Below are 57,671 nucleotides of genomic sequence, written 5' to 3' on the forward strand. Positions count from 1 at the left end.
CTCACCGGGCGTGAGGAGCCCGGTGGCGGCGTCACTCACCTGCGATTCCTCGGTCAGGGACAGCGCAATCCCGCGTTCGGCCGCCTGCGCCGTCTTCCCCAGCAGGAGGGCGACCAGCGCGGGCTCGGCCACCGCCTGGGTCATCCGGTCGATGAGGTGCTGGGAGAGCTCGAACTCGGTCGTCGCCAGCCGGATCGCCTCGTCGGGCCGGCCCATCTCCACGAGGGCGACGATCGTGTGCAACCGGTTGGCCGCCTCGTGCGCCTGCGATCGGAGGGCCTCGGCGAACCGCGTCATCGAGTCGAGTTCGCCCATCGCCTCCGAGAGCTCGGTGCGGTCACGGATGGTGACCACCGACGACGCGCGTCGGCCGGCCACCGGGGAACGACTCACCAGCAGCACCCGGCCGCGGTCGGCGTAGGTCACGTCCGTCTCCTCGTCGCCGTCGGTGAGGAAGGCGGGCAGGTCCGCGGGGGCCGTGTCGGGTCCGATCTCGAGCAGGCGGTGCGCCTCGGAGTTGACGAGTGCCGGTCGCCCGTCCTCCACGACGACCAATCCCTCGCGCACGGAACGCAACACGGCGTCGTGGTGGTCGTACATCAGCCGTAACTCGTCGGGCGCGAGTCCACCGGTCTGCCGCAGCAGTCGTCGCCGGATCCACCACACGCCGCCGACGGCGGTGAGCAGTGCCGCGAACGCGGCGAGGGCGATCAGCGGCAGCTGGCCACGCCACGCCGACGTCAGCGAGCGCTGGGTGATCCCGGCAGCGACCATCCCCACCACCCGGCCGTCGGCATCACGGACGGGAACGATCGTCCGGATCGACGGGCCCAGCGTGCCGGTGTAGTTCTCGGTCACGGTCTGCCCGCGCAGTGCCGCGTCGATGCTCCCCAGATACGGTTCGCCGATTCGCGCCGGGTCGGTGTGGGTGTAGCGGGTCCGGTCGGGCGCCAGCACGGTGATGAACGCGATCCCGGTTGCCGCGCGCACCCGCTCGGTGACCGGCTGCAGCACCGCGCTGGGATCCGGAGACGTGAGGGCCGCGACGGTCGACGGCGACTCCGCCAGGCTGACGGCCACCGCTGTCACCTCGGCCCTCGCCGCGCGGTCCGCGTCGATGCGGGCGTCGACGGCCGCCAGAACGCTCTCGGCGACGACGACCACCGCGAAGACCGCCAATGCGAGCGCGGCGACCTGTCCGGCGAGCGTGCGCGGGTACCACCGCATCCCTGCCGACCTCGTTCCTGTCCGCAGTGATGACTCCGGACGTGCTGGGTATGAACGTAATGAACACAATCGTGACCCGCGTCACCACATCGGGCCACAATCCTCATCACTGTTGTCCGAGGTGTACGAGGAGAGAATCACCGATGAACATTCGAGGCAGGTCCGGCGACTCACCGGCCGGGGACGGCTCCGATCCCATCGTGACCACGCCCGACGATACGGCCGACACGCCATCCAAGACCAAGCGCGACCGCACCCACTGGCTGTACATCGGTGTCATCATCGCGGTGATCGCGGGCGTCGTGGTCGGGCTCGTCGCGCCGGGCGTCGGCAAGGACCTCGGAGTGCTGGGGACCATGTTCGTCAGCCTCATCAAGATGATGATCGCCCCGGTCATCTTCTGCACGATCGTGTTGGGCATCGGCTCGGTTCGCAAGGCCGCGACGGTCGGCAAGGTCGGCGGACTCGCGTTCGTCTACTTCCTGGCGATGTCGACGGTTGCGCTGGCCATCGGCCTGGTCGTCGGCAACATCATCCAGCCGGGCGACGGCCTGAACATCGACTCGGTGTCGGGCAAGGGCCAGGAACTCGCCGAGGACGCACACGAGTCCGGCGGAACCCTCGACTTCATCCAGGGCATCATTCCGGAATCGATGCTGTCCGCGCTGACCGAGGGCAGCGTCCTGCAGGCGCTGTTCGTCGCGCTGCTCGTGGGCTTCGCGATCCAGGCGATGGGCCGCACCGGCGAACCGATCCTCACCGCGGTCTCCTACTTCCAGAAGCTCGTCTTCAAGGTGCTCACCATGGTGCTCTGGGTGGCCCCCATCGGCGCGTTCGGCGCCATCGCCAGCGTCGTGGGACAGACCGGCTGGGCTGCGGTCCAGCAGCTGCTGACGCTGATGCTCGCGTTCTATCTGACCTGCCTGGTGTTCGTGTTCGGCGTGCTCGGGGTGCTGCTGCGCACCGTGTCGGGCGTCTCGATCTTCAAACTCGTCAAGTACCTCACCCGCGAGTACATCCTGATCTTCGCGACGTCGTCCTCGGAGTCCGCGCTGCCTCGCCTGATCGCGAAGATGGAGCACCTCGGCGTGGAGAAGACCACAGTCGGCGTCGTGGTGCCGACCGGGTACTCGTTCAACCTCGACGGCACCGCCATCTACCTCACGATGGCGTCGATCTTCATCGCCGACGCGATGGGCGACCCGCTGTCGGTCGGTGAGCAGATCGGCCTGCTCGCGTTCATGATCATCGCGTCCAAGGGCGCCGCCGGCGTCAGCGGTGCGGGACTGGCCACCCTCGCCGGCGGACTCCAGGCCCATCGCCCCGACATGCTCGACGGCGTCGGCCTCATCGTCGGCATCGACCGGTTCATGTCGGAGGCCCGCGCGGTCACCAACTTCTCCGGCAACGCGGTCGCGACGCTGCTCGTCGGCTCGTGGACCAGCACCATCGACAAGCAGCGCATCGACGACGTGCTGTCCGGCCGGGATCCGTTCGACGAGAGCAACATGGTCGACGACGAACTCGACGACGACCCCACCGGTCGCGGAGCCCACGAGAAGGTCCTCACCCACTGACGACCCGCGACGACGAAGGCCGCCCCACCGGAATGGTGGGGCGGCCTTCGTGTATCCGGGTGTGCGAGCGATCAGCCGCCGGCGGCGGCGGTGGCCATCACGCGCAGCGAGGCGATCAGCCCGTCGATCAGGTTGCCCTGACGGAAGCCGGTGACCGCGGCGGTGACACCGAGAGCCGCGACGCGATCGTTCACGCGGGTGGACACCTTGTTGCCGGAGACGATCACCACGTCACGCGAGTTCGGCGAGACGGCGATGAGGGTGCCGTACGCGGGCTCGGGCGATCTCGCGAGGATCGCGCGGGCGCTGGTCTCCAGCTCACCGTCGAGGTCGCCGATGTAGACCGAGAAGCGCACGAGGGCCTTCTCGCTGGCGGCCTTCAGCGTCTCGTCGAGCGCGATCAGATCCTTCTTGCTGAACGGCGGCGTCGTCGGAGCGTCGGCCGGGTAGCGTGCCGCGGAAATGCGACCGCTGTTGGTGAAGACGGCGCCCAGCGGCAGTTCGGCGGCCGACCGGGCCGCGACCTCGGCGCTCACATTTGCGTGCGTAACCTCACCATTTGCCACTGGCCGAGCTCCCATCGACGTCGCCGGGTTCCGCATGCCGCGGAAGTGCCATCGGTTCGATGTCGGTGGCACTGAAGAGAAGCGGTGCGTGTTCCCACTGCTGGTCGAGGGTGTATTCCTCGACCTTCGGGTACTTGACCCCGGAGGAGAACACCATCGCGACAACACAGAGCAGAACAGCAAGCACCGTGAGAATCGTGACTGGCACTCCGATGGGGACGATCAGGCTGTCGACGTCCATGTCACCCTTTCGATGGTCGCGCCGGACCCGCCCGGTTGTCGGCGCAGGTCATCGTTGATCAATCTAACCCACTGGCCGCCGCCCGGCCCACGGGGGCCTACAGCGCGTCGTAGACGTGTGAGGCGACCCCGTGCGACCGGATCATGCCCCTCACGCGGCGCCGGCATCGAGGTACTGCAGCCACGCCGGATCGATGTCCTTGATGGTGGCCAGCACACGCCAGTGCCTGCCCTTCGGCACGGTCGGAACCGTCCGCAGCGTCCACCCCAGCTCCCCGAGCAGACGATCCGCCTTCCGGTGATTGCACGAGGCACAGCACGCCACGCAGTTCTCCCAGGTGTGCGTCCCGCCCCGACTCCGCGGGACCACGTGGTCGATCGTCGTCGCCCGTGCACCGCAGTAGCCGCACCCGTTCAGGTCACGACGCATCAGAGCGGCCCGAGTCATCGGCACGGTCGCCCGGTACGGCACGTGGACGTATCTGCGGAGGCGGATCACGGTCGGAACCGGGACCGCACCACCCACGGAGTGCACCGCCTCGCCCTGTTCGTCGGCGTGCACCAGATCGGCGCGATCACGGAGGATGAGGACGACCGCACGCCGGACCGTCACGGCCGTCAGCGGCTCGTACGTGGCGTTGAGGAGCAGCACCCGGCGGCGTGTCCAGGCCCCGGCGCCGGGAGCGGGACGGATCTGCCCGCGTCCCGTCTTCGCGTGTGATCTGTGCGTCATCTCGCCTCCCGCCACCCCGCCGAGCACAAGTCCACCACGGTGGCGGTCCCCGTGACAGCTGTTTCACGGTGTCCGGCCAGCTCACGGGGCCGACCCGGCGTCGACGTTGAGACACCGCGCCCGGGTGAGGACAATGGCGAGGGTGACTGGCGAACCCAACACATCCCCTCCGACCGCACCGGCGCCGGCAACCCCCGCGCGGACCTTCTACGACGAGGTCGGCGGTGCCGAGACGTTCCGGCGACTCACGGCTGTGTTCTATCGCGAGGTGGCGCGCGACGAGGTGCTGCGCCCGCTGTATCCCGAGGAGGACCTGGGTCCGGCCGAGCGTCGGATGCGGATGTTCCTCGAACAGTACTGGGGCGGCCCGCGAACCTACTCCGATGAGCGCGGCCACCCCCGACTCCGCATGCGTCACAACCCCTTCCGCGTCGGTCCCATCGAGCGGGACGCGTGGCTGCGCTGTATGCACACCGCAATCGCCTCCATCGACGACGACACGCTCGACGCACCCCACCGCCAGGCGCTGATCGACTACATGGAGATGGCTGCGCAATCGATGATGAATTCACCCATCTGAGAGCGTTTTCTGTCCCGACACGCCGCCCGACTCGCCGACTGACCTGGATTTCTCCGAGAAAACTCAGGTAGGGCACAATGACCACGGTGAGCGATGAGACACCAGAGGTCGTCCCCGCCGAGCCATCCGACGGGGGTCAGCCCGACGACGTCGCGTTCGACGACGGCGCGATCGAGTCCGACGTCGCGTTCGACGACGGCGCGATCGAGTCCGACGACGGCGCGATCGAGTCCGACGTCGATGCGCTCGAGGAGCCGGCTGCCGGCGAGGCCGTCGTCGCCGCCGACGCACCGGTCGCACCACCCGTTGTGTCGCAGCTGGATCCGGCTGACACCACGTGGTGGAAGTCCGCGGTGTTCTATCAGCTCTATCCGCGCTCGTTCTCCGATGTCAGCGGTGACGGCGTCGGCGATCTCGCCGGTGTCATCGACAAACTCGGCTATCTCGAACTCCTCGGCATCGATGCGATCTGGCTCAGTCCGATCATGGCCTCTCCCATGGCAGATCACGGTTACGACGTCTCCGATCCCCGGGACGTCGATCCCCTCTTCGGCGACCTCGACGTCTTCGACGAGCTCATCGCCGAGGCCCACGAACGCGACATCCGGGTGACGATGGACCTCGTCCCCAACCACACGAGTGACCAGCACGAGTGGTTCCAGGCCGCGCTGGCCGCGGCCCCCGGCAGTCCCGAACGCGAGCGGTACATCTTCCGGGACGGCCTCGGTGACGACGGCGACGAGCCGCCGAACAACTGGCACAGCATCTTCGGCGGACCCGCCTGGACCCGGGTCACCGAGGCCGACGGCTCGCCGGGACAGTGGTACCTGCACATCTTCGCCAAGGAGCAGCCGGACCTGAACTGGGAGAACCCGGACGTCTTCGCCGATCTCGAGAAGACGCTGCGCTTCTGGCTGGATCGGGGTGTCGACGGCTTCCGCATCGACGTCGCGCACGGCATGGCCAAACCCGCGGACCTGCCCGACATGGACCTGTCGGCGACCAAACTGCTGCAGAACTCCGACGACGACCCGCGTTTCAACAACTATGCGGTGCACGAGATCCACCGCAAGATCCGCAAGGTCCTCGACGAGTATCCCGGGGCCGCCAACGTCGGTGAGATCTGGGTCAGCGACAACGAGCGATTCGCCGAGTACCTGCGTCCCGACGAACTGCACCTCGGGTTCAACTTCCGGCTCGCCAAGGCGCCGTTCGAATCCGGTGCGATCAGGGAGGCCATCGAGAACTCACTCGACGCGGTGTTGTCGGTGTCGGGTACTCCGACGTGGACGCTGTCCAATCACGATGTCGCCCGCGAGGTCACGCGATACGCCGTCGCCGACCCGGAGACCGGGGCACTCGACCTCGAGCGCGGCACGAGGCGCGCACGAGCGATGCTCGTCGTCGAAATGGCCCTGCCCGGAACGGTTTTCCTCTACAACGGGAGCGAACTGGGACTGCCGAACGTCGACGACCTGCCCGACGACGCACTCCAGGACCCGGTGTGGGAACGGTCCGGACGCACCGAACGCGGGCGGGACGGCTGCCGCGTCCCGATCCCCTGGGAGGGGACCGAGCCGCCCTTCGGGTTCAGTGCGACGCCCGAGACCTGGCTGCCGATCCCGGAGTCGTGGCGCGCGCTCACCGTCGAGGCCCAGCTCGAGGACGTGGGGTCGATGCTGTCGCTCTACCGCGCCGCCATCGACCTGAGGGTGACCCGTCCGGAGTTCACCGGTGAGCACCTCGAGTGGTACGGCGCGCCGGAGGGATGCCTGGCGTTCCGTCGTTCCGAGGGTCAGCTGGTCTGCGCGCTGAACGCCGGCGATGAGCCGGTGCCCCTTCCGCCCGGCGAATTGCTGCTCGTCAGTTCGCCTCTCGTCGACGGGATGCTGGCGCCGGACGCAGCGGCCTGGCTGGTGTGACTGAACTCGGGCAGCCGGCCGCGGACCACGTGAGGGGCACGCAGGCACCTCACCGCCGTCGATAGCAAGCAAGACAATCGTGAAACGCTGCTAGAAGGGCGGCGGGTTGGCGTCGTTCCAGCGCTTCTCGGCGCGTTGGTGGCGTCGGAAGTCGTTGTCGCGCTGCTTGGTGAGTCGGTCGCGGGCGGGGTGATCGGGTGATCGTCTGGGGAAGAGCTTGTTGAACAGGTCGCGTCCGCTGAAGGCGTTGCCGACGAACATGTGACCGGTGGGTGTGGTGAACCAGGCGGTGCGGGACTCGTCTTGGTGGTCCTGCCAGCTGGTGAAGGTCTTGATGCGGTGATGGAAGCGGCACAGCGGTTTGAGGTTGCGCGCATCGGTCGGGCCACCGCGCCGCGGGTCGGTGTGATCGAAGGGTTCGGTGTGGTCGAGGTCGATCTGCCAGACCGGGGCGTTGCAGCCGGGGAAGGTGCAGCACAGTTCGCCGGCACGCACCAGCGCCTGCAGCTTCTTCGACGGGGTGTACCGCGTTGTCGAACTGTCTGCCTCGGGAGCCGATGCCAGTGGCGCGGCGGGGGTCGGTGCGGGATGGATGTAGGTGCGTCGCGCTTCGGCGAGGAGTTCTCGCGCGGTGTCGGCGTCGATGATGCCATGGCGGTCGAGGAACGCGGGATCGTCGTCGAGACCGATCAGGGTCGACAGGTTCACCACGATGTGAAAGGTCGCGCGCGGCGCCAGCGAGTCCGACGCCGAGTCGGTCGGCGCGGCCGGGTCATCGGCAGCGGTGTCGGGGGCTGACGGGTCGACGAAGGTGTCCGCATCCACCATCTCAGCAGCTGGTGCAGGCGGCTCGGCGGTATCCACTGTCGCTGGGTCGAAATCTGGTGCTGTGTCGGGTTCGGTTGCGGCAGGTCGACAGTCGTCGCATAGGCAGGTGATGGCGGCTTCGCCGCGCGAAAGTGCTTTGAGGGCATCGACCCGGCGATTGGCCAACTTTCGAGGGTCACCGGCGTGGACCGCGGTGGCCATCGCCGTCAGGCGGGCGTCGAACTCGGCGGCATCAGCATCGGGCAGCGTCCCGGAGATCCGGGACTGCCCCGGCGTGAACCGATCGGGGGTGACCGTCACCTTGCGGTCGGACTTCACTCGCTCCTTGCGTCGGCGGATCGCGTCGGGTGCCCACTTGGCGACGATCGAATCGACCATGGCGGTGAACCGGGCCGTCGACATCGGTGGGCGGGCGAAGATCGCTTCGGCGAGATGGGCGTCGACGGTCTGCATCTCTTCGTCGTCGGTGATGAGATCGGTGCGCTTGAGAGCGATGAGGAAGCGGCGCTTGTCGATTCGACCGCACGCCAGTGCGTGCCCGGTGAAGGAGAGTCGGTAGCGCAGTGCGTCGCCGGCCTCGATGAGGTCTTTCGCCTCGGCCGGTGTCACGGTGAGGGTGGCGCCGACTTCGGCGATGGCTTGTTCGAGACCGTTGGGCCCGAACTGCTCGTAGGGGTTCTCGCCGGCGGCCACTCGCGCTGATAGGTGCTCGAAGGCTTCGATGGAGTCGAGTTCGCCGCTGTGCGTCTCGGCGCGGCGCTGCGCGTAATCCATCTCGCGTTCATCGTGAATGAGGCTGGCAACGACCATCATTCGATGCGCGGACGCTGCCGCCAAGCCCGCGCAGTGGTTGAGGACCTCGACGAGTTCGGATGCGGAGAGTTCATGGTCGGGACGAAAGCGCGGTTCGACGGACTCCTGTGATGGGTCCACCGCCGTGGATCCGGCCCCCGCCCCCGATGACATGACACCATCGTACTCGAAAATATGTTCGAGTCAAGGCTTGATTTTTCCAAGTCCCGGACGTCCTACAAATCGAACCACGACGTACTGACAGGCCTCCGACTTCGAGATAATCGTGTCTGCGTGGCGGCCAGTGCGAATCACCATGGCTGGAGCTCAGGCGACAAGAGAGATCATCGTGAGACACACCGTTTAGTTCAGGACGGTGACCGCGAGATCGCGGTGCCGGCGCTGGTACACCGAGCCGAAGCGTGCATCGATCCGAATCCACGCCGCCGACATCCGGATTCGTACCGGTTCGTCGGCTGCGATCGCCCCGGTGTCGGAGGTCTCGGTGACCGCTCGTCCGTCCGCGTCGCGGATGAATCCCATGCCGGTCAGGGCGAAGACCGATCGCATGCTCACCGCGGCCCGCAGCGCACCCTCCTCCGACGTGACCTCGAGGACATCCTGATCGAGCAGACCCGTTGCGGGACCGTGCCCGCTCCCCTCCTCGCGCGCCACCCGGGCGCCTTCCCGGGACAGTTCGACCACGCTGCGGGCGGGTACGTCGTCGATGTGCCGGAACCCGACCGCAGCGGGAAGCGCTCCGCGCCAGGCACTGTCGAGTGAGAAGCCGGGATCGACCGCGGTGCCCGGGCCGGCCGATTCGACGGTCGCACGCAGTGTCGAAGCGTCGCACACGATGTCGGTCGGCGCGATTCGTCCGGTCACCGACCGGGTGGCGAGGACGTCGAACCCGGTATGTGCCCACAAGGCCACCAGACCGTCCGAACGCGCGACCACCCGGACGACGGCGGCATCGTCGAGACGTACTGCGTGCGAGAGGAACGCGAGGGCGTTCGATCGGTCCGAGGACGCGAACTCGATGAACCGCTCCATCAACTCGGCCCGCCGCGTGTGGCCGATTCCCCGGCAGGGCGGCGGAATCCGGCGAGGTAGACCTTCTGTTCCGGGGTGAGCCGGGCGATGCGCTGGGCCGCCACGTCGAAGGCGACGAGCTGTGTGCTGGCGACCACGGCGGGGCGAGAGGCGGGGTCGGCACCCGCCGCGCGCACTTCGTAGCCGACGGTGAAGTCGACGGCCCGCAGGCGTTCGACGAACATGGTGACCTCGATCGGCCCCTCGGAATGACGCAGCTGCGCTTGATATCTCACGTGTAGGTCGGCGACGAGGCAGCCGTCGCGCAGGGGCGCGGTCGGTCGGCCGTCGTAGAAGAGCCAGGGAATGCGCGCCTCTTCGAGCAACGTCACCATCCGGGCGTGGTTGATGTGCGCGTAGACATCCATGTCCGACCAGCGCACCGGCACCTTGACCAGGTATCCGTCAGCGGTCGTGGTCCCGGCGTCCTCGTTGAGCACGTGCGTCATCCCCTGTCAGATCGGTGTCGGCGGGCGGCCAGCGCGGCCACCCCGGCCCAACCCTACGCACTACCCGACCCGGTCAAGCAGGCGCGATCTCCACCGGCAGACCGTTGAGGACGACGGTCCCCGAGAGCGGGTCCAGCAGGGCGCCGTCGTTCAGGTCGTTCACGTTCACACCCGGCTCGGCGGCAGCGACGCCCAGTCTGATGCCGTCGACATCATGACCCCACCCGTGCGGCAGCGACGCGACCCCGGGCCGGATGTCGGTGGTGATCTCGACGGGAACGGTCAGCGAACCGCCCGCACCACGGACCTTGGCGACGTCGGAGATGCCGAGTCGGTCGGCATCGTCGGGATGCATGAGCAGGGTGCATCGATTGGTACCGCCGGTGAGGGCCGGGAGATTGTGCATCCAGCTGTTGTTCGACCGCAGGTGGCGGCGGCCGACCAGCAGCAGGCTGCCGTCGGCGGCCGGCGCCGGGTCGCCCCCGGCGTCCACCGCTGCGCTCAGGCGTGCGAGGTCGCCGATGAGCGGGTCGGGAGCGAGTTCGATCTTGCCGGATGCCGTGCGGAGCACCCCGGGCAGGCGCGGCCGCATCGGCCCCAGGTCGATGCCGTGCGGCGCGGCCAGCACATCCGCGAACGTGAGGCCGTTGCGCGCGCCGAAGGCGTCGCCGTACGCCCCGAGGCGGAACAGCATGTCCAGCCGACGCTGGTGCCCGGGCGCGTCGGGCAACTTCGCGACGAGCGAGGCGACGTCACGACCGGCGACGGGCGAATAGGGGTCGGTGACCTCCTTCGACAGCGTGGCCGCGATGACCTGTTCGTCGACGAGGCCCGGGTCGGCGTCGACCCCGGCCCCGGACAGGCCCAGGATCAGCCGGCAGACGATCTCGATCTCGTCGGGACGGCCTGCCGGCAGCGGTAACACGGGCGGCGAGTAGCGGGCGGTGGCCCGGACCGCCAGGTTGTTCAGGATGGCATCGAAATGCGGACTCTGCGACGGGCGCGGCGGCGGCAGCACGACGTGTGCGTGCCGCGTCGTCTCGTTCAGATAGGGGTCGACGCAGACCACGAACTGTGCGTCGTCGAGTGCGCGTCCCAGTCGTGCGCCGTTCGGCGCGGACAGGACGGGGTTACCCGACACCGTCACCAGCGCCCGCAACCGCCCCTCGCCGGGCGTCTCGAACTCCTCGGCCATCGCGACGGCGGGGAGCTCACCGCCGACCTCCGCGTGACCGGAAACCCGGCTGCGCCACCGCCCGGTACGGAACCCCCGGCCCGCACGGGCCGGGCGGGGCGACGGAGCGGTCGGTGCGAGCGGGAACATCACTCCCCCGGGCCGGTCGAAGTTGCCGGTGAGGATGTTCACCACGTCGATGAGCCAACTGCCGATGGTCCCGAATTGCACTGTGGTGGTGCCCATCCGGCCGTAGACGGCGGCCGATTCCGACGCGGCGATCGACCGGGCGAGAGCCCGGATGTCGGCGGCCGCCACACCACAGAACGAGGCGACCCGTTCGGGAGTGAAACCGCTCAGCTCGTCGCGCAGCGCCTCCACGCCGGTGACATGCGTGGCGATCCCGCCGAGGTCGGCGGCGACGAGGTCCTCGTCGAACAGGCACTGCACCACCGCGCACAGCAGCGCCGCATCCGTTCCGGGCCGCGGCGCGATGTGGGTGTCCGCCAACTTCGCCGTGCGGGTGCGTGCCGGGTCGATGACGGTCAGGCGCCCGCCCCGGCGGCGCAGCGCGGTCAGTTTCCCGGGGAAGTCGGCGGCGGTGGTCACACTGCCGTTGGAGACCACCGGGTTCGCTCCGATGATCACGAGATGATCGGTGCGGTCGAGGTCCGGGACGGCAAAAGTCCCCGCATGACCGACGAGGTAACCGGTGGCCGCCTGCTTCGGCATCTGGTCGAGGGTGCTGGCGCTGAACACGTTGCGGGTACCGAGTGCCCGGATGAGCAAGGGCGCGTACATCGTGCCGGCGACGGTGTGCGCGGACGGATTGCCGAGGTAGAAGCCGATCGACTCGCCGCCGGAGGTCGAGATCACCTCGCGCAGCCCGTCGACCGCAGCGGTGAGCGCTGTGTCCCAATCGGTTTCGACGAGCCGACCATCGCGCCGGATGAGCGGACGGTCGAGACGATCGGGATCGTTGTCGAGCTGGGCGAAACTCGCACCCTTCGGACACAGGTAGCCGGCACTGAACACGTCGTCGGCGTCACCGCGCGCGGCGGTGACGATCTCGCCGCCGGTCGTGCGGTCCCGGCCGATGGTGAGGGTCAGACCGCAGGTGGCCTCGCAGAGCGGGCAGATGCGCGGTGCGGTTCGGGTCATGTGCTCAGGCTAGGCGCTCGGCACACCTGACTGCGACGGATTCGACGACGGCAGCCGTCGCCTGCGCATCAGCGGATCACGCTCCGCAGCTGCCGGGCCGCGACGGAGAGCGTGGCCAGGTCCGCGGTCCCGGTCTCCTCGATCTCCCGGAGCACGCTACGTACCCGGCTCAGCCGGTTCGACCGCGAGGACTCCCACTCGGCGATCTTGTCGGCCGTGCTCTCGCCGGGTTCGCTGACCTCCAGGATCCGCAGGGCCAGCGCACGGAGCGCACCGTGCATGTCGTCACGCACTGCCAACCGGGCCAGCGCATGCCATCGATCGCCGAATTCGAGTCCCGACACCGCCGTGAGCAGCTGTTCGAGACCGAAGTGCTCCATCACCCCGAAGTAGAGGTCGCCGACCTCGCCGGCGTCCCGGTCGGCGATCTCGGCCGCGTCGATGATGTCGAGCAGACAGAAGCGGTGCAGGCTAGCCGCGACGGTGTGGGCGAGGTTCTCGGGAACGCCGTGCTCGATGTAGGTGTCGGCGCGCTCGGCGATATCGCGTGCCGAACTCGGCCCGTACCAGTCGTCGATGACCTCGGACAGTGCTGCCACCCGCTCGCCGTAGCGGGTGATCTCGGCGGCCATGGCCAATGGTTGCGGCCGGAAGGCGAGCAGCCACCGCGAGGCGCGGAACAGCAGACGGCGCGCGTACAGCATCATCTCGTCGACAGCTTCGACCGGAGCCGGTGCATGCCGGATGCCCTCGAACACCTCATTCATGCCGAAGACCTTGTTGGACACCACATACGCGCGGACGCCCTCCTCGGTACTGCAGCTGCTCCCCTCGCTCAACCGGAACAGGTGGGTCATCCCGGCGTGGTCGATCACGTCGTTGACGAGGGTCGTCGCCACGATCTGACGCCGCAACCGGTGTCCGCTGATCGCGTCGGAATGCTCGGTGCGCACCGCGTCCGGGAAATAGCGCGCGACGCGGGGTGCGAACACGTCGTTGTCGGGGAGGTCGGTGGCGAGCAGGTCGGATTTGGACTCGAGCTTGACGTGCGCCATGAGCGTCGCGAACTCGGGCGACGTGAGACCGCGGTGGAGCTCGCCGCCGACCCGCTTGCGCAGCTCGCGCGGCTCGGGCAGCGCCTCCAGGCGTAGGTCGACGCCCCGTTTGGCGGCGAGGTGTTCGAGCATGCGGGCGTGCACCTCCACCCGCAGCAGCTCGAATGTGCGGCAGAATCCGAGCTCGGAGTTCTGCGAGATGTTGTCGGCGAGAACGAGTTCGGCGACCTCGTCGGTCATCGACTCCAGCAGGGGGTCGCGTTCGTCGGCGTCGAGGCCGCCCGCCGAGACCGCCGCGTCGAGCAGGATCTTGATGTTCACCTCGTGGTCGGAACAGTCGACCCCGGCCGAGTTGTCGAGGGCGTCGGTGTTGATCCGGCCCCCGGCGAGGTCGAACTCGATGCGCCCGCGTTCGGTGACCCCGAGGTTGCCGCCCTCTCCGATCACCTTGGCACGCAACTCGTTTCCGTCGACTCGGATCGCGTCGTTGGACTTGTCGCCGACACTCGCATGTGATTCGGTCGACGCCTTCACGTAGGTCCCGATGCCGCCGTTCCACAGGAGGTCGACCGGAGCGAGCAGGATCGCGCGTATCAATTCGGGTGGTGAGAGTTCTGTCGTGCCGTCTTCCATGCCCAGCGCGTCCACCATCTCGGGGGTGATCGGGATCGACTTGCGGTCGCGCTCCCACACCCCGCCGCCGGCACTGATGAGGTCGGTGTCGTAGTCCGCCCACGACGACCGCGTTAGGCCGAACAACCGCTTCCGTTCGGTGAACGACGCCGCCGCCTCCGGATCGGGGTCGACGAAGATGTGCCGGTGATCGAACGCGGCGACGAGCCGGATGTGCTCGCTGAGCAGCATCCCGTTGCCGAACACGTCGCCGCTCATGTCGCCGATCCCGACGACGGTGAAGTCCTGCGACTGCGTGTCGGTCCCCATCTCGCGGAAATGCCGCTTGACCGACTCCCACGCGCCCCGGGCAGTGATACCCATGGCCTTGTGGTCGTACCCGGCCGACCCGCCGGAGGCGAAGGCGTCGCCGAGCCAGAACCCGTACGACTTCGACACGTCGTTGGCGATGTCGGAGAACGAGGCGGTGCCCTTGTCGGCCGCCACCACCAGGTAGGTGTCGTCGGAGTCGAGCCGGACGACCCCGCGGGCGGGGATGACCTCCCCGGTCGCGAGGTCGATGTTGTCGGTCACGTCGAGCAGGCCGGCGATGAACTGCCGGTAGCACGCGATTCCTTCCTCCCGCTGCGCCTCCCGGTCCCGCGCGGCGTCACCGGTCGGCGGCGGCGGCCGTTTGACCACGAAACCGCCCTTGGCGCCGAGCGGCACGATCACCGCGTTCTTCACCGCCTGCGCCTTGACCAGGCCGAGGATCTCGGTGCGGAAATCCTCCCGGCGGTCCGACCAGCGCAGGCCGCCACGGGCGACCGAGCCGAATCGGAGGTGCACCCCCTCTACGCGCGGTGAGTAGACGAAGATCTCGTGCAGCGGACGGGGTTCAGGGGTCTGCGGGATGTCGCGCGGACGGAGTTTGAACGAGATGACCGGACAGTGATCGGAGTCCGACGACCCGCCGTCGACGAAGTAGTTCGTGCGGTCGGTCGCCGACAGCACCGCCGCGAACGCGGAGACGATGCGGTCGGCGTCGAGGCTCAAGACGAGTCCGATCTCCTCGTCGAGCTTGTCGCGTACCCGCTTTCGGCGCTCTTCGTCGGCGGTGTCGGGATCGAACGACGCGACGAACAGGTCGACGAGGCCGCGGGTGATGGCGAGGTGTTGGCCGAGGACGCTGGCGACGTGGGCCGAACTGTACGAGAACCCGCATTGGCGCAGGTACTGCCCGTAGGCGCGCAGCATCGCCGCCGACCGCCAGTCCAGGCCCGACCTGATGACGAGTTCGTTGTAGGCGTCGACGTCCGCACCGGCGAGCCAGATCCGGCGGAACGCCTCGGTGAACCGATCGGCGAGGTCGTCGGTGTGGTCGAGGTCGACGGTCATCCCGGCCGCGAGTTGGACGCTGAATTCGTAGGCCCAGCAGACGGTGTCGTCGAGCCGATGGATCTCGTACGGGTGCTCCTCGAGGACATCGAGACCGAGACTGTGCAACACCGGCAGGACATCGGTCAGTGTCGCCGACGCACCGCAGAGGTACAGCGTGAAGACCCACCGGTCCGGCTCGCGCCCGTCGGTCGCCGTCTCGGCGGCGTCGAGGGTCACGTCGATCTCACCCGGTTCCAGACCCACGACGCGAATGAGGTCGGCGAGGGCCGCATGCGGCTCGCGGAGCTCCTTGTAGTCCTCCGACAACGAGGACAACTGGCGCAGCAGCACGTCCGGGCCGCCGTCGAGTGCCGGGATGTCTTCTGCGACAGCCAGTTCGCGCACCCGCTCGTCCCAACCGCGGATGGCGGCGACCAGCGCCGCCTGCACGCGTGCGTGGGCCGGTGATCCGGTGTCGACCGAGCCGAGTTCGGCCGCCGTCGTCGGGTCGATACAGACCAGCACCTGCAACAGTGCCAACGGCATCTCGCTGACACGCGCCGTGTACTCCAGCCCGGTCCCGTCCACCTCGGCGACGAGCGCGCGCTCGAGGGCGAGACGGGTGGACGTGTTGTAGCGGTCCCGGGGCAGGTAGATGAGGGCGACGGCGGTGCGTCCGTCGAAGTTGGTGCGCAGGAACAGCCGCAGCGACCGCGTCGCCACCGCGTCCAGCATCTCGGTCAGGCGGCGTTCGAGCTCGTCCTCGGTGGACGAGAACATCTCCACCAGCGGATAGTTCTGCAGCAGCTCGATCATGGACTGACCGGCGAAGGAATCCTCCTCGACGCCCGCCTGCGCGAGGACGTCGTGCACCTTGGCGCGCAGGACCGGGACGTCGAGCACTGCCTGATGATTGCCGGCGGATGTGAGGGTACCCAGGAAACGATGCTCGCCGTCGTGTTCGCCATTCGCATCGAACGTCGGAACCTGCACGAGCACAGGGAAATTGGTGCGCTGGATGCCGGTCGCCACGAACACCCGGCTGACCCGCGGGACCAGCGGACGATCAGTCACCGACGGGAAGTCGCGGCTGACGGAGTCGGTCCGCCACACACCGAGACGGTCGGCGTCCCCGGCGGGCCCGTCCCCGCCCACCCGCACATGGCCCAGCGGGTGGAAGTGGTTGCCGGCGAACCACTCGAGCAGCGCGGCGTACTCACCACGGTCGGCGTCGGAGACTCCGGCCCCCGGCAGCGGTGCGTCGGCCATCCCGGCGGCGCACTCCGCCATCCGAGAGCGCATCGCCGACGCATCGGCGTCGACGTCGATGACCCGCGAGACGACCTCGCGGAGATCGTCGCGCAGCGGTTCCGGATCGATGCCCGGGTGACGTGCGAGGCCGCAGACCGCGATCCAGGACTCCGGGGTCGTCTCGCCGGAGTCGACGGCGACGAGTGTGCCGTCGGGGTCCCGCTGAACGGGTATCACCGGGTGGTCCATGCGATCGACGGTGAGGTCGTGCGCCTCGACCGTGGCCAGGACGGCTTCGACGAGCATCGGCATGTCGTCGTTGACGACGAGGATCTCGACGGTGCCGCCCTCGCCCGCGGTCACCCCGACGAGCGCCTCTCCGCGGCGGCGGACCCGCGCGTCATCGAGATGTCTGCGCACCCGGTCGGCGGCCGACTCACCTGCCGACCCGTCGGTCCGCGACCTGAAGTAGTGGTCCACCGCGTCCGGAACGAGTGACGTCACATCTGCCGATGCTAGTCACCCGCGCCGGGCGGAACCGGGATTAATCGCGAGTCAGTTTGCGGTGCGTGACCCGGTGCGGGCGGGCGGCGTCGGCGCCGAGGCGATCGACCTTGTTGGCCTCGTAGGCCTCGAAGTTGCCCTCGAACCAGAACCACTGCCCCTCTTCGACGTTGCCCTCCCACGCCAGGATGTGGGTACAGGTGCGGTCGAGGAACCAGCGGTCGTGGCTGATGACCACGGCACACCCGGGGAACTGCTCCAGCGCGTTCTCCAGCGAGCCCAGGGTCTCGACGTCGAGGTCGTTGGTCGGCTCGTCGAGAAGGATAAGGTTGCCGCCCTCTTTCAGGGTGAGCGCGAGGTTCAGGCGGTTGCGCTCACCACCGGAGAGCACCTCCGAGCGCTTCTGCTGGTCAGGGCCCTTGAACCCGAAGGCGCTGACGTAGGCGCGCGAGGGCATCTCGTTCTGGCCGACCTCGATGTAGTCGAGCCCGTCGGAGACGACCTCCCACACCGTCTTCTTGGGGTCGATGTTGGCGCGGCTCTGGTCGACGTAACTCAGCTTGACCGTCTCGCCGACCTTCACCGTGCCCGAATCGGGCCGCTCGAGGCCGACGATCGTCTTGAACAGGGTCGTCTTGCCGACGCCGTTCGGACCGATCACACCGACGATGCCGTTGCGCGGCAGGGTGAACGACAGGTCCTTGATGAGAACCCGGCCCTCGAAGCCCTTGTCCAGGTGCGAGACCTCGACCACGACGTCGCCCAGGCGCGGCGGCGTCGGGATCTGGATCTCCTCGAAGTCGAGCTTGCGGGTCTTCTCCGCTTCGGCCGCCATCTCCTCGTAGCGGGCGAGGCGGGCCTTGTTCTTGGTCTGGCGGGCCTTGGCACCGGAGCGGACCCAGGCGAGCTCTTCCTTCAGCCGCTTCTGCAGCTTCTGGTCCTTCTTGCCCTGGACCTCGAGACGCTCGGCCTTCTTCTCCAGGTAGGTCGAGTAGTTGCCCTCGTAGGGGTGCAGCTTGCCGCGGTCGACCTCACAGATCCACTGCGCGACGTGATCGAGGAAGTACCGGTCGTGGGTCACGGCCAGCACTGCTCCCGAGTAGTTCGCGAGGAACTGCTCCAGCCACAGCACCGACTCGGCGTCGAGGTGGTTGGTCGGCTCGTCGAGCAGCAGGAGGTCGGGCTTCTGCAGCAGCAGTTTGCACAGTGCGACGCGGCGACGTTCACCACCGGACAGGTGGGTGACCGGCGAATCGGCCGGCGGGCAGCGCAGCGCATCCATCGCCTGCTCGAGCTGGGAGTCGAGGTCCCAGGCGTCGTTGTTGTCCAGGTCCTCCTGGAGCTTGCCCATCTCTTCCATCAGCTCGTCGGAGTAGTCCGTCGCGAGCTGTTCGGCGATCTCGTTGAAGCGGTCGAGCTTGACCTTGATCTCACCCATGCCCTCCTCGACGTTCTCCTTGACCGTCTTCTCCTCGTTGAGGGGCGGCTCCTGCAGGAGGATGCCGACGGTTGCGTCGGGGTCGAGGAACGCCTCGCCGTTCGACGGCTGGTCCAGGCCGGCCATGATCTTCAGGATCGACGACTTGCCCGCGCCGTTGGGTCCCACGACGCCGATCTTGGCGCCCGGGTAGAAGGACATGGTGACGTCGTCGAGGATGACCTTGTCGCCGTGCGCCTTGCGAACCTTCTTCATCGTGTAGATGAACTCAGCCACGTGAAAACTCCTTCGGACCTGCTCGATGCCGTGTGATCTGTCTGCCGCGGACGCGGGGGGTGCGCGCCCGGGCGCACACACAATGGGGACAAGCCTAGTCGCCGTCGCATGCCGGGCGACGGTCCGGTGCGTCTGCGCCGGTTCGGTGCACCGTCTTTCGCGGTTGACGCGCGGGTGGGCAGGTTTGCCGAGAGAATGTCGTGGGGACGAGAACGGGGGGAATGGGTGAGCGCCGTGCCGGTGTGCGGCGGCGAGGCGATGGGAGCGGTCGATGGGTGCGGTACCCAGATGGACGATCGTGTCCGTGGTCCTGGGTGTCATGGTCGGGTCGATGGGCGTCGTCGCCTGCGAGCCGGCGCCGCGCGAGTGTCCGCCGACCATCTCTCCCCTGCACGGCCCGGCCGGGGACTGCCTGCGGTTCGGTGTCAGCACCCCGAGCGGCCCGCTCCGCCCGGCCGAGGTCGCCGCGGTCACCGACCTCGTCGGGGTCCGGCCGACCGTCAACCTGTTCTTCGAGGACTTCACCGCGATCCCCCCGATCGCCGCACTCGACGCCGTGGTCGCCTCGGGTGCCGAACCGGTGGTCACCTGGGAGCCGTGGCGCCACCTCGGTGGTGACGACTACGACTGGGGCGCGTTCACGATGTCGTCGATCGTGGCCGGAGCCCACGACGACTACCTGTACCGCTGGGCCGACGAACTCGTCGCCTGGGGCGGGATCGTCTACCTCCGGTTCGCGCACGAGCCGAACGGCGACTGGTACCCGTGGAGCCCCGCCGGCGGGACCTCCCCCGAGCTGTACATCGCCGCGTGGCGCCATGTCCACGACCTCTTCGCGTCCAAGAACGCGACCAACGTGAAGTGGGTGTGGGCCCCGAATGTCCCCCTTTCCGACGACGCTCCGCTGTCACGCTGGTACCCGGGCGACACCTACGTCGACGTCCTGGGGATCGACGGCTACAACTGGGGCGCGGTGCCCGGCCACCGATGGACTCCGCCGGCGGAGTTGTTCGCCGATTCGTTTGCACAGCTTCGTAACTTGTCCTCCGAGAAACCGATACTCGTCACAGAGGTCGGGTCGACAGAAGCCGGTGGTTCCAAAGCCGACTGGATCGCCGACCTGGTGACCTACCTCGACGACGCCGACAACGTCACCGGCTTTGTCTGGTTCGACCACGACAAAGAAGCGGACTGGAGATTGGGCAGCACGGCAGCAGCGGGCGCCGCGATGGCGCACGCACTCGAGAAAGCGGGACTGAGGTGACCCTGGTGGACGCGCACATCGATGCCGACATCGAAGAGGCACGACTGCATTCGATGCAGCAGTTGAACGTACTCGACTCGCCCCCGGAGGATCGGTTCGCGCAGATCACCCGGATGGCGAAAGCCGTGTTCGGCGTACCGATGTCGACGGTGTCGCTGCTCGACCGAGACCGGCAGTGGTTCAAGGCGGTCGACGGCATCGAGCTGCAGAACCTGCCGCGGGAACAGACGGTGTGCCAGGTGACGGTCGCGCGCGCCTATGACCACCCCGACGATCCGGCGCTGATCATCCCCGACGTCTCGAAGGTCCCGGCCTTCGCCGCGATCCCGCAGATCGCCGCAGACGACGGAATCCGCTTCTACGCGGGATATCCGCTGTACGGCCCCGGCGGACATCCCGTGGGGACCTTCTGTCTGTACGACACCCGGCCGCGGGAACTCACCACCGATCAGGAGGCGGCGTTCCGCGAGCTCGCCGCATGGGCGCAGCGGGAGATCGCGAACAGCGACGACCTGGAACGCGCGGCACTGGTGCAGCGTCAATTGCTGCCGCCGCCTCTCGGAGTCGTTCCCGGCTGGTCGATCGCGGCGATGTGCCTGCCCGCCTTCGCCGTCGGCGGCGATTTCTACGATCACTACCCCTGGAGCGACGGCCTGGTGTTCACCGTCGCCGACGTCATGGGAAAGGGGCTCGGCGCGGCGATCCTCACGGCGACGGTCCGGTCGGCGATCCGAGCCGCATCCCGCGCACTCGACGCCGCCGGACATGCCGCGGCCGACGCCGACCTCGCGAAGGTGGTCGAGACGGTGGCCGATCAGCTCGCCGACGACTTCGCCGGCACCGAGACGTTCGCGACCGCGTTCCATGCACGCCTGCACACCGACGAGGGTCAGCTCGAATACGTGGACGCCGGCCATGGCCTGTCGATCGTCCGCCGGGCCGCCGGAGGTGTGGAGTCGCTCCCCGGGGGCGGTCTGCCGATCGGCATCCTGCGCGACGACACCTGGGACTCCGCCCGGGTCCACCTAGATCCCGGCGACATGGTCGTCATCACCTCCGACGGGCTGCTGGACCTCTTGCCGTCTGGTCACGAGTCGGCGTTGCAGGCACTGTTCGCCGACACCTCGACCCCGTCGGAGGTGTGCTCGATGGTGAGCGAACTGGTCGCCTCACGGCCGCCGATCGACGATGTGACCGTCGTGGCCATTCGTCGAGACGATGCGGGATGAGCGAGAGCGTCGAGGGTGCCACCCTCGCACGCACGGCCCCGTCGCCGTGGCTGCGGCTGGTGATCGTCGCCGCCGCGATCCTCGGGATCAACTACATCGTGTGGCGCTGGCTGGCCTCGGTGAACTGGGACGCCTGGTGGATCGCGGTTCCCCTGGTCGTCGCCGAGACCTACAGCCTGATCGACTCGTTGCTGTTCGGGCTGACGATGTGGCGGCTGCAACACCGCCCCGATCCGCCTCCCCCGCCCGAGGGCGCCACCGTCGATGTCTTCATCACCACCTACAACGAACCCCTGGATCTGGTGATGAAGACTGCGATCGCAGCGAAGGCGATCACCTACCCGCACACCACGTGGATCCTCGACGACGGTGATCGACCCGAGCTCGCCGAGGCCGCGGCCCAGGCAGGCATCGGGTACATCACGCGATCGTCGAACTGGCTCGACAAGCCGCGGCACGCCAAGGCCGGCAACCTGAACAACGCCCTGATGCAGACCGACGGCGAGTTCCTCCTCATCCTCGACGCCGATCAGATCCCCGAACCGCAGATCCTCGACCGCACGCTCGGCTACTTCCACGACGACAAGATGGCCCTCGTCCAGACGCCGCAGTATTTCGTGAACGTGCCGCCCGGGGACCCGCTCGGCAGCCAGGCTCCGCTGTTCTACGGGCCGATCCAGCAGGGCAAGGACGGGTGGAACGCCGCGTTCTTCTGCGGATCCAACGCCGTGCTGCGCCGGGAGGCGCTGATGCAGCTCGGCATCACCCAGTACGTCTCCGCCGTCTCCGACGGCATCGATCGCGCCCTGCGCACCGCGCGTTCTGTCCTCAAGTCGACGCGCAAGCAGGTCGGGAAAGACAACCCCACCGCCTCGGCCGCGCTCGACGCCGTCGACGAGGCCGTGAAAGACGCTCGCGCGCAGCTGAAGAAGAAAGAGCCACTGGCCGAGATCACCTATCGCTTCCAGGCGCGCGTCGACGAGGCGGCACGCGGGCTCGTCGACGCCGACGTCGAGGCCATGCGCGCCGACCTCGAGGCCATCGAGGCGCTCACCGAGCTGAGCGAGCAGGAAGCCGGTGCCGGCGCCGTCGACTACGACGCACTCGCGGTCCTCGCCGAGCGCGAGTGGTCGCCGCTCGGCGCCATCGAATCCATCCGCGCCATGGTCGCGGCGGTCGACGTCGGGCGATCCGACGAGGCCCAGCCCATGCTGCCCCTGGCCACCATCTCGGTGACCGAGGACATGGCGACCTGTATGCGGTTGCACGCCCTCGGCTGGAACTCCGCCTACCATCACGAGAATCTTGCCTTCGGCCTGGCGCCGGAGGACCTGAAAACCATGGTGACGCAACGGCTTAGGTGGGCGCAGGGCACGATCCAGGTAATGCTGCGGGAGAACCCGCTGGTACAGAAGGGCCTCACCCTCACCCAGCGACTCATGTACTGGGCGACGATGTGGAGCTACCTCGCCGGTTTCGCGGCCATCGCCTACATCGCGGCACCGGTGGTCTACCTGGTGCTGGGCATCCTGCCGGTCGAGGCCTACAGCTGGGACTTCTTCCTGCGGCTGATCCCGTTCCTGGTGGTCAACCAGATACTGTTCCTGGTGGTGGCACGAGGCACGCCGACGTGGCGCGGCCAGCAGTACAGCCTCGCTCTGTTCCCCGTCTGGATCAAGGCGTGCACCACCGCATTTCGCAACGTCTACATGAACCGTCCGCTCGGTTTCGCGGTGACCCCGAAGACCAAGCAGTCGCAGGATGCGTTGCCCTGGCACATCGTTCGGCCACAGCTGATCGCGATGGCGTTGCTCGTGGTGGCCTCGGTCATCGGTATCGTGCAGCTGTACCGGGGCGCCGTCTCCGTTCTCGGCGTCGGCGTGAACCTGTTCTGGGTAGTGTTCGATCTGGTGATCCTGAGCGTTGTCATCACCGCGGTGCGGTACCGCGGTCCCGATGAGGAAGGGCAGTGATGGCGAATTTCGCAACACGTAGCGTCGACGGCGGCGCCGTGGCGATCCGGCCCGAGGGCCGGCTCAACATGGTTGTCGCCCCGCGACTCCGAGACCAGTTGCACGAGTTGGTCGGGTCCGGTTCGGCCCGGATCGTCGTCGACCTGTCCGGCACCGACTTCATCGATTCCTCGGGCCTGGGCGCACTCGTCTCCGGGTTGAAGGTGGCACGCCAGGCCGGCGGCGACCTCCGGATCGCGGCCCCGACGCCGCAGGTGGTCACCGTCCTGGAGTTGACCAATCTCAATCGCGTTCTGCGCGTCCACCCGTCGGCCGACGACGCCTTCGACGGGGCCTGACGGGACCCGTCCCACTCACCCAGAGATCGAGGACCCGGCGATGACCGAGAACACCGCGACCCGCACCCTCGAGGAGATCACCTCGCTCGAGACCATGGACCACATCCACGCACTCCTCGCCGATCTCCTCGCGGAGTGCCCCATCGACGACATGGACGCGATGCAGTTCGAGCTCGCCGTGGCCGAGATCGGCGCCAACATCATCGAACACGCCGGGGACGGCGCAACCGTCACCCTGTGCCTCGAGCTGGAGGTCGCACCGGACCGGATCGAAGCCCGCTACTCCGACGACGGCAGTCCCGCCCGCGTCGATCTCGACGCCGTGAGCCTGCCCGACGACTTCGCCGAGCGTGGCCGCGGCCTGGCCATCGCGATCAACGTCCTCGACGAACTCGCCTATCGTCGTGCCGACGGCAAGAACCACTGGCGACTGGTCCGGAACCGTTCGGACTGAGTCGTAATCGGCTCAACCCCACGATCGTGCGTTCACGCCGCCGACTCGCGGGTCTCGGGCGCGGTTGCGACGACCGGCGCGTCGGCCGCGCGCCCCTGGGCGGGCGTGCCCCGATAAGTGACGACGCAGCGACTCAGGTCGAGTCCGACGGCCACGGCCGTCATCTCGAGATCGGAGCGACGTGAGCCGTCCGCCGACGGGTACTCGTTGGTCTTGATCTGACCGTGCGCGATCACCGGTCGACCCTTGGCGATCGCCAGGCCGACCCCGGTCAGCAGGCGCCGCCAGCAGCTGACCGTCAGGTACAACGTGGGTCCGTCCGACCACTCGCCGGTGTTCTTGTCGATCCGCCGCGAGGTGCACGCCACGCGGAAGGAGATCACGTCCTCCCCGGTGGTCGTCTGCCGCCGACGGGGATCGGACACTACGGTTCCGATGACGGTCGTGTACGTCTCAAACATGGTCGTCTCCTACGGTTGTCGGCCACGGGAAGGTGTGGCCGCACCAGCATCACCCGCAGCGGGGCCGTCAACCGTCGAGGCCGCACGACTGTGGAGAACTCGACGGGTTACCCACAGATCGCGATGCACCTGACGCTCGCCGCCCATACACTTCGCAGGGTGCGCATCCGAAGGCTCCTGGTAGGTCTCATCGCAGCGGCAACAATGCTGGTTGCCCCGCCCCTCGCAGGCGCTGCGCCGGTCGCTTCGCCGACATTGACCGGTCTGACCGAGGCGATCGCGGGCCGGCTCGCACTGGCCGACACCGTCGCCGCGACGAAATGGGCGTCCGGCGCGGCCATCGACGACCCGGCGCGCGAACAGGTGGTCCTCGACACCGTGTCGCAGCTGGCCACCGACCGCGGTCTCGACCCCGCCTACGTACGCGGTGTGTTCCGCGATCAGATCGAGGCTAGCAAGACCGTCCAACGCGGACTGTTTGCGCAGTGGCGGCTGCCTGGGCAGACTGCTCCACCTGCGACGTCCGATCTCGGTCCGGTCCGGACCGCGATCAACGAGTTCACCGTGGCCATCGTCGACCAGCTTGCCGCCGCAGGCGAACTCGTGACGAGCTTCCGGTGTCCCCCAGAGCTGATCACTGCGACCGGCCGCACCGCTGCCGATTTCGGCTTCGATCCCCTGCACACCGGCGCCTTGATCCAGGCCGGGTCGTCGGTCTGCACGGTGTCGACGGGGTCCGGCTGAGACCTGTTGCCGCTCAACCGCGCTTGTTGAGTTCCTTCAACATCTCGTTGTAGCTGCCGAGGTCCGCGTCGTGGTCGCGGTCCGCGTTGCGGTCGAAGCGTCGCGCCAGCTTCGTATCGCTGCGCTGCCACTGCACGAACAGCGCGAGCAGGACCACCACCAGGGGGATCTCGCCTGCGGCCCAGGCTATTCCGCCCCCGACACGTTGGTCGTCGAAGAGGCCGTAGTTCCACGGGAGATTGAGCCCGCGGTAGTAGGTCTCGGCGATGACCGCGGTCGTCATCATGAGGGCGATGCCGAAGAACGCGTGGAACGGAATCGAGGCCATCACGAGGCCCAGCTTTGCCACGGGTGACACCTGACGCGGGGCCGGGTCGATGCCGATCACCAGCCAGTAGAAGAGGTAGCCGCTGATCAGGAAGTGCAGATTCATCAACAGGTGCGCCGCGTGGTACTGGACCACGGACTCGTACAGACCGCCGAGATAAAGAACGTAGAAGCTGCCGACGAACATGACCGCGGCGATCAGCGGATGCGTCAGGATCCGGGACGGCGCCGAGTGCACGCCCAGCTGAATCCACTCGCGCGGGCCCGGCGGATTGCCCCGACCGGCCGGCGGCAGTGCCCGCAGGGCGAGCGTGACCGGGCCACCGAGCACCAGCAGGACCGGCACCATCATCGACAGCAGCATGTGCGCGATCATGTGGATGCTGAACATCGCCGGGGCGTAGCGGCCCAATCCCGATGACGTCGCCAGCAACAGCAGCAGACACCCGAGGAGCCACGCGACGGTGCGACCGACCGGCCAGGCATCACCCCGGCGCCTCAGGCGGATGACTCCCCGGAGATACACGACGGCGAGCACGATCGCCGCGAGCCCGAAGATCAGGTCGAAGCGCCACTCGGTGAGAAGGCGGACGAACGTCGGCGGCCCGTCGAGGTCGTAACCGATCGCGTTCTCGGTCGCCGAGATCTGGGTGGTGTCGACGAGCGGAGGCGGTGTGCGACTCAGGCCGACGGCCAGGCCGAAGGTCGCGGCGAACACGGCGAGTTCGACCAGTCCGAAGCGGACGAACAGCGACGGCTTGTCGTCGGCGTCCAGTTGGGCGATGGTGACGCGGCGATGCCACGCGCCGAGTCCGCCGAGCACGACCAGGGCCACCACCTTGGCCACGACCAGACGGCCGTAGGTGTCGGTGAACAGGTCGCCGAGCGGCACCCGCACCAGGGCGTTGACGACACCGCTGGCGCCCACGACGAGGATGCACCAGAACGCGACGCGCGAGAACCGCCGAACCGCCAGGGCACGCCATCGTCCGTCGGCGAGGGCGTAGACCACGACCGCGGCGAGACCGCCGAGCCACAGGGTCGCGCCGATGATGTGCAGGATCAGGCTGTTGGTGGCGACGTCGTGGTTGCCACCCGACGAGGAGTGGCCCGCGAGCGCGGACGGCATCAGGCTGAACACGGAGAACGCGATGACCGCGATCGTGGGGCCCCAGTGCAGGGTCACCCGAGCGATGATGGCCGCGACCAGTGCGAACACCGCGGTCCAGAACCAGGTGCGCACCTCCGCGACCTGGCCGTAGGCGGTCAGCAGGTTCGCCGGGCGGATCGCCTCTGCCAGCGGCGCCCCACTGACCTCCGACGCCGAGAACGGCATCAACAGCAGAGCGGAGACCGACCACGTCAGCGCGCTCGCCGCCGCGATCCGGATGGCGCGGTAACCCCCGACGTCGAGGACGCCGCTCGCCTGGGGCGGCACGAAGAACGCGGCGAACACGGCCGACCCGAGCGCGATCGCCGCGGCGAACTCGCCGATCGCGGTCAGCGCAGGTGCGCCGTAGGTGGTCAGCGGCCCCGGATCGGGCACACCGGTCAGCCGGAGCGCCGACGCCGCGGAGATCGCGGTGACGGCGACGGCGACGATCGCGGCGAGCCAACCCGATGCCCACAGGATCGCGGTGACGACGCCGCGCGGTTCGTTCATCGCGTCGCGATGCTGCTCCGCGGAGGCGGGCGTCGACGTGCGGGTCATTCTCCAACTGTAGGACCGGCGACTGACGTGATCCCAATTCGACCTGGCCCGCCGTGGCGCACGGCATAGCGACGACGGTGTCGTAGACTCTCTCTGCCCGGCCGCTCGTGCGCCACGTCACGCTCGCCGGTCAGCCTCCGTAGCTCAGGTGGATAGAGCAAGGGCCTTCTAATCCCTAGGTCGCAGGTTCGAGTCCTGCCGGGGGCACGTCATGTGCCTGTCGCCGACCGCTCGAAGTGGATCGGGAACCGTTCGGGGCACGCCGTGCGTCATAGTCCTGCCCCACACCTCGGTGGGTCGCGACTCCCTGGAGGATCATGACGCTCCCCCGCTCTCTGTCCGGTTTTCCGCCCCTCTCATCTGGTCGACGAGACCAGAAGGGTTCAGAAGCATCGCTGTTCGGTGTCGATCCCGCCGAGGTCGAGGGCATCGCGCGCACCTGGCGGGCCGCCGCGATCGCGATCCACGCCGCGGATGTCGAGGCCGTCGGAGCGGCGCTCGGACCCTCGAGTCGCGTCGTGCGTGCCCTCGCCGCCACGATCGGACCCGCACGGCTGGCGGTGGACTCCATCGGTGAACGCCTGATGACGATGAGCCAGATGCTGCGGGCGTTCGACGCGACGACGGCAGACGCCGACGCGCGGTCGGGCACCCGGTTCCGCTCGCTTCGGAACCGCTGATGCGACCCACCCTCTCGCAGTTGCGCGCGTGGGATCCGCAGTCGATCGCCGCCGCCGGGTCCGCTGCCTCGACGCTCGCCGAGCGCATCGACACCGGCATCGGTCGGGCGGTGCGTGCCTTCGACAACGCCTCGAGGTGGTCGGGCGGCACGCACGATGCTGCGCACCAAGCCATCTGGGCGGAACACGATCATGCCGGCGAGGTCCGCAACGTGGTGCAGATGATCGCCGACGAGGCCACCGATGCCGCCGCCGACCTCGGCTACGCCCGCGACTTCGCACTTGGTGTCGTCCGGGGCGCCGAGGGGCTGGGCTTCACCGTCTTCGACGACGGCGAGGTGACACATCCAGAGCACGAATTCGACGGTCAGGCCGCCCTTCTCGCGGAATCCATCGCCGAGGCTCTCGACACCGTCGACGCCCTCGACGAGCGCTACGGTGCACGACTCGAGAACTTCGCGGCCGACCTCGCGTCGATGACGGCAGGTCAACCCGACGTCACACTGCCCGGGGACGCCGAGATGGACGCGGATCAGGCCGTCCGCATGCTGGAGACGCTCACGCCGACCCAGGTCCGCGACATCATCCAACAGATGGGTGCCGACGACGTCCGACGTCTGATGCAGGCGAACCCACACGTCGTCGGGAACCTACCGGGCGTCCCGTTCGCGATCCGCGCCCAGGCCAACGAGATCAACATCCGCAACGCGCTTCTCGACGAGATGGCGGCCGGTCGCGGGCACGGCCGAAGAGCTCGGACCCTGCGCGGACTCCTCGAGCCCAGCCCCGACCCGATCGCCGACGAGACACCCCGCGGCGACGACGGACTCGTCGAGCGGACCTTCATCACCTTCGTCAACACCCCGCGCGGACGACTGGTCGAGATGATCGGATCGTTGCGGCCCGGTACCCCGAACACGGCGACCTACGTGCCCGGGACCGGCACGAACCTCGACACCGTGGTCGGCCACAACCGCACGGCCGCAGCCGAACTCGCGGCACGCACCGGCGGCCCGGTGTTCCTCTACCTCGACGGCGACCTCCCGCCCGACCTCCGCTCGGCGGCGAGTCCGAGCTTTGCCGCAGCCATGGCGCACCGCCTGGAGCTGTTCGGTCGCGAACTCGACGCCGAGATCGCGCATCTCGCACCCGGCGCGACCACCACCTACATCGGCCACAGCTACGGCGGGTCGGTCGTGGGCTCGGCCGAACAACTCGGTTTGTCTCCCGACCGCGTCATCTACGCGTCGTCGGCGGGCACCGGCATCTACGACACCCCGCATCCCGGCGGCGTGGATCGATACTCGCTGACCTTCCCGGGCGACCCGATCCACTACGTCCAGTCCTTTCCCGGAAACCCCCATGGCCATGACCCCGACACCGCGCCCGGCGTGATCAGGCTCGACACCGGCACAGTCGACCTCGACGAGCGCACATTCGACGCAGATCGACGCAGGGTCGACGGTGGTCTGGTCACCCACGGTGCCTATTGGAACGACCCGGAATCCACGGCCTTCCAGAACATGGTGAAGGTCATCGTCGGCGCCGAACCCGACCTCTACGTCCCTCGCAAGCCCGACGTCGCCGAACTCCCGCCACCGGTCGGCGCACCCGCTCCCCTGTGGTGGCTCTATCTGTTCAACGATCGCGCCGACGGGGACATCGACCTGCCGGGGCCGATTCCCGACATCCCGCTACGGCTGCCGTGGTGAGCCGCGACTCGAACACACGCCAGGCTTTCGAGTAGTCGTCTGTTTTATCCCGGTCCCCTCGCGACCGTCCACCTGCGAACCTCAACTCGACTCCTGGACCTCGATCGAAGTCGATCAGTCGAGTTGGGGTTCGTCGGTCGGACACCTATGCGTCGCCGTGGTGAGTGCCCGTCCGGCCGACATCCACCGTCCCCCGCCACCCGCCGATGAGGCGCATGGAGTGATAGATGACCAGTGCCGCGACCGAGCCCAGCGAGATGCCGGCGAACACGAGGTCGCCGACCTGCCAGGTGTAGTCGGCGATGCCGATGATGAGCGGGATCGCCGCGGTGAACTGATTGATCGGTTTGGAGAAATCGACCTTGTTCGCCACCCAGATCTGGACGCCGATGACACCGACCAGACCGTAGAGCGCGGTCGTGACACCGCCGAGCACGCCAGGCGGGATCGCGGCGATCACGGCGCCGACCTTGGGCGACAGTCCGAGCAGGATCGCCGCGCCGCCGGCCACCCAATAGGCTGCTGTCGAGTACACCTTGGTCGCCGACATCACGCCGATGTTCTCGGCGTAGGTCGTCGTGGCCGACCCGCCGCCGCTGCCGGCCAGCATGGTGGCCACTCCGTCCGCGGCCAGCGCCCGACCCATGGTCGCGTCGTAGTCCTTCCCGGTCATCATCGCGACCGACTTCACGTGGCCGATGTTCTCGACGACGAGCACCAGCACCACGGGGAGGAACAACGGCAGGACACCCAGGTCGAACGTGGGCGTCTGGAAGTCGGGCAGTCCGATCCAGGCGGCGTCGCCGATGGCGGAGGTGTCGATGTAGTCGTTGTCGCTGTCGATCCGGTCGAGGATCAGCGCGAGGACATAGCCGGCCACGACGCTCAAGAAGATCGCCAGGCGACCGAGCAGCCCGCGGAACAGCACCGCGGATGCCACCAGCAGCACCAGCACGATCGTCGCCAGGACGGGATCGGCGACGAAGTTGTTCTTGGCCGCCGGCGCCAGATTGAGCCCGATCAAGGCGACGATCGCGCCGGTCACGACGGGTGGCATCAGGGTCTCGATCCACCGAACACCCGCGAAATGGCTGATGAGCCCGATGACGACGAGCAGTGCGCCGACCGCCACGAGTCCCCCGAGCGCCGACGACGCCCCGTCGGAGGCGACGGCGGCCGTCACCGGCGCGATGATGGCGAAACTCGAACCCAGGTAACTGGGCAGGCGGTTGCGGGTGATCAGCAGGAACAGGATCGTGCCGACGCCGGAGAAGAACAGCGTCGTCGACGGTGGGAATCCGGTCAGCACCGGGACGAGGAAGGTCGCGCCGAACATGGCGACCACGTGCTGCAGGCCGATGCTGACCGTCCGCGGCCAGGTCAGCCGTTCCTCCGGTGCCACGACCGCGTTGTCGGTCAGCTTCCAGGACAGCAGATTCCGAGACCTCGTCTCCGGTTCACCCATGCCGAACAGTGTGCGGCACGGATGCTGACGACGCCTCACTTCGGGTCCTCCTGGGTCGGCGTCGCCGCCGCCCGATATGCAACTCGACTCATATACACCTTGTTGCATAGTGCGTTGTTGCAGTGGTAGCTTGCTCTCATGGCGCTCGAACACGCGATTCTGGTGTCGCTGGCCGAGCGACCGGGAACGGGCTATGAGATCGGTCAACAATTCGACCGCAGCATTGGCTACTTCTGGTCAGCCACGCACCAGCAGATCTACCGGACGCTGAAGAAGCTCCTCGACGACGAACTGGTCAGCGTCGAGTCGATCAGTCAGGACGGCCGTCCGGACAAGAAGGTCTACACGATCTCCGATGCCGGGCGCGACGCCCTGGCCGACTGGGCGATGAGTCCGACCCCACTGCAACCGCTCCGCAGCGACATCGGCGTGAAGCTGCGGGCCGCGGAGTTCGGCGACCTCGCCGCCATCATCGGCGAACTCAAGGCCCACCGCGACGAGCACCTCGCGCAACTGAAGCTCTACACCGGCTTCCAGGCCGACTACTACCCCGATCCCGACACGCTCACCGGCCGCAAGCTGCACCAGTACCTCGTCCTCCGCGGCGGCATCCGCCAGGAGCAGGGATACATCGAATGGTGCGACGAGGTCATCCACGGACTCGAACGGGAATTGACCGAGAGCTGAGTTAGCCAGTCCCGCAACACCTTCGATACCGCCAATCCGTCCACCCAGGTTCACCGAGATGAAAGGTCGCGCCATGTCAGCCCCGACGGCACAACCGAACCAGCACTATCCGCACCTGTTCACGCCCCTGCAGATCGGCGGCATGACCATCGAGAACCGACTGGTCATGGGTTCGATGCACACCGGTCTCGAGGACCGGTTCTGGGACACCGACAAGCTGGCCGCGTACTTCGCCGAACGCGCCAAAGGCGGTGCGGGACTGATCATCACCGGCGGCTTCGGCACCAGCCGGACGGGTTTGCTCGCCTTCGCCGGCGGCAAGATGACCAACGTCGTCGACATGACCCGCCACAAGCGCGTGACCAAGGCCGTGCACGACGAGGGCGGCAAGATCGCGATGCAGCTGATCCACGCCGGCCGCTACGGATACACGCCGTTCAAGGTCGCTCCCGGCACCGATCCGTCGCCGATCCACCCCTTCAAGCATCTGAAGATGACCGAGCCGATCATCCGCCACGTCATCAGGTCGTTCGGGCAGTCCGCCAAGCTGGCACGCAAGGCCGGCTTCGACGCCATCGAGATCATGGGCGGCGAGGGCTACCTCATCAACCAGTTCCTCTGCCCCCACACCAACGACCGCACCGACAAATGGGGCGGCAACACCGAGAACCGCCAGCGTTTCCTGGTCGAGGTCATCAAGGAGATCCGCCGTCAAGTCCCCCGCGACTACCCGGTGATCCTGCGTCAGTCGATCGCCGACCTGATCCGCAAGGGACAGACCTGGGACGAGGTCGCGCTGATGGCTCGCAAGGCCGAGCAGTACGGCGTCGACGCCATCAACACCGATATCGGCTGGCACGAGGCCCAGGTTCCCACCATCGTCACCTCGGTGCCGCGCGGCGCGTTCGTGAAGTTCACCGAACGGCTCCGCGACGAGGTCTCGATCCCGCTGATCGCGGCCAACCGCATCAACACCCCGGAACTCGGCGAGGAGATCCTCGCGAACGGACGCGTCGACGCCATCCAGATGGCCCGGCCGTTCCTCGCCGATCCCCACCTGGCGAACAAGGCCCGCGAGGGTCGCTCCGACGAGATCAACACCTGCATCGGCTGCAACCAGGCCTGCCTCGACCACGCCTTCGTCGGCAAACACGTGTCGTGCCTGGTGAACCCGATCGCGGGACGCGAGACCACGCTCATCCTGGGTCCGACACGAAAGGCCAAGCGCCTCGCCGTGATCGGCGCGGGCCCGGCCGGCCTGTCGGCAGCCGTCGCCGGCGCCAAGCGAGGCCACAAGGTCACCCTGTTCGAGGGCGGCGACTCCATCGGCGGCCAGTTCTCCATCGCCGCACGCATTCCAGGCAAGGAGGAGTTCAGCGAGACGATCCGCTACTTCACCCGTCAGATCGAGGTGCTCGGTATCGAGGTCCGGCTGAACACCCGCGCCGACGCCGAGCAGATCATCGCCGAGAAGTTCGACGACGTGATCGTCGCGACCGGCGTCGTGCCGCGCATCCCGAGCTTCCCCGGCGTCGATCACCCGATGGCGATGTCGTACGCCGACGCCGTGCTCGGACATCGGGAGATCGGCAAGCGTGTGGCCGTGATCGGTGCCGGCGGCATCGGTTTCGACGTCAGCGAGTTCCTCACCACCGACGAGTCGCCGACGGTGAATCTCAAAGAGTGGGAACAGGAATGGGGCGTGACGGAGGATCCGGAGAAGCCCGGCTTCGTCACCAAGCCGCGGCCGCTTCCGCCGGTGCGTCAGGTCTACCTGGTCCAGCGCAAGGTCGGTAAGCAGGGCAAGTCCCTCGGCAAGACCACCGGATGGGTCCATCGCGCGACGATGAAGATGAAGGGCGTCGAGCAGATCAGCGGCGCCACCTACGACAAGATCGACGACCAGGGGCTGCATCTGAGCTTCCGCGACGACGAGGGCAACGTCACCGACACCCGCGTGCTCGAGGTCGACAACGTGGTGATCTGCGCGGGCCAGGAGTCGGTACGCGATCTGGTCGATCCGTTGACGCTGGCCGGGGTCACGACGCATGTGATCGGCGGGGCCGATTACGCCGGCGAGCTCGACGCCAAGCGCGCGATCCGGCAGGGCACCGAGGTCGCCGCCGGCATCGACTGACGCTCGGTCTCGGCGCGAGAGGCGGCGGCTACCATTGCGACATGCCGGTACCGCCGCCCTCCGCCACCGCCCGTGCCGTCGTCACCGGGGCCTCGTCCGGAATCGGACGGGAACTCGCACGCGCGCTGGCCGCCCGGGGTCATTCGGTCATCCTCGTCGCCCGCCGGGGCGACCTTCTCGAGGAACTCGCCGGCGAACTCCGCACGGCACACGAGGTCTCGGTCGAGGTCCGCGCGGTCGACCTGTCGGACCCGACGAAGGTGGAAGTGCTCGCCGCCGAGTTCGCCGGCCGCGACATCTCGATCCTCTGCAACAACGCGGGCATCGCGACCTTCGGACCGGTCGCCGACCTCGACGCCGACTACGAACGCGCGCAGGTCCGCCTCAACGTCAACGCGGTCCACGACCTCACCCTGGCGGTGCTCCCGCAGATGGTCAGGCGCGGCTCGGGCGGCATCCTGATGGTCGGGTCAGCCGCCGGAAACATGCCGATTCCCAACAACGCGACGTACGCGGCATCGAAAGCCTTCGTGAACAGCTTCAGCGAGTCCCTGCGCGGCGAGGTGTCCGGGCAGGGCGTGCACGTCACCCTGCTCGCGCCCGGCCCGGTGCGCACGCACACTCCCACCCCGGACGAGGCGTCCATCGTCGACAAGGTCGTCCCGGACTTCCTGTGGCACTCCTCGGCCAAGGTCGCCGAGATGAGTCTGGACGCGTTGGCGCACAACAAGATGCGCGTCGTGCCCGGCACCCTGTCCAAGGCGATGTCGGTGGCCGGCGGGTACACACCGCGCGGGGTGGTGGCCCCGATCGTCGGCGGCTTCTACCGCAAGTTCAGCGCAGAGTAGGAGTCGTCTAGACCGCCGTTCAGCGCCGGCGGCGACGCCCCGTTCCGAAGATCGCGCGACTGAACTCACGTCCGGCCGCGCTGGCCGCCGATCGCAGGAAACTCTGCATCGGCTTGCTCGTGAGCACCTCGGTCAGCAGCCCCGGCTCCTCCGGCATCGGCTCCGGGGCCGGCGTCGGCGGCACGGGTGCCGGTGCGTCGGCGGGCTCCCCCGGTGCGAGGGTGTTGGCGGCCAGGATCTCGTACGCCGACTCGCGGTCGATGGGCGTGCCGTACTTCGCGTACAACGGCCCGGCTTTCGCCGCCGAGGTGACGGCGTCGGCGCCGATGGCCTCCATCGCCGACCGGGGCGCTCGGACCACCGTCCACGCGACCGGGGTCGGCGCACCGCGCTCGGACAGCACCGTCACGACCGCCTCGCCCGTACCGAGAGAGGTCAGCACCTGCTCGAGGTCGTAGACCTCCGACACGGGGTAGGTCTTGACCGTCGTACGCAGCGCCTTCTGGTCGTCGGGGGTGAAGGCCCGCAGCGCGTGCTGGATCCGGGCACCCAGCTGGGACAACACTTCTTTCGGGATGTCCGTCGGCAGCTGGGAGCAGAAGAACACGCCGACGCCCTTCGACCGGATCAGTTTCACCGTCTGGACGACCTGGTCCACAAAGGCTTTCGACGCGTCGTCGAACAGCAGATGCGATTCGTCGAAGATGAAGACCAGCTTCGGTTTGTCGAGGTCGCCCACCTCCGGCAGGAACTCGAACAGATCGGCCAGAATCCACATGAGGAAGGTCGAGAAGAGCGCGGGGCGGGCCGCCTGGGTACCGAGCTCGAACAACGTGATGATGCCGCGTCCGTCGGGCGTCGTCCGGATGAGGTCGGCGGGATCGATCTCGGGTTCGCCGAAGAACGTGTCACCGCCGTCGGCCTCGAGATTCGACAGCGCCCGCAGGATCACGCCGGCGGTCTGCCGCGACACCCCGCCGATCCCCTTCAGATCGGCCTTGCCCTCGTCGCTGGTGAGGAAGGCGATGACCGACCGCAGATCCTTCAGATCGAGAAGCGGCAAGGCCTTCTTGTCCGCCCAGTGGAAGATGAGGCCCAGCGTCGACTCCTGGGTGGCGTTGAGCCCCAACACCTTACTGAGCAGGATCGGCCCGAACGAGGTGATGGTCGCACGGATCGGTACCCCGATTCCCTCCGAACCCAGCGACCCGAACTCGACCGGGTGCGCTGCCGGTTGCCAGTCGTCGCCGGTCTGGTGGGAGCGTTCGGCGATCTTGTCGTTGCCCACGCCCGCTCGGCTGAGTCCGGACAGGTCGCCCTTGATGTCGGCCATGACGACAGGAACGCCGTTGCTCGACAGTTGCTCGGCGATCAGCTGCAGCGTCTTGGTCTTTCCCGTCCCGGTCGCGCCGGCGACGAGACCGTGCCGGTTCATCATCGACAGCGGGATTCGGACCTTCGCCGCGGGATCCACCTGCCCCGCCACCGAGACGGCGCCCAGTTCGAGTGCGGCGGTGCTGAACGCGTATCCGGCGGCGATGTGCTGCGCCGGACTGGAGGCTTCGGTCACAAGCACACGATAGACCTCGGGGGCCGATGTCCCACGGATTCGCGCGCGAGGTTGGCTAAGGTTGTCGGGTGCAGGACAAACTGGTGTGGATCGACTGCGAGATGACCGGACTCCGACTCGAGTCGGACAAACTCATCGAGATCGCGGCCCTGGTGACCGACGGCGACCTCAACATCCTCGGCGACGGTGTCGATGTCGTGATCCACGCCGACGACGAGGCGCTGGCGTCGATGCCCGACGTGGTGACCAAGATGCATGAGGCCTCGGGTCTCACCGAGGAGGTGCGGGCGTCCACCGTCACCCTCGCCGAAGCCGAGAAGCTGGTGCTCGACTACATCCGCAAGCATGTGACCACCGCCGGCGCGGTCCCCCTCGCGGGCAACTCGATCGGTACCGACCGTGGATTCATCACGCGGGACATGCCCGAACTCGACGCCTACCTGCACTACCGCATGGTCGACGTCAGCTCGATCAAGGAATTGTGCCGGCGCTGGTACCCCAAGGTCTATTTCGGCCAGCCCGAGAAGGGGCTCGCGCACCGGGCCCTCGCGGACATCCGCGAGTCGATCCGGGAACTCCGCTACTACCGCGCCGCGGCGTTCGTGCCCGCCCCCGGCCCGGACACCGATGCCCTCGCCGAGATCGTCAAGGACCTCGGCCCCGCCTGAACACGCAGGTCGGGTAACCGATTGGAGTTCTGCGGCACCGACCCGCTAGAGTGTTGATGGCTCTGAGACCCGGCGCTGACGCCCAGGTTTCCGACGCCGATGGTGGATGTAGTTCAGTTGGTAGAGCACCAGGTTGTGATCCTGGCTGTCGCGGGTTCGAGTCCCGTCATCCACCCCGACGAAGCCCCGTCTGCGATCCGCAGGCGGGGCTTTTTGGTGCTGCGGTCTCTTCCACGGCTTGCTGTCGATATCCGGAATCGCCGTACGTCACCATGGTGTCGGACCGATCCGGTTCGGCATCATGGCCACATCAGTCGGCCGAGACTGGAGGAACGATGAAGTACGCATTGCTGCTCATGGGACATGTCAACGATCCGGCCTGTGGTGAGGACGGTGGCGCCAGCCCCGAAGAGTTCTTCGCCTTCGACGAGGAGATCACCAAGGCCGGTGTCGTCGTCAACTCCTTCGCGCTGGAGGACGAGCGCGCGGTGGTGCACACCGACGACAGCGGCGAGCGGGTGGTCGCGTCGTCCGGGCCGTTCGCCGAGGTGCGGGAGTTCGTCGGCGGGGTGTACGTCATCGACGTCGCGAACGTCGACGAGGCGATCGAGTGGGCCCGCCGCAGCCCCGGTTCGGCGCCCGGCGGCCATGTCGAGATCCGGCCGCTCGCACCGTACTGAGCGATGACGAACAATTCACACCGTTCGGCGGCCACGGATTCCGCAGGGTCCGTGGCCCGCCGGGCGGTGTCGGCCGTCGATCGCGACGTCCGTTCTCGTGTACTCGCCACGCTCACGAAGAAGTTCGGCGATCTCGACCTCGCGGAGGACGCGTTGCAGGACGCGATCGCGCAGGCCCTGATCACCTGGTCGCGTACCGGAGTCCCGGATTCACCGGAGGCATGGCTGACGACGACGGCCAAACGCAAGGCGCTCGACGTGGTGCGGCGTGAATCCGTCCTCGCCGGGAAACTGGCCCGCCTGCACACCGAGAGCGAACGTGCCTCCACCCCTGCGGAGTTCAGAGACCCGGCCGAGGCGCCGCCACCGGGGTTGCCGGACGAACGCCTCGGCATGTTCTTCGCCTGCACCCATCCCGTGCTACGCGCCGAGGATCGAGTCGCGCTCACCCTCCGGTTCGTCGCCGGGCTGACCACCGCGGAGGTCGCGCATGCGCTGCTGATCCCGGTACCGACGACCCAGCAGCGAATCGTGCGCGCCAAGAAGCGAATTGGCGCGCTGGGTGTTCCGTTCGCGCCGCCGCGCGAGGGCGATCTCCCGCGTCGGCTCGGCGGGGTCCTGCGAGTCATCTACCTGCTGTTCTCCGAGGGGTTCGCGCGCTCGACCGGGGACGCGCACATCCGCGACGATCTCACCGGCGAGGCCGTCGCCCTCGCGCGCACCCTGCGCGCACTGCTCCCCAACGCCGAGACGACCGGACTGCTCGCCCTTCTGTTGCTCACTCAGTCCCGCCGGCCGGCTCGACTCGACTCCGACGGCCGACCGGTTCCGCTGGATGACCAGGATCGCCGGCTCTGGGACCGGGCGCTCGTCGCCGAGGGCGTCGCGCTCGCGGAACACGCTGCGGCACAAGCAGACGCCGGTCTGTACACGATCCAGGCGGCGATCGCGGCCGTGCACGCCGAGGCCGCCACCGCGGACGAGACCGACTGGACCCAGATCGCCGTCCTGTACCGACTACTCGAAGTGCACGATCCCGGACCCGTGGTGCGCGTCGGTCGCGCAGTCGCGGTCGGACGCGCGTACGGCCCGGCGCGCGGTATCGCGATGCTCGATCGATTGCAGTCGGACACACAACTCGACCGGTTCCGGCCCTTTCACATCGCCCGTGCCCTCACGCTGAGCGAACTGGGCGACGACCGCGGCGCGGCGACCGCGTACCGTCGCGCGCTCGAACTACCCGGCAACGGCGCCGAGGACGACTATCTCGCCGACGCACTGTCCGGGCTCTTCACCGGCCCGGTCCGAGACGACAGGAAGCTGGGCGAGATGTGATCTCGTTGCAGAAGCCGTCGTCCAGTCGGACGAATAGGTGTCAACCTCACTACGCCGAACCCGCGATGTATCACACTGAGATCCCCGTCTAGGAGATCCCCGTGCGTAGAATTCTCGCCCTGCTCTGCGTTTTTGCCGGCGCTGCTCTCGGGTTGACGAACGCTGTGCCAGCGAACGCCAGCGTCAACGTGCTTTACACAATCGAGGCGGATGCCCCTCACGTGTCGATCGCGTATGCCCCTGGACAGTGGCAGGACTATGTGATTCCGTACTCGAACCTCGCCGGACGGTACTCACTGACACTCAACACCAGACCTGCGACCAGGCCGGCCGCAATGTACATCGCCGCAATCGGCTCCGGGACGGTGCACTGCCGAATACGCGTCTCCGGTCAGGTCGTTGCTGTGGACAATTCACGGTCCGTCGTTGTCTGCCAGGCGTGACCTCCCGACCGCCAGACTTTAACTCGACCGGCAGACTTCGATCGAGGTCTGCCGGTCGAGTTGAAGTCCAGGGGTCGGGGGGTCGACGGCGCCCGGGGACCTTCGTCCCCGAAAGTCCCCGAAGCCGGGCGCATGGGCATGCCTCGCAGTAACGTTCACCACATGCCTTCCTACTGGGTCATGCCTGCCGTTGCCCTGATCTCGTGCATCATCATCGGGATCGGGTTCATCATCGGGATCCCGGGCGGCGACGACAACGACTGAGTTCGACGTCCTGAACTGATCTCGACCACACGGCCGCGCCGTCAGGGCGTGTGCCGCGATGACACCGCACGTCTGCCGGTGTCGTCCGACGCCCGGAAGGACGGCACGTGGACCTCACGCGCAGACAGTTGATGGCCGGTGCCGCCGCGACCGCCGCCGCGGCCGGGCTCGGGTCCGGCCTGTCCGCCGCCCCGGCCGGCGCGTCGCCCCCGGGGTCGACGAGTTACCTCGTCGGCTGCGGCATCGGAGATGTCACGGGCGCGGTCGCCGGCCAGGGCATGATGGGGTATTCGAATCCAGAGCAGGTCGCGGCCGGGCTCCTGCAGCGTTGCTGGGCGCGGGCCTACATCATCGTCGATCCCGCCACCGGTCAGCGCGTCGTCTTCCTGACCGCCGACCTCGCATGCCTGTTCCAGTCGCACCACATGGGCCTGATGGCCAAGCTGCGCAACCGATTCGGCTCCTTGTACACCGAATCGAACGTGAATCTGAACGCACAGCACACGCACGCCTCCTGCGGCGGCACGTCCTGGGACTACGCGTATTCGCTCGCCGCGTTCGGGTTCAAGAAGAACTCCTACGACGCCGAGATCGACGGCATGTTCGCCGCGATCGTTCGCGCGCACGAGAATCTCGCGCCCGGCAGCGTCACGATCGGCCGCGAGGAACTGCACGACGCCAGCCGGAATCGATCCCGGGTCGCCTTCGACGCGAACCCGTCGGCAGACAAGCGGCGCTTCCCCGATGCGATCGACCCTCAGGTCACGGTGCTACGACTGCGGCGGCACGACACCTCCGGCGGCCGGGATGTCGGTGCCATCACCTGGTTCCCGACACACGGCACGTCCCTCACCGACCGCAACGTCCTCATCGCCGGCGACAACAAGGGTTACGCGAGCCACCTGTGGGAGCGCACCCTGCCCGGGTTCGTGGCCGCCTTCCCACAGACCAACTCCGGCGACATGACGCCGAACCTCGCACTCGCGCAGTTCGATCCGCGCGGACCGACATCGGACAACAGGCGCAACTGCGAACTCATCGGCGAGCGTCAGTACGTCGCCGGACGGCGAGGCTTCGAGGCGGCCCGTCCGATGACCCGGGGCGGCGTCGACTCCATCGTGCGGTACGTCGACATGTCGGCGGTCCGGATCTCCGGTACCTACACACCCGACGGCCGACCGGCGTCGACCACCCCCGCGATGATGGGTGCCGGCGCGGTCGCGACCAGCAGCGAGGACAACTACGAGCAACCGCTGCCCTTCCTCGTGGAGGGCATGACCAATCCCCTCGTCACCGCGCTCGGCGGAGACCGCGTCCCACCGATCGCACCGTGGATGCGAGACATGCAGGCGCCCAAACTGATCGCGTTCCCGCTCGGTCTGCTGCCGCCCTCGGGCTGGATCCCGGCGGTGGTGCCGCTGCAGCTCATGCGCATCGGCGAACTCGTGCTCGTCGCCGTACCCGCCGAGGTCACCGTCGTCGCGGGTCTGCGGCTGCGTCGAGTGGTCGCCGACGAACTGCGGACCGACGTCGACAACGTCCTCGTGCAGGGGTTCGCGAACGCCTACACCCAGTACGTCACGACGCCCGAGGAATACGACCTGCAGCACTACGAAGGCGGCGAGACCCAATTCGGGCGGTACACCCTGTCCGCCTACCTGCAGGAGTTCGCCGCGCTCGCCGCGGCCATGTCGTCCGGACGCCGGATCGGCCGTGGTCCGGCGCCGGTCGACAAGTCCGGACTGCAACCCGACCTGGTGCCCCCGGTCCCCGCCGACCGTCCGATACCGGGCCGACGCTACGGCGACGTCCTGCGTGAACCCGACGCCACGTACCGCCCCGGTTCGATCGTGACCGTGCAGTTCGTCGGCGCGCATCCCAACAACGACTTCCGGCACGGCCGGACCTATCTCGAGGTGCAGCGGCGTACCGGCAGCGAGTGGACGACGGTCGCCGACGACAACGACTGGTCCACGGAGTTCCGGTGGGCGCGCCCGGCCGGCAGCACCGACACGTCGCGGATCACGATCACCTGGCGGTCGCCGACGGACGCGTCCGGGATGTACCGCATCCGCTACTTCGGGGACAGCCGCGATGCGAACGGGTCGACGAGGCCCGTCTCTGGGACGAGTCGCACGTTCCGCGTCGGGTCCCGCTGACGCACGGACGCCACCGACCGCGCTGCGGTTCGGTGGCGTCCGAAGGCGTGCTGAGCGTCAGGCGTTGTCGGCGTTGCCCTTGCGCCACACCGACCATGGGATGTTCCAGTCGCCGAGACCATCGGTGCCCGACAATGTTCCGCCCGTGGTGTTCTTCACGATGACCGGGTCGCCGCGGAGGGTGTTCTCCATGACCCAGAGAGCGTTCTCCGGACTCAGGTTCAGGCAGCCGTGACTCGTATTGGTGTTGCCCTGCGCCCACACCGACCATGGTGCGGAGTGGAAGAAGATGCCGCTGTAGGACATCCGGGTCGCGTAGTCGACCGGGGTGCGGTAACCGTTCGACGAATTGACCGGCACGCCGTAGGTCGACGAGTCCATGATGATGTGGTCGTGCTTGTCCGAGACCAGGTAGATGCCGTTGTCGGTCTCGTCGCCGGCCTTGCCCATCGACGTCGGCATGGTCCGGATGACCTTGCCGTCGCGTTCGAAGACGACCTGCTTGGTGTTGTCGTCGGCCGTGACGATCATCGAGCGTCCGACGGTGAAGTTGGTCCGCACGTTCTCCTGGCCGAAGAGTCCGTCACCCAGGTCGATGCCGTAGGTGTTGACCGCGACCCGCACCTTGGTGCCCGGCTTCCAGTACTCCGCCGGCCGCCACCGGACCTCGCTCGGGCTGATCCAGTAGAAGGCCCCTTCGACCGGAGGGTCGGTGGTGATCCGGATGGCGCGCTGCGCCGCACGACGATCCGCGATCGGCTCGTCGAACTTCACCGCGACCGGCTGTCCGATACCGACGGTCTCGCCGGGGCTCGGTGTCAGATACGCCTGCGTCAGGTTGTTGGGGCTGCTCGTGGTGAAGGTGACCTTCTTGGTGACCGCACCACCGATGCCCACCGCGTCGGTCTCCAGGGTGTAGGTGCGGTTGTAGCCGAGGGCCTCGTTGCTGACCCACACCGTGTCGTTGTCGGCGAGGGTGCCCTTGACGGGGGTGCCGTCGGACTTCTTGATCAGCACCCGGCTGATGGTGCCCTCACTGGTCTTCACCTTGATGGGCGCACCCGGCTGCACGCCGACGGCGTTGTCGTTCAGGGGACGTTCGGCCCACTCGGTGATCTCGAGACCCGGCTTGAGCAGATCGTCGAAGAGACTCGAACTGCTGACGTTGTCGGAGTACGACGCCTCCTGCGTGCACGACGTCACCAGCGCGACGATTGCCAACATCACACCGCTGATGATCAGCGGCATCCGCCGAGTACGACCGATCCCCATCTCACTCCCGCCTGTCGACGCCCCGACCCCGAACCGGTCGGTCACGCTGCCCCGCAACCTTGAGAACACTGCACACCCCGAATCCGAAACGGACATTCCGAACCCCGATGTCGCGGACCAGTGTACGAGAGATCGGACCGAACGCTTCGGCCGTCATCCATTCGAGCGGCGTGTTGCGCACCCGAAACGCCGAACGTTCATCTGCCGTTCATCGACCACCGGCCGCGGTCGAAACCGTCTGAGACGCCACAAGACGCCTCGCTCGATGCGAGGCGTCTTGAGTACTCTGTGCGCCATCAGGGACTCGAACCCCGAACCCGCTGATTAAGAGTCAGCTGCTCTGCCAATTGAGCTAATGGCGCTTGGCGGTGCGAGATGGAACCTTACAGGACCCCCGCGGCAGAAGTGAAATCGCCTGGTCGGAGTGGCTTCTGCCGTTCGACGGGCCCGTGCGGACGAGGTCGCGCCGCCGATTGCTGGATCAGCGGGTCATCGCGAGGCGACCTTGCGGACGACGACGAGCAGGACCAGGGCGCCGACCCCGGCGAGTGCGTACTTCACCGCAGGCGTCTGCAGTGTCGCGAGAGCCTTCGACTTGGCGTCGTCGGCGAGCCGCTGGGGGTTGGCGCGCTCGGCCAGCGCGTCGAGCGTGCTGGCGAGGTCCTCACGGGCCTTGGCGATGTCCTGCTCGATACGTTCGGTATCTCCGGCCACGTTGCATCCTTCCGGCGCTTCTCGTTGGTCTTCTCACTTCCCGGCCGCCGCACGACCTCTCGGCGCCGGGGACGAACCGCCAGATGGCAGCGACTCGATGCTACGACATCCCGGCATCCGGGCATGTCGCCATGCACTAGCCTGGCTCTCATGGCTGAGACCACCACCCGACTGTCCGTGGGCGACACGGCGCCGTCGTTCACGCTGCCCGACGCGAACGGCGACCCGGTCTCGTTGTCGGACTACGCCGGCCGCAAGGTCGTCGTCTACTTCTATCCCGCAGCGGCCACCCCGGGGTGCACCAAGCAGGCGTGCGATTTCCGCGACAACCTCGGCGAGCTGAACGAGGCCGGGATCGCGGTCCTCGGCATCTCCCCCGACAAGCCCGCGAAGCTGGCGAAGTTCGTCGAGGCCGAGGGCCTGACGTTCCCGTTGCTCAGCGACCCGGAGAAGAAGGTGCTCACCGAGTGGGGCGCATTCGGGGAGAAGAAGATGTACGGCAAGACCGTCACCGGCGTCATCCGGTCGACGTTCCTGGTCGACGCCGACGGCACGATCGAACTCGCGCAGTACAACGTCCGGGCCACCGGACACGTCGCCAAGCTGCGCCGCGACCTGTCCGTCTGAGCCGGCCCCGATGCCCGAGTCCGCCGAACCGCTGGTGCCGCGCAAGCGGCCCACTCAGGAACGCAGCAAGCGCAAGTTCCAGGCGATGCTCGAAGCAGCACGCGAGCTGTTGATCGACGTCGGGTTCGAATCGCTGACCTGTGAGGAGATCGCGACCCGGGCCGAGGTCCCCATCGGCACGCTCTATCAGTACTTCGCGAACAAGTACGTCATCGTGTGCGAGCTGGACCGCCAGGACACCGTCGACGTCCGCGAGGAACTCACGGCGTTTTCCTCGGAGGTGCCGTCCCTGGAGTGGCCCAGCCTGCTCGAGAAGTTCCTCGATCACCTGGCGGCCCTGTGGCGCACCGACCCGTCGCGGCGGGCGGTGTGGCTGGCCGTCCAGTCGACACCGGCGACCCGCGCCACGGCGTCGCTGAACGAACGGGTGCTCGCCGAACAGGTCGCGCGGATCATCGCGCCGCTCACGCCGTCGCAGCGCGAACGCCGCGAGATGATGTCCCAGGTGCTCGTCCACACGGCCTACTCGCTCCTGAGCTTCTCCGTACAGGACGGCCACGACCACGACGAGACCGTCGCCGAACTCAAGCGGATGCTCGCCGGCTATCTGCTGCTCGAGGAGTCGACGACGGTCTGAGAGCCGCGCGGGGCTACCTGCCCTCGAGGATGGCCACCGCCGCAGCGGTGTCCCCGTCGTGGGTCAGCGACACATGCACGGTCGTGTCGCGCAGATGCTCGCCGATCTCGCCCGACAGACGGATGGCCGGACGGCCCCACGTGTCGGTCACGACCTCGATGTCGCTGTGCCGGATCAGCGGCAACAGCGGCGACCGCGAGAAGCGGCTCACCGACCACGCCTTCACGACCGCCTCCTTGGCCGCCCAGCGGGCGGCCAGATGCCGGGCGTCGTCGCCGGTCCCGGCGGCCGAGTCCCGACGCTCGCCGACCGTGAACCGGTCGGCGAACGTCGTACCCGGCTGCCGGAGCTGCTCGCCGAACTCCGGGATCGACACGATGTCGATTCCCACACCGAGAACGCTCATCCCTTGGTAGTCGCTCGCGCCATTCGCCTCACCGGGTGTCACCGACCACCCGCCACCGGCTCACCGGCGACGTAGACGTCGGCGCCGTCCAGACGGGTCTGCGGATCGAGGAGCATGCCCGCCTCGGCGTCGTGCTCGTCGACCGACTCGTCGAAGCGACGGTTCGGCGGACGCTGGTAGGCAGGCTCGCCACCGCAGATCGACTGCAGGAAGCGCTGACTGCCCAGGCGGGTCCGCTCGTCGGCGCGCTGACGGTAGGCGTCGCGCTCCTCCGGGTTCAGCGAGGCGATGAACGCCTCCGGGTGCACCACCGCGATCAGTCCGGACACGTGACCGAAGCCGAGGCTGGTCAGCAGACCCGCCTTGAGCGGGAACCGCTCGCCGAGCTGGAGGGTCTCCCGCGGCCAGACCAGGTGCGGGTACTCGGCCATCTTGTCGTCGACACAGTCGAGGCTGCGGTTGGGCGGGATCACGCCGTCACGCAGGATCTGGCACAGACCGATGAGCTGGAAGGCCGCCGCGCCACCCTTGGCATGACCGGTCAGCGACTTCTGCGACACCACGAACAGCGGTGCGCCCTTGCCGCGGCCGATGGCCGCCGCGAGCCGCTCGTGCAGTTCGGACTCGTTCGGATCGTTCGCCTTGGTGGAGGTGTCGTGCTTGGACACGACCGCCACGTCGTCGGCGCTGACGCCGAGCGAACCGAGCGCACGTGCCAGCGGCGAGGACAGCGACCCGCGAGCCGCGCCCAGGGCACCGAGACCCGGAGCCGGGATCGAGGTGTGCACACCGTCGCCGAAGCTCTGCGCCCACGCGACCACACCGAGCACCGGCAGACCCATCTCGGCCGCGACATCGCCGCGGGCGAGCAGGATCGTGCCGCCGCCGGCCGACTCGACGAACCCGCCGCGTCGGCGATCGTTGGCACGCGAGAACCGGCGATCGTCGATGCCGCGCGCGGTCATCTTCGCCGAGTCGGCGGTCGCCGACATCGCGCCGAAGCCGACGATGCCCTCGATACCCAGGTCGTCGAAGCCGCCCGCCACCGCGAACAGCGCCTTGCCGAGGCGGATCTTGTCGACGCCCTCCTCGACCGACACAGCTGCGGTCGCACATGCCGCCACCGGGTGGATCATCGCGCCGTAGCTACCGACATACGACTGGACCACGTGTGCCGCCACGATGTTCGGCAGGGCCTCCTGCAGGATGTCGTTGGCGTTGGCCTCGCCCAGCAGGGTGTTGATGTACAGGTCGCGCATGGAGGTCATGCCGCCCATACCGGTGCCCTGCGTGTTGGCGACCAGACCGGGGTGCACCCAGCGCATCAGTTCGCTCGGCGTGAAGCCCGACGACAGGAAGGCGTCGACCGTGGCCACCAGGTTCCACAGGGCGACCCGGTCGATCGACTCGACCATGTCGGGGCTGACGCCCCAGCGGGTCGGGTCGAAACCGGTCGGGATCTGACCGCCCACGGTCCGGGTCAGCGCGAACTGGCGCGGAACGCGGATCTCGGTGCCCGCCAACCGGGTGACCTGCCAGTCGCCGTCGGCGTTCTGCGTGACCCGGGTCTTCTCCGGGTTGGCACTGGCGAATGCTCGCGCCTCGGCCTCGGAGTTGACCGTGAAGGTCAGGTCCTCGTCGACGAAGACCGAGGTCAGCAGCGGCGAGGTGTTGTCGACCATCGCCCCGTCGTCGGCGTAGCGGCGGATACCGCAGCGGGCGACGACCTCGTCGTGGTACCGCTCGGCGATCTCGCTCTCCGGCACCGGGTCTCCGGACGCGGTGTCGTACCAGCCCGGCTTCGGCGCCGAATCCCAGTGCACCAGTCCGGTGTTCCAGGCGAGCTCGAGAACGCCTGCGGCCGAAAGCTTCTCGTCGACCTCCATCTCGAAGCGGGTGCGGGCCGAACCGAACGGGCCGAGCTCGCCGGCACCCACGATGACCACGAGGTCCTCGGGTCGGGCGTCGATCGACGGCCACTGCGGACGCATCGCCTTCGGGGCGCGCGCCGGTGCCGGCAGCGCCGCGACGGTCGTCGCCGACACCTCGTCGGTGTCCGCGGACTCCTCGGCGGCCGCCGCCGCGGTGGCCGCGAGCGCCTTGAGGTCGGTCGAGCTGTCCAGGCCGCCGGTGAAGTCGGCCAGGATCGGCGCACTCACCGCGGCCGACCGCTGCTCGGGGCGGCACAGGGTGAGCAGGTTCGCCGCCATCTCGTCGGTGCTCCAGGTGCGCACACCCGCCGCCTCGACCGCGTCGACCATCCCGTCGTTGTGACCCATCAGCCCGGTGCCGCGCACCCAGCCGATCAGGGCGTGGGCGAGCGTCGTCTTGGAACCCCAGGACTCCTCGGCCGACCAGCGCTGTACGAGTGCGTCGAGCGAGGCCTTGCTCTCGCCGTAGGCACCGTCGCCGCCGAACATGCCGCGGTTCGGCGAACCGGGCAACACGACGTGCACGCGGGCGGCGATGTCGTGATCGGAATGGACGTCGGCGAGACCGCCGATGAGCCGCTCCACCGACCAGAGGAGCACCTTCATCTCCAGCTCGGCGCGACCACCGGCGTCGGTGAGATCACCGGCGACCCGCGGTGCGGCGAACGGGAACAGCAGCGTCGGCTTCATCGCCGGCTTCACCACTGCCGTTGTGCCACCGAGGTTCTCCGTCTGCTCCCCCGCGATCCAGCCGACGAGGTCGTCGACATCGGCGTACGACGCCATGTTCGCGGGAGCAATCCACAGCGCGGCACCGGCCCGGGCGTTCTCGCGGTACAGCTTCTTGTAGAAGGCGAGACGGTCGGAGTTCAGGCGCGACGTCGTGGCGATCACGGTCGCGCCACCGGCCAGCAGCCCGGCGACCACGCCGGCGGCGATCGAACCCTTGCTCGCACCGGTCACCACGGCGATCTCGCGGCTGTAGGCACCCTTCTCGGGATTCTCCGCAGCGTGCGCGATCGCGCCGAAGATGCGGCCGTGCACGGCGTTTCCGTTCGCGAGGGCCTTGCCCTGCCACCAGGTGGCGTGGTCGGCGACGGTGTCACCGGCTCCGGCGAACCCGCCGACGATGGTGTCGAAGTCGGCGTCGAGGTCCTGCTCGTCGGTCAGCCAGAGTCGGACGAGATCCTCACGGGCGGTTGCCCACCGGTCGTCGATGAGGACGACCTTGGCCGCGTCGAAGGCCGGCGCCACCGTACGGGCCCAGTCCGACCCGAGTTCGGCGCTGACCAGCTCGGCGAGCTCGGCGTTCGGGTCGGCCACGGCCTCGGCGAGATCGGCGACCTCGGCGAGTCCGAGCTTGTCCAGCAGGGTGTACGCGGCCGAGGCCAGCGCGCCGGACCGGCCGGTGATCTGCTCGGTGAACTCTCCCAGCGCCGCGGCGTCGACCGTTGCGCCACCACCGGATTCGGCGGCCGGCTTGCCGACCGGGATGCCCTTGACCGCACCCACCGCGGACACGGCCTTGTCGATGAGGGTGTCGAGTGAATCGGTGTCCGTCAGCGGGCCGTCGAGCAGATTGCCCAGCGCCTCGCCGCGGACGGACGCGCCGTCCCTGGTGCCCAACGCCAGCGCGACGGTGGTGTGCAGACCCCACCCCGGACCCAGCTGCCAGACACCCGACACGCGGTCGGTGATGTAGTTCTGGCGCTTGCCCAGCGGGCCGAGCACCTTGCGGACCTGGTCGCTGACCGCATCGGTGAGCACCGCACCCAGCGGCCGGTAGCCACGGGCGAGGGTCTCCACGGTCGACGACAGCGCGGTCATGTCGGCTTCGGCGGCACCGTCGATGGCGCCGAGTCCGAGCTCGCCGCCGATGTCGAGGAGCAGCTGGTTACGACGCGACGACACACCGTCGCAGAGCGCCTCGATCGTGTCCGCGGACCCGATCTGGTCGACGCGCATCTTGGTCCACAGCGCGATCACGGACTTCACCGCATCCGACGGCGTGAACGCGATGTCGTCGGGACGCGGGCCGCCGGCTGGTGCCGCCGGTGCCGCGGGAGCAGCAGGCGCGGGCGCCGCCGCGGCGGCCGGAGCCGCGTCCGCCGCCGACGTCTCGGCCGCTGCGGGAACGTCGAGCTCGTCCTCGTCGGGCTCGTGCCCGGCGTCCTTGGCCAGGATCGTGTCGGTGTCGCGCTCGACGTTGAGCACCTCGGTGGTGGCCGCGGCGTAGTCGTCGAGCTTGAGGGTGTTGGTGGCCAGACCCGACAGCGTCGGGGCGCCCTTCAGACCGATCTCGACGAAGCGCTGGACTCCCAGCCCGTTCCGCTCGGGACCGCTGAACAGCAGTTCCTGGGTCTCGATCCACCGCACCGGGCTGGCGAACTGCCAGGCGAGCAGCTCGATCAGGATCACCCGGGCCAGTTCGCTCGGGGTCGCCTCCCAGGCGTCCCAGTCGGCGAGGACCTCGTTCAGCGGATCCGACGGCACCAGCGCCGCGATCTCCTCGACGAAGTCGCGTCCGAGGTTGAACAGGCGCGGCACCAGGTTGGGGATGTAGCGGCCGATCAGGATGTCGATGTCGATGTCGGCGGGCAGCAGCTCGGCGAGCTTGCCGCGGAATTCCGGGACCCCGGCGCGCAGCACGCTCGAGTGGAACGGGACGTCGATGCCCGGGATCAGGATGAACGCGCGCTTGCCCCCGAACTCCGCACGCCGCCGGTCGATCTCGGCCTCGAGCAGTTCGAGACCGCGAACCGTGCCGGCGATCGCGTACTGCGAGCCGAGGAGGTTGAGGTTGACGACCTCCAGGAACTCGCCGCCCGCGGCGCCCACGCCGGACACGAAGTCGGTGACCTCGGCGTCGGCCAGACCGAACTGGCTCGGCCGGATGGCGGCCATCCGATAGTCACTGCGCCCCTGCTCATCTCGCGGGACGAGGTGATGCATGGCCTCGCCGCGCTGGAACACGACTTCGAGGACGGCCTCGAGCGGGAGGACGCCGGCGCATGCGGCGAGCGCGTTGTACTCACCGACCGAGTGACCACACGTGATGGCACCCTCGACGAAGCCACCGGACTCCTTGAGCTCGGCGATCTGCGCGACACCGAGCGTCGCCATGGCGACCTGGGTGAACTGCGTCAGGTACAGCACGCCGTCGGGGTGGTTGTAGGTGGTCCCGTTGGCGACGAGCGTCGTCGGGTTGTCGCGGACCACGGCGAGGATCGAGAAGCCCAGCGCCGCACGGGTGTGCTTGTCGGCACGATCCCAGATCTTGCGGGCGGCCTTCGACCGCGAGCGGGCGTCGAGTCCCATGCCCTTGCTCTGGATGCCCTGGCCGGGGAACGCGTAGACGGTCCGCGGCGCGGCGAGCAGACCGGTCGCGCTCATCACGAGGTTGTCGCCGACCTTGGCGCTGACCTCGACGACCTCGTTGCCGTTGTCGAGACCCACGCGGTCGACGCGCACCGAGATGCGGTCGCCGAGCCGGACCATGCCGAGATAGCGTGCGGTCCAGCCGATCAGCGGACGAGGCGATGGCGTCGGATTCTTCGCGTCGGTCGCGGTGACGACCTGCTGCGCGGCGGCCGACAGCCACATTCCGTGGACGATCGGGTCGCCGAGACCGGCCAGCTTCGCGGCTGCGGCGTCGGTGTGGATGGGGTTGCGGTCACCGGACACGACGGCGAAACCGGTCATCCGGTTCGGCGCGGTGATGGTGGCCGTCCGGAGCAGCTTGCGGGTGGCCGACTGCTCGGCGGCGGGTGCACCGCCGGCCCGGGCCGGGTCGGTGAGCTCGGCGGCGCCCAGACGCCCACGGATCGCGAAACGCTCCTCGAGCGTCGCGATCGGGCCGGCTGGTCCGGCGATCTCCACCGTGACCTCGACGACACGACCGACGTCGGCATCCCGGACCGCGCCGGTCCGTGCGGTGACGGTCAGTTCGGCTGCGGTGGCGGGGATCTCCCCGGTCAGCGCGATCGCGTGATCGAGGTGGACCAGGTCGAGCAGACCCTCGACGACCGGGTCACCGGAATCGGTGCGGGCGGCGCCGATGACGCTGAACACGCTCGGCCAGCACGCGCCGACCAGGGTGTCGGGCACGGCGAAACCGAACGGGTCGGTCGGGGTGGTCGGGCGCAGGTGCGGCGGCAGGGAGAACCCGGTCACCGCAGCGTGATCGGCGACCGAATCCGGCTGCCAGGAGACGGTCGTGACCGACACGCCGTCGGTCACCTCGGCCAGGCTGCCGCCGGCGGCCACGGTGAGGATCTCGCGCATCGCGGTCGACGCGTCGTCGAGGCCCACCAGCGGCGAACCACCGTCGCGCAGGCTTTCGCCGGCCAGCAGCGGGATACGCACGGAAGCGCCCGAGATGGGGACGACGAGGTCGAAACGGGTGGCGTCGGAGTCGGCGGAGACCTGCTCCAGGACGGCGCCGCTGACGGCGTGTTCGGCCCGCTCGGGTCCGACCACGGTCCAGGCGTCGCGATCGCCGAGCAGCGCGATCGGGCTCGCCACGATCCGGCCGGCCCAGCTGACGTCGTCGGACTCCAGCACCGAGGTCAGCACGCCGGCCTCCTCGGCCAGCCCGGCCCGGTGCCGGGAGGCGACGGCGACCGGGCGCTCGCCGGTGGCCTGCAGATCGGACGCGACCCGGGCCTCGAACCGATCGAGCAGTTCGCCCACGGGCTCGTCGACGCGGGTGATGCCCGCGACGGCGACCGGCCCCGGGATGACGCAGACGGCGTCGGCGCCGTAGCGCGGGTCGTGGGCCTGCCACAGGGAGTCACTGCGCCACCAGCGGCGCACGTCCTTGTCGATCACCGGCACGAAGTTGACGGGCTTGCCGGGGGTGCGGCACAGCTCCAGGAAGAACGCGACGTCCGCGGGATGCAGGATGTCGGTGTCGATCTCGGGGTACACGCTGCCGAGCGCGTCGATTGCGGCATACGCATCGGCGGCAGCGGTGACCTCGGCGAACATCGTCGGGATGGGCCCGGAGTCCTGCGGGTGCATGCGCGCCTCGGTGCGCTGCAGCATCTCCACGAAGCGCTGCTGCCAGGTGATGTCGGCCCACGGGACCTGCTCGCCGCGGGCGTCACCGACGGCCAGCGCGGCGTACCGGTCGAGCCACTCGCGGTAGGTCATGGTGGCGACGTCGCCGAAGTACGGCTTCGCGGTGTCGGCCATCGCGGCGATGATCTCGTCGCGGCGGGCGGCCACGGCGTCGGCGTCACCGGCGACCTCGTCGAGCAGCCGGCCGCACCGCGACGCGGTGTTGTCGACCTCGTGGATGTCGGCGCCGAGCTGCGAACGGCCGGACGCCATTCCGGCGGTGGCGTGACCGGCGCCGATCCACTCGTCGATGCCGGCGGTGTCGACGAGGAGCTGCTTGACCTCGGGGGTGGTCGTCGCCTCCTTGGCCGCCATGGCGGCGGTGCCGATGAGGATGCCGTCGAGCGGCATCGTCGGGTAGCCGTAGCCGGCCGACCAGCTGCCGGTGAGGTATTCACTGGCGCGCTCGGGCGTGCCGATGCCACCGCCGACGCAGATCACGACGTTCGGGCGGGCGCGGAGCTCGCCGTAGGTCGCGAGCAGCAGGTCGTCGAGGTCTTCCCACGAGTGGTGGCCACCGGCGCGGCCGCCCTCGATCTGCACGATGATCGGGTGATGCGGAACCTCGGCCGCGATGCGCACGACGGACCGGATCTGCTCCACGGTGCCGGGTTTGAAGGCGACGAACCGGAGTCCGGCCTCGACGAACTCGTCGACGAGCGCGACCGCGTCCTCGAGTTCGGGTATGCCCGCCGAGACGATGACGCCGTCGAGCGGGGCTCCCTGCGCGCGGGCCTTCTGCACGATGCGCTTGCCGCCGAGCTGCAGCTTCCACAGGTAGGGGTCGAGGAACAACGCGTTGAACTGCGCCTCGCGTCCCGGCTCGAGCAGATCGGTGAGCGTGGCGATGTTGCGCGCGAAGATCTCCTCGGTGACCTGACCGCCACCGGCCAGCTCGGCCCAGTGTCCGGCGTTGGCCGCGGCGGCGACGATGGCCGGGTCGACGGTCGTCGGCGTCATGCCGGCGAGCAGCATCGGCGAACGTCCCGTGAGGCGGGTGAAGGAGGTCTCGACGACGGTACGGCCGTCGGGCAGCTCGACGAGGGTCGGCGCGAACTGCGACCACGGGGTCGCGACCTCGGGCACGCCGCCGGGGCTGAACAGGTTGCGCTGTCCGACTCGCAGCGCGGCGGGCACCAGGCCGACGCCCTGCCCGCGGACCAATGATGCGGTGAGACGGGTTGCGATGTCCCCGGGACCGAAGTCCAGGACCCACTTGGCGCCGCCGGCCACGATCGAGTCGACCGAGGCGACCCAGTCGACGTGCCCGACGAGGATGTCGTGGGCGTGGCGGGTGGCGAGGTCACGGTCGATGCCGCAGCGGTCAGCCCACTGGCCGACCAGCTCGACAGCCTCTGCCATCGCCGGGTGGTGGAAGGCCACCGACACCTGCAGGTGGTCGAACTTCGGCGCGAACGGCGCCCCGCCGGTGAGCTTGCGCTTGCGCTCGTCGGCCTCGGTCGCGGCGACCCGCTCACAGAGGGCGGCGAACGCGGCGAGGTGCCGCGGTGCCCCGGACAGCACGACGGCGGTGCGGCTGTTCTTGATGGCGACCACCGGGGCGGTCGTCAGATCGTTGTCGGACAGGCCGGCGCGGTACTGCGCCAGGATCTCGTCGACGCGAGCCGGGCTGACGTTGGTCAGTGCGAGCATCGGCGTGCCGTCGGTGGTGACACCCAGCCCGCGGCGACGCGCGGTCAACGAACCGGCGGCGCCGATGAGGTGCGCGACGGCCAGCAGCAGGCCCTGACCGGACTCGGCGATCCGGCCGTCGGCGCCCACCGCATCGGTGGCCAGCGAGCCCTGGGAATGCCCGACCACGGCCTTCGGCGGGAGCACGGCGGTGTCCAGGCCCTGCTTGCGGAGTGCCTCCACGGCGGCGAGCTGGGTGAGCAGCACACCCGGACCCGAGAGGGTGAAATCGGCGAGAGTGGCCTCGGCGGGCACGTCTTCACCTGCGTCGTGCGCGTGCACCCAGGTGAGCGGGTGGAACCCGGACACCCGTGCCACGACGAGTTCGTCGGCAACCGGCTCGACGAGCCGTTCGGCGGAATCGACGATGGTGGCGACCCGGTGTTCCAGGTCGGCGTCGACGACCAGCTCGGTCAGCGTGGGCAGCCATGCGCCGCCCTGCCCGCCGAAGCTGATCGCGTAGGGCTCGCCCTGCGTGAGCCGCTCGATGAGCGTGGTGGTGGGCCGTTCTGCGTTGGCGGCGCCCTGCGAGCCGGAGCGGAACTGGTCGACGGTCACGGATACTCCTCTGTGGTGGTCGGTCTCAGAGTGTGGACTTGCGGAGTGCGTAGGTGCGGTGCAGTAGATGTCTGTGGGTGTTGTGCGGTTGGTCTGCGAGTCGCGGCGGCGCGAGAAACGCTGTCGGCAGCGGCCTTTCCGTGCGCTGACGTGATCGGTCTCGCCGCCGTCGCGCACGACCGGCCGCGGTGGCGACACCGCCGGATCGAACTAGCTGGTACAACAAAGGAACACGCCTGCCGCACAACAACATTGGCGCGCACCGGTTTTGTCCGGAGCCGGCGTCGGCGTGAACATGACACCTATGATGACACACGAAAGTGAGGGAACCCTCATGTTTGTCGGTGACCTGTCGGTATACCGACCAGTAACCGCGCGGGTAACTTTCGGCACCGTGTCAACCACCATGGGAAGCGTCGGAAAACCGCCAGGCCAGGCAACATACCCAGGGGTACGCGTGCGCCCGAACTCTCGCTCGGTCAACCGTTATCAAACCGTTATGTGATGTGGGGCACCACTGCGCGTCGCGGTCCAGCCGAGCCGCAGGCCGAGTGCCATCGAGACACCCCACTAGAGTCGGCCGCATGAGCAGTTGCATCTTCTGCGCCATCATCGCGGGCACCTCCCCGGGTCGCATCGTCTACTCCGACGACGACGTCCTCGGGTTCCTCGACATCCGGCCCGTGACCCGCGGGCACACCCTCCTCGTGCCCCGGGTCCACTCCTCCGGGCTCGACGACCTCGACCCCACCCTCGGCGCCGCTCTCTTCCGCGCCGGCCAACGAGTCGCCACCGCGATGAAGACCGGACCGGTGTCCGCCGACGGGGTCAACCTGGCACTGAACGACGGCCGCGCGGCCTTCCAGACCGTCTTCCACACCCACCTGCACGTCGTCCCCAGACACGACGGGGACAAGCTGAGTTTCGCCAAGGGCTTCCTCGTCCGCCGCGACCCCGACCCCGACGAGACCGCGGCTGCGGTGCGCGCCGGGATCGAGTCCGTCGGATGACCTTCGCCGGCGAGCCCGACCCGGACACCGGGGCCGGGACCCGGATTCCGGACGCGGTGGCCGACCTCGTGCGTCGCGCGGAGTGGATCACGGTGTTCAGCGGCGCGGGTATGTCGGCCGAGAGCGGCATCGCCACCTTCCGGGACGCCCAGACCGGTTTGTGGGAGAAGTTCGATCCCGCCGAACTCGCCACCCCGGAAGCGTGGGCGCGCGACCCCGCACTGGTCTGGGGGTGGTACCGCTGGCGCGCCCGCGAAGTGCTTGCCGCGCAGCCCAATGCGGGCCACCGCGCGCTCGCCGAACTCGCCACGAGCCGCACCGTCATGATCGTGACGCAGAATGTCGACGATCTCCACGAGAGGGCCGGCGGCGACGTCGTCAGCCACCTGCACGGCAGCCTGTTCGCCCCCCGGTGTTCGGTCTGTGGGACCCCGTACGACGGCCCCGGCGCATTCCCCGATCCCGGCGACACCGGTACCGCGCCGGATGACCCGCGCGTCGACCCGCCCACGTGTCCGCGCTGCGGCGGGAGGGTACGGCCCGGCATCGTGTGGTTCGGCGAAGCACTGCCCGAATCGGATTGGCAGCGAGCGGATCAGGCGTTCCGTGCGGCCGAGGTGGTGCTCGTCGTGGGCACCAGCGGGATCGTCTACCCGGCAGCCGCGCTACCCGAACGCGCGGTGCGTGCGGGCATCCCGGTCATCGAGTTCAACCCGTCGCCGTCCGCGCTGTCCGACATCGTGACCCACAGTCTGCGGATGCCCGCCGCCGTCGGTCTGCCGGCGTTGCTCGCGTCACTCGGCTGACGAGGTGCGGCGTCACTCCCCCGCGGTGAGGTCGATCGGCTGCCATCTCCCGACGTCGTCCGTCGTCTGAACCGCGACGAGCGACCCCGGCTTGCACCCGCGCTCGTCGAGCACGGCGGCGACATGATCGAGCACGCGGTCGGGATCGAGTTCGAACTCCGACTCGCGCACGCGGACGAATTCCCAACCGCAACGGCGCAATTCACGCTCGCGCTCCAGATCCGACCGAGCCTGCTGCCCGGTCCCGGCGAACTCGTCGGCATCACACTCGACGGCCATGCGCGCATCGGCCCCCAACACGACCAGGTCGACGATCCGGTTGTTGACCGTGACCTTCGGGGTCACGTGATAGCCGAGCGCCGCGAGACGGTTGAACACGCGCTGTTCGAGGAGGTTGTCGAACGGGCTCACGCGTCGATCGTCGGGCACGTCGGACGGCATGGCCCCGATCGACGGACCCTCGTTGGCGGACACATAGGACAGCAGCGAGGCACGAAGGTCGTTGGGGCGCAACTCGTCGAGTCCGATCGAATGGAACAGCCACAACTGGTCCATGGCCCGGGTGGCCGCCACGTTGACCCGGCGTTGGGACTCCGCGCGGGTCAGCGCGGAGATCGCACCGGCGTCCGAGACGACCATCGACAGGAAGACCACGCGCCGCTCGTCTCCCTGGAAGTCCGGGGGTGAGCCGACGCGGATACGACGCGAGCGCCAGGTCTCGGTGTCGATCGCGGCGCGCAGCGCCTTCTCGATCGTCTCCACCTGCTTGACGCCCTGCAACGCGATCACACCGAAGTCCAGATCGTCGTATGCCGGATCGGCCAGACACCCCCGGAGGGCGTCGACGATGGCGGCCGCCTCGGCCTCGTTGCTGATGCCGTTGCCGGTCCC

41 protein-coding genes and 3 tRNA genes (2 of these 44 cut by a window edge) are annotated in these 57,671 nt (G+C 68.4%); 24 read left to right on the top strand and 20 right to left on the bottom strand.

All coding sequences use genetic code 11. From position 1 onward, the window contains the following. On the bottom strand, positions 1–1,227 hold the 5' portion of the coding sequence (locus JW364_RS04335) for an ATP-binding protein (RefSeq protein ID WP_205333127.1). The gene continues 333 nt to the left of window position 1, outside the view; 1,227 of the gene's 1,560 nt are visible here — the first part of the coding sequence; it begins with the start codon at positions 1,225–1,227; the stop codon falls past the left edge of the window. Positions 1,228–1,370: 143 nt separating this feature from the next. Here JW364_RS04335 and JW364_RS04340 point away from each other — a divergent pair, with 143 nt between their 5' ends. Continuing rightward, positions 1,371–2,804 carry a cation:dicarboxylate symporter family transporter gene (locus tag JW364_RS04340; protein WP_068972585.1) on the top strand — a complete coding sequence of 478 codons (1,434 nt, stop codon included), beginning with the start codon at positions 1,371–1,373 and terminating at the stop codon, positions 2,802–2,804. 71 nt (positions 2,805–2,875) lie between these two features. Here JW364_RS04340 and JW364_RS04345 read toward each other — a convergent pair whose 3' ends face one another. From JW364_RS04345 to JW364_RS04355, 3 genes are all read right to left on the bottom strand, one after another. Continuing rightward, entirely contained in the window at positions 2,876–3,370 is a 495-nt protein-coding gene (locus JW364_RS04345; RefSeq protein ID WP_189340153.1) for a DUF5130 family protein, read from the bottom strand. Continuing rightward, positions 3,357–3,611 (bottom strand): hypothetical protein, encoded by a 255-nt coding sequence (locus JW364_RS04350; RefSeq protein WP_058250036.1) that lies wholly within the window; start codon positions 3,609–3,611, stop codon positions 3,357–3,359. The genes JW364_RS04345 and JW364_RS04350 overlap by 14 nt, the downstream gene beginning before the upstream one ends. Positions 3,612–3,761: 150 nt before the next feature. After that, positions 3,762–4,343, bottom strand: a complete 582-nt coding sequence (locus tag JW364_RS04355) for an HNH endonuclease (protein ID WP_058250289.1) — start codon at positions 4,341–4,343, stop codon at positions 3,762–3,764. 133 nt (positions 4,344–4,476) lie between these two features. On the opposite strand from JW364_RS04355, the gene JW364_RS04360 reads away from it, so the two are divergent. Continuing rightward, complete coding sequence (locus tag JW364_RS04360) at positions 4,477–4,923, top strand: globin (RefSeq protein WP_223259061.1); 447 nt, start codon at positions 4,477–4,479, stop codon at positions 4,921–4,923. A gap of 77 nt (positions 4,924–5,000) precedes the next feature. After that, positions 5,001–6,845, top strand: a complete 1,845-nt coding sequence (locus JW364_RS04365) for a glycoside hydrolase family 13 protein (protein ID WP_205333126.1) — start codon at positions 5,001–5,003, stop codon at positions 6,843–6,845. Positions 6,846–6,935: 90 nt separating this feature from the next. On the opposite strand, the gene JW364_RS04370 is transcribed toward JW364_RS04365, so the two are convergent. The 6 genes from JW364_RS04370 to ettA form a co-directional block, all read right to left on the bottom strand. Then, positions 6,936–8,639 carry an HNH endonuclease signature motif containing protein gene (locus JW364_RS04370; RefSeq protein ID WP_068972481.1) on the bottom strand — a complete coding sequence of 568 codons (1,704 nt, stop codon included), beginning with the start codon at positions 8,637–8,639 and terminating at the stop codon, positions 6,936–6,938. Between the two features lie 189 nt (positions 8,640–8,828). Next, positions 8,829–9,518, bottom strand: a complete 690-nt coding sequence (locus tag JW364_RS04375; protein WP_058250035.1) for a hypothetical protein — start codon at positions 9,516–9,518, stop codon at positions 8,829–8,831. Continuing rightward, a complete protein-coding gene (locus tag JW364_RS04380; protein WP_065629020.1) occupies positions 9,518–10,006 on the bottom strand; it encodes a thioesterase family protein in 489 nt (162 codons plus the stop codon). The genes JW364_RS04375 and JW364_RS04380 overlap by 1 nt, the downstream gene beginning before the upstream one ends. 73 nt (positions 10,007–10,079) lie before the next feature. Beyond that, the gene (locus JW364_RS04385) at positions 10,080–12,341 is read right to left on the bottom strand and encodes a molybdopterin-dependent oxidoreductase (protein WP_205333125.1); all 2,262 of its coding nucleotides are present in this window, start codon (positions 12,339–12,341) and stop codon (positions 10,080–10,082) included. A 68-nt stretch (positions 12,342–12,409) separates the two neighbouring features. After that, positions 12,410–17,143, bottom strand: coding sequence for an NAD-glutamate dehydrogenase (locus JW364_RS04390; RefSeq protein ID WP_205333124.1), 4,734 nt, complete (start codon positions 17,141–17,143; stop codon positions 12,410–12,412). Between the two features lie 40 nt (positions 17,144–17,183). Continuing rightward, positions 17,184–18,857: an energy-dependent translational throttle protein EttA gene (gene ettA / locus JW364_RS04395; RefSeq protein ID WP_068972484.1), complete on the bottom strand. Its 1,674-nt coding sequence runs from the start codon at positions 18,855–18,857 to the stop codon at positions 17,184–17,186. A gap of 271 nt (positions 18,858–19,128) precedes the next feature. Here ettA and JW364_RS04400 point away from each other — a divergent pair, with 271 nt between their 5' ends. Genes JW364_RS04400 through JW364_RS04420 form a run of 5 tightly spaced genes read left to right on the top strand, consistent with a single transcriptional unit; the run spans position 19,129 to position 24,115 of the window. Beyond that, positions 19,129–20,121 (top strand): glycoside hydrolase family 26 protein, encoded by a 993-nt coding sequence (locus tag JW364_RS04400; protein WP_068972485.1) that lies wholly within the window; start codon positions 19,129–19,131, stop codon positions 20,119–20,121. Further along, on the top strand, positions 20,118–21,350 hold the full coding sequence (locus JW364_RS04405) for a PP2C family protein-serine/threonine phosphatase (RefSeq protein ID WP_068972486.1): 1,233 nt from the start codon (positions 20,118–20,120) through the stop codon (positions 21,348–21,350). The genes JW364_RS04400 and JW364_RS04405 overlap by 4 nt, the downstream gene beginning before the upstream one ends. Further along, positions 21,347–23,323: a glycosyltransferase family 2 protein gene (locus tag JW364_RS04410; protein ID WP_068972487.1), complete on the top strand. Its 1,977-nt coding sequence runs from the start codon at positions 21,347–21,349 to the stop codon at positions 23,321–23,323. The genes JW364_RS04405 and JW364_RS04410 overlap by 4 nt, the downstream gene beginning before the upstream one ends. Beyond that, entirely contained in the window at positions 23,323–23,661 is a 339-nt protein-coding gene (locus tag JW364_RS04415; protein WP_058250027.1) for an STAS domain-containing protein, read from the top strand. Before JW364_RS04410 ends, JW364_RS04415 begins: the two co-directional genes overlap by 1 nt. 40 nt (positions 23,662–23,701) lie before the next feature. Further along, positions 23,702–24,115, top strand: coding sequence for an ATP-binding protein (locus JW364_RS04420; protein WP_058250026.1), 414 nt, complete (start codon positions 23,702–23,704; stop codon positions 24,113–24,115). A 32-nt stretch (positions 24,116–24,147) separates the two neighbouring features. Here JW364_RS04420 and JW364_RS04425 read toward each other — a convergent pair whose 3' ends face one another. Next, positions 24,148–24,576, bottom strand: a complete 429-nt coding sequence (locus JW364_RS04425) for a single-stranded DNA-binding protein (protein WP_058250025.1) — start codon at positions 24,574–24,576, stop codon at positions 24,148–24,150. A gap of 159 nt (positions 24,577–24,735) precedes the next feature. Between JW364_RS04425 and JW364_RS04430 the strand changes: the two genes are divergently transcribed. Then, positions 24,736–25,320, top strand: a complete 585-nt coding sequence (locus JW364_RS04430; protein ID WP_068972493.1) for a chorismate mutase — start codon at positions 24,736–24,738, stop codon at positions 25,318–25,320. A gap of 13 nt (positions 25,321–25,333) precedes the next feature. On the opposite strand, the gene JW364_RS04435 is transcribed toward JW364_RS04430, so the two are convergent. Beyond that, on the bottom strand, positions 25,334–27,358 hold the full coding sequence (locus JW364_RS04435) for a cytochrome c oxidase assembly protein (protein WP_205333123.1): 2,025 nt from the start codon (positions 27,356–27,358) through the stop codon (positions 25,334–25,336). A gap of 133 nt (positions 27,359–27,491) precedes the next feature. Between JW364_RS04435 and JW364_RS04440 the strand changes: the two genes are divergently transcribed. The 3 genes from JW364_RS04440 to JW364_RS04450 all read left to right on the top strand — a co-directional run bounded on the left by JW364_RS04440 (position 27,492) and on the right by JW364_RS04450 (position 29,750). Next, a tRNA-Arg gene (locus JW364_RS04440) sits at positions 27,492–27,565 on the top strand. Between the two features lie 110 nt (positions 27,566–27,675). Next, positions 27,676–28,038 (top strand): hypothetical protein, encoded by a 363-nt coding sequence (locus JW364_RS04445; protein WP_058250023.1) that lies wholly within the window; start codon positions 27,676–27,678, stop codon positions 28,036–28,038. Beyond that, the gene (locus JW364_RS04450; RefSeq protein WP_068972488.1) at positions 28,038–29,750 is read left to right on the top strand and encodes an alpha/beta hydrolase; all 1,713 of its coding nucleotides are present in this window, start codon (positions 28,038–28,040) and stop codon (positions 29,748–29,750) included. The genes JW364_RS04445 and JW364_RS04450 overlap by 1 nt, the downstream gene beginning before the upstream one ends. A 145-nt stretch (positions 29,751–29,895) precedes the next feature. Here JW364_RS04450 and JW364_RS04455 read toward each other — a convergent pair whose 3' ends face one another. Next, positions 29,896–31,215 carry a uracil-xanthine permease family protein gene (locus JW364_RS04455; RefSeq protein WP_068972489.1) on the bottom strand — a complete coding sequence of 440 codons (1,320 nt, stop codon included), beginning with the start codon at positions 31,213–31,215 and terminating at the stop codon, positions 29,896–29,898. Positions 31,216–31,353: 138 nt separating this feature from the next. Here JW364_RS04455 and JW364_RS04460 point away from each other — a divergent pair, with 138 nt between their 5' ends. The 3 genes from JW364_RS04460 (at position 31,354) to cmrA (ending at position 34,887) form a co-directional block, all read left to right on the top strand. Further along, positions 31,354–31,902, top strand: a complete 549-nt coding sequence (locus tag JW364_RS04460) for a PadR family transcriptional regulator (RefSeq protein ID WP_058250020.1) — start codon at positions 31,354–31,356, stop codon at positions 31,900–31,902. Between the two features lie 73 nt (positions 31,903–31,975). Then, the gene (locus JW364_RS04465) at positions 31,976–34,039 is read left to right on the top strand and encodes an NADPH-dependent 2,4-dienoyl-CoA reductase (RefSeq protein ID WP_068972494.1); all 2,064 of its coding nucleotides are present in this window, start codon (positions 31,976–31,978) and stop codon (positions 34,037–34,039) included. 41 nt (positions 34,040–34,080) lie between these two features. Then, entirely contained in the window at positions 34,081–34,887 is an 807-nt protein-coding gene (gene cmrA / locus JW364_RS04470; RefSeq protein WP_058250019.1) for a mycolate reductase, read from the top strand. Positions 34,888–34,906: 19 nt separating this feature from the next. Here the strand turns inward: cmrA and JW364_RS04475 are convergent, their stop codons facing one another. Continuing rightward, on the bottom strand, positions 34,907–36,463 hold the full coding sequence (locus JW364_RS04475; RefSeq protein WP_374100787.1) for a helicase HerA-like domain-containing protein: 1,557 nt from the start codon (positions 36,461–36,463) through the stop codon (positions 34,907–34,909). A gap of 62 nt (positions 36,464–36,525) precedes the next feature. On the opposite strand from JW364_RS04475, the gene orn reads away from it, so the two are divergent. From orn to JW364_RS04500, 5 genes are all read left to right on the top strand, one after another. Continuing rightward, positions 36,526–37,125 (top strand): oligoribonuclease, encoded by a 600-nt coding sequence (orn, locus tag JW364_RS04480; RefSeq protein WP_068972491.1) that lies wholly within the window; start codon positions 36,526–36,528, stop codon positions 37,123–37,125. 102 nt (positions 37,126–37,227) lie between these two features. Next, positions 37,228–37,300: transfer RNA gene (locus tag JW364_RS04485), tRNA-His, on the top strand. A gap of 160 nt (positions 37,301–37,460) precedes the next feature. After that, positions 37,461–37,805, top strand: coding sequence for a YciI family protein (locus JW364_RS04490; RefSeq protein ID WP_010841666.1), 345 nt, complete (start codon positions 37,461–37,463; stop codon positions 37,803–37,805). Positions 37,806–37,808: 3 nt separating this feature from the next. Beyond that, positions 37,809–39,140, top strand: a complete 1,332-nt coding sequence (locus JW364_RS04495; RefSeq protein WP_165630217.1) for an RNA polymerase sigma factor — start codon at positions 37,809–37,811, stop codon at positions 39,138–39,140. A gap of 814 nt (positions 39,141–39,954) precedes the next feature. Next, complete coding sequence (locus JW364_RS04500) at positions 39,955–42,006, top strand: neutral/alkaline ceramidase (RefSeq protein WP_205333122.1); 2,052 nt, start codon at positions 39,955–39,957, stop codon at positions 42,004–42,006. 57 nt (positions 42,007–42,063) lie between these two features. Here JW364_RS04500 and JW364_RS04505 read toward each other — a convergent pair whose 3' ends face one another. From JW364_RS04505 to JW364_RS04515, 3 genes are all read right to left on the bottom strand, one after another. Beyond that, a complete protein-coding gene (locus JW364_RS04505) occupies positions 42,064–43,254 on the bottom strand; it encodes an Ig-like domain-containing protein (RefSeq protein ID WP_058250283.1) in 1,191 nt (396 codons plus the stop codon). A gap of 313 nt (positions 43,255–43,567) precedes the next feature. Then, a tRNA-Lys gene (locus JW364_RS04510) sits at positions 43,568–43,640 on the bottom strand. A 127-nt stretch (positions 43,641–43,767) separates the two neighbouring features. After that, positions 43,768–43,992: a DUF3618 domain-containing protein gene (locus tag JW364_RS04515; protein ID WP_058250014.1), complete on the bottom strand. Its 225-nt coding sequence runs from the start codon at positions 43,990–43,992 to the stop codon at positions 43,768–43,770. A 150-nt stretch (positions 43,993–44,142) separates the two neighbouring features. Here JW364_RS04515 and bcp point away from each other — a divergent pair, with 150 nt between their 5' ends. Continuing rightward, positions 44,143–44,619 carry a thioredoxin-dependent thiol peroxidase gene (bcp, locus tag JW364_RS04520; protein ID WP_055474734.1) on the top strand — a complete coding sequence of 159 codons (477 nt, stop codon included), beginning with the start codon at positions 44,143–44,145 and terminating at the stop codon, positions 44,617–44,619. A gap of 10 nt (positions 44,620–44,629) precedes the next feature. After that, entirely contained in the window at positions 44,630–45,256 is a 627-nt protein-coding gene (locus tag JW364_RS04525) for a TetR family transcriptional regulator (RefSeq protein ID WP_055474733.1), read from the top strand. Positions 45,257–45,269: 13 nt separating this feature from the next. Here the strand turns inward: JW364_RS04525 and JW364_RS04530 are convergent, their stop codons facing one another. Further along, positions 45,270–45,662: a holo-ACP synthase gene (locus JW364_RS04530; protein WP_055474732.1), complete on the bottom strand. Its 393-nt coding sequence runs from the start codon at positions 45,660–45,662 to the stop codon at positions 45,270–45,272. A gap of 38 nt (positions 45,663–45,700) precedes the next feature. Beyond that, on the bottom strand, positions 45,701–54,964 hold the full coding sequence (locus JW364_RS04535) for a type I polyketide synthase (protein WP_205333121.1): 9,264 nt from the start codon (positions 54,962–54,964) through the stop codon (positions 45,701–45,703). 584 nt (positions 54,965–55,548) lie between these two features. Here JW364_RS04535 and JW364_RS04540 point away from each other — a divergent pair. Further along, positions 55,549–55,974, top strand: a complete 426-nt coding sequence (locus JW364_RS04540; RefSeq protein WP_065629038.1) for an HIT family protein — start codon at positions 55,549–55,551, stop codon at positions 55,972–55,974. Beyond that, positions 55,971–56,780: an NAD-dependent deacylase gene (locus JW364_RS04545; RefSeq protein ID WP_137809293.1), complete on the top strand. Its 810-nt coding sequence runs from the start codon at positions 55,971–55,973 to the stop codon at positions 56,778–56,780. The genes JW364_RS04540 and JW364_RS04545 overlap by 4 nt, the downstream gene beginning before the upstream one ends. 12 nt (positions 56,781–56,792) lie before the next feature. Here the strand turns inward: JW364_RS04545 and JW364_RS04550 are convergent, their stop codons facing one another. Next, positions 56,793–57,671, bottom strand: the final stretch of a protein-coding gene (locus tag JW364_RS04550) for an AAA domain-containing protein (protein ID WP_137809292.1). It continues 3,303 nt past the right edge of the window; 879 of the gene's 4,182 nt are visible here — the last part of the coding sequence; its start codon lies beyond the right edge, outside the window; the stop codon is at positions 56,793–56,795.

The sequence above is a fragment of the Gordonia sp. BP-119 genome (assembly GCF_016924115.1).
GTDB lineage: Bacteria > Actinomycetota > Actinomycetes > Mycobacteriales > Mycobacteriaceae > Gordonia > Gordonia hongkongensis.

Excerpts from the sequence above, each read along its gene's own strand:
- JW364_RS04445 (WP_058250023.1), top strand. The coding sequence starts at position 27,676 with ATGACGCTCCCCCGCTCTCTGTCCGGTTTTCCGCCCCTCTCATCTGGT.
- JW364_RS04410 (WP_068972487.1), top strand. The coding sequence starts at position 21,347 with ATGAGCGAGAGCGTCGAGGGTGCCACCCTCGCACGCACGGCCCCGTCG.
- JW364_RS04525 (WP_055474733.1), top strand. The coding sequence starts at position 44,630 with ATGCCCGAGTCCGCCGAACCGCTGGTGCCGCGCAAGCGGCCCACTCAG.
- JW364_RS04380 (WP_065629020.1), bottom strand. The coding sequence starts at position 10,006 with ATGACGCACGTGCTCAACGAGGACGCCGGGACCACGACCGCTGACGGA.
- JW364_RS04415 (WP_058250027.1), top strand. The coding sequence starts at position 23,323 with ATGGCGAATTTCGCAACACGTAGCGTCGACGGCGGCGCCGTGGCGATC.
- JW364_RS04465 (WP_068972494.1), top strand. The coding sequence starts at position 31,976 with ATGTCAGCCCCGACGGCACAACCGAACCAGCACTATCCGCACCTGTTC.
- JW364_RS04505 (WP_058250283.1), bottom strand. The coding sequence starts at position 43,254 with ATGCCGCTGATCATCAGCGGTGTGATGTTGGCAATCGTCGCGCTGGTG.
- JW364_RS04370 (WP_068972481.1), bottom strand. The coding sequence starts at position 8,639 with ATGTCATCGGGGGCGGGGGCCGGATCCACGGCGGTGGACCCATCACAG.
- JW364_RS04435 (WP_205333123.1), bottom strand. The coding sequence starts at position 27,358 with ATGACCCGCACGTCGACGCCCGCCTCCGCGGAGCAGCATCGCGACGCG.
- JW364_RS04400 (WP_068972485.1), top strand. The coding sequence starts at position 19,129 with ATGGGTGCGGTACCCAGATGGACGATCGTGTCCGTGGTCCTGGGTGTC.
- JW364_RS04355 (WP_058250289.1), bottom strand. The coding sequence starts at position 4,343 with ATGACGCACAGATCACACGCGAAGACGGGACGCGGGCAGATCCGTCCC.
- JW364_RS04375 (WP_058250035.1), bottom strand. The coding sequence starts at position 9,518 with ATGGAGCGGTTCATCGAGTTCGCGTCCTCGGACCGATCGAACGCCCTC.
- JW364_RS04350 (WP_058250036.1), bottom strand. The coding sequence starts at position 3,611 with ATGGACGTCGACAGCCTGATCGTCCCCATCGGAGTGCCAGTCACGATT.
- bcp (WP_055474734.1), top strand. The coding sequence starts at position 44,143 with ATGGCTGAGACCACCACCCGACTGTCCGTGGGCGACACGGCGCCGTCG.
- JW364_RS04365 (WP_205333126.1), top strand. The coding sequence starts at position 5,001 with ATGACCACGGTGAGCGATGAGACACCAGAGGTCGTCCCCGCCGAGCCA.
- JW364_RS04385 (WP_205333125.1), bottom strand. The coding sequence starts at position 12,341 with ATGACCCGAACCGCACCGCGCATCTGCCCGCTCTGCGAGGCCACCTGC.
- JW364_RS04455 (WP_068972489.1), bottom strand. The coding sequence starts at position 31,215 with ATGGGTGAACCGGAGACGAGGTCTCGGAATCTGCTGTCCTGGAAGCTG.
- JW364_RS04490 (WP_010841666.1), top strand. The coding sequence starts at position 37,461 with ATGAAGTACGCATTGCTGCTCATGGGACATGTCAACGATCCGGCCTGT.
- JW364_RS04540 (WP_065629038.1), top strand. The coding sequence starts at position 55,549 with ATGAGCAGTTGCATCTTCTGCGCCATCATCGCGGGCACCTCCCCGGGT.
- JW364_RS04545 (WP_137809293.1), top strand. The coding sequence starts at position 55,971 with ATGACCTTCGCCGGCGAGCCCGACCCGGACACCGGGGCCGGGACCCGG.
- JW364_RS04460 (WP_058250020.1), top strand. The coding sequence starts at position 31,354 with ATGGCGCTCGAACACGCGATTCTGGTGTCGCTGGCCGAGCGACCGGGA.
- JW364_RS04340 (WP_068972585.1), top strand. The coding sequence starts at position 1,371 with ATGAACATTCGAGGCAGGTCCGGCGACTCACCGGCCGGGGACGGCTCC.
- JW364_RS04360 (WP_223259061.1), top strand. The coding sequence starts at position 4,477 with ATGGCGAGGGTGACTGGCGAACCCAACACATCCCCTCCGACCGCACCG.
- JW364_RS04495 (WP_165630217.1), top strand. The coding sequence starts at position 37,809 with ATGACGAACAATTCACACCGTTCGGCGGCCACGGATTCCGCAGGGTCC.
- JW364_RS04425 (WP_058250025.1), bottom strand. The coding sequence starts at position 24,576 with ATGTTTGAGACGTACACGACCGTCATCGGAACCGTAGTGTCCGATCCC.
- JW364_RS04420 (WP_058250026.1), top strand. The coding sequence starts at position 23,702 with ATGACCGAGAACACCGCGACCCGCACCCTCGAGGAGATCACCTCGCTC.
- cmrA (WP_058250019.1), top strand. The coding sequence starts at position 34,081 with ATGCCGGTACCGCCGCCCTCCGCCACCGCCCGTGCCGTCGTCACCGGG.
- JW364_RS04530 (WP_055474732.1), bottom strand. The coding sequence starts at position 45,662 with ATGAGCGTTCTCGGTGTGGGAATCGACATCGTGTCGATCCCGGAGTTC.
- JW364_RS04450 (WP_068972488.1), top strand. The coding sequence starts at position 28,038 with ATGCGACCCACCCTCTCGCAGTTGCGCGCGTGGGATCCGCAGTCGATC.